This is a genomic window from Pseudomonas sp. R9.37 (genome assembly GCF_963878885.1).
Lineage (GTDB): Bacteria > Pseudomonadota > Gammaproteobacteria > Pseudomonadales > Pseudomonadaceae > Aquipseudomonas.
Genome location: NZ_CAWNZA010000049.1, coordinates 113,245 through 170,915, shown reverse-complemented (window position 1 = coordinate 170,915; position 57,671 = coordinate 113,245). Strand labels below are relative to the sequence as shown.

The 57,671-nt window shown below is 60.3% G+C and carries 47 protein-coding genes and 4 tRNA genes (1 of these 51 running past the window's edge); 25 read left to right on the top strand and 26 right to left on the bottom strand.

Features of this window, described 5'->3' with window-relative positions:
- Positions 1-70 precede the first annotated feature (70 nt).
- Entirely contained in the window at positions 71-559 is a 489-nt protein-coding gene (gene bkdR / locus AACU78_RS28215) for a Bkd operon transcriptional regulator BkdR (protein ID WP_106578875.1), read from the top strand.
- Positions 560-625: 66 nt separating this feature from the next.
- Here the strand turns inward: bkdR and AACU78_RS28210 are convergent, their stop codons facing one another.
- Positions 626-1,489: an MBL fold metallo-hydrolase gene (locus AACU78_RS28210; protein ID WP_106578874.1), complete on the bottom strand. Its 864-nt coding sequence runs from the start codon at positions 1,487-1,489 to the stop codon at positions 626-628.
- A gap of 110 nt (positions 1,490-1,599) precedes the next feature.
- Here AACU78_RS28210 and AACU78_RS28205 point away from each other — a divergent pair, with 110 nt between their 5' ends.
- From AACU78_RS28205 to AACU78_RS28185, 5 genes are all read left to right on the top strand, one after another.
- Positions 1,600-1,935: an ArsR/SmtB family transcription factor gene (locus tag AACU78_RS28205; RefSeq protein ID WP_016974127.1), complete on the top strand. Its 336-nt coding sequence runs from the start codon at positions 1,600-1,602 to the stop codon at positions 1,933-1,935.
- Between the two features lie 50 nt (positions 1,936-1,985).
- Positions 1,986-3,230 carry an NAD(P)/FAD-dependent oxidoreductase gene (locus AACU78_RS28200; protein WP_106578873.1) on the top strand — a complete coding sequence of 415 codons (1,245 nt, stop codon included), beginning with the start codon at positions 1,986-1,988 and terminating at the stop codon, positions 3,228-3,230.
- On the top strand, positions 3,231-4,037 hold the full coding sequence (locus tag AACU78_RS28195) for a sulfite exporter TauE/SafE family protein (RefSeq protein WP_106578872.1): 807 nt from the start codon (positions 3,231-3,233) through the stop codon (positions 4,035-4,037).
- A gap of 239 nt (positions 4,038-4,276) precedes the next feature.
- Entirely contained in the window at positions 4,277-5,923 is a 1,647-nt protein-coding gene (locus tag AACU78_RS28190; protein WP_106578871.1) for an MFS transporter, read from the top strand.
- The gene (locus AACU78_RS28185; RefSeq protein ID WP_106578870.1) at positions 5,920-7,065 is read left to right on the top strand and encodes an HlyD family secretion protein; all 1,146 of its coding nucleotides are present in this window, start codon (positions 5,920-5,922) and stop codon (positions 7,063-7,065) included. Before AACU78_RS28190 ends, AACU78_RS28185 begins: the two co-directional genes overlap by 4 nt.
- Before the next feature lie 65 nt (positions 7,066-7,130).
- Here the strand turns inward: AACU78_RS28185 and AACU78_RS28180 are convergent, their stop codons facing one another.
- The 10 genes from AACU78_RS28180 to AACU78_RS28135 form a co-directional block, all read right to left on the bottom strand.
- Positions 7,131-8,036 (bottom strand): aldose 1-epimerase, encoded by a 906-nt coding sequence (locus tag AACU78_RS28180; protein ID WP_177410112.1) that lies wholly within the window; start codon positions 8,034-8,036, stop codon positions 7,131-7,133.
- 94 nt (positions 8,037-8,130) lie between these two features.
- Entirely contained in the window at positions 8,131-9,411 is a 1,281-nt protein-coding gene (locus AACU78_RS28175) for a TRAP transporter large permease (RefSeq protein ID WP_106578869.1), read from the bottom strand.
- A 1-nt stretch (position 9,412) separates the two neighbouring features.
- A complete protein-coding gene (locus AACU78_RS28170; protein WP_106578868.1) occupies positions 9,413-9,940 on the bottom strand; it encodes a TRAP transporter small permease in 528 nt (175 codons plus the stop codon).
- 66 nt (positions 9,941-10,006) lie between these two features.
- The gene (locus AACU78_RS28165; RefSeq protein ID WP_106578867.1) at positions 10,007-10,969 is read right to left on the bottom strand and encodes a TRAP transporter substrate-binding protein; all 963 of its coding nucleotides are present in this window, start codon (positions 10,967-10,969) and stop codon (positions 10,007-10,009) included.
- Between the two features lie 51 nt (positions 10,970-11,020).
- A complete protein-coding gene (locus AACU78_RS28160) occupies positions 11,021-11,896 on the bottom strand; it encodes an SMP-30/gluconolactonase/LRE family protein (protein WP_106578866.1) in 876 nt (291 codons plus the stop codon).
- Positions 11,897-11,922: 26 nt separating this feature from the next.
- A complete protein-coding gene (locus tag AACU78_RS28155) occupies positions 11,923-12,747 on the bottom strand; it encodes an NAD-dependent epimerase/dehydratase family protein (RefSeq protein ID WP_106578865.1) in 825 nt (274 codons plus the stop codon).
- 197 nt (positions 12,748-12,944) lie between these two features.
- The gene (locus AACU78_RS28150; RefSeq protein ID WP_106578864.1) at positions 12,945-14,207 is read right to left on the bottom strand and encodes an OprD family porin; all 1,263 of its coding nucleotides are present in this window, start codon (positions 14,205-14,207) and stop codon (positions 12,945-12,947) included.
- A 261-nt stretch (positions 14,208-14,468) separates the two neighbouring features.
- Positions 14,469-15,326, bottom strand: a complete 858-nt coding sequence (copD, locus tag AACU78_RS28145) for a copper homeostasis membrane protein CopD (RefSeq protein WP_106578863.1) — start codon at positions 15,324-15,326, stop codon at positions 14,469-14,471.
- 3 nt (positions 15,327-15,329) lie between these two features.
- Positions 15,330-15,695, bottom strand: a complete 366-nt coding sequence (gene copC / locus AACU78_RS28140) for a copper homeostasis periplasmic binding protein CopC (protein WP_106578862.1) — start codon at positions 15,693-15,695, stop codon at positions 15,330-15,332.
- Positions 15,696-15,713: 18 nt separating this feature from the next.
- Complete coding sequence (locus AACU78_RS28135; RefSeq protein WP_106578861.1) at positions 15,714-16,157, bottom strand: GNAT family N-acetyltransferase; 444 nt, start codon at positions 16,155-16,157, stop codon at positions 15,714-15,716.
- Between the two features lie 143 nt (positions 16,158-16,300).
- Here AACU78_RS28135 and AACU78_RS28130 point away from each other — a divergent pair, with 143 nt between their 5' ends.
- Positions 16,301-16,921 (top strand): TetR/AcrR family transcriptional regulator, encoded by a 621-nt coding sequence (locus AACU78_RS28130; protein ID WP_106578860.1) that lies wholly within the window; start codon positions 16,301-16,303, stop codon positions 16,919-16,921.
- A 651-nt stretch (positions 16,922-17,572) separates the two neighbouring features.
- On the opposite strand, the gene preA is transcribed toward AACU78_RS28130, so the two are convergent.
- From preA to hydA, 3 genes are all read right to left on the bottom strand, one after another.
- Complete coding sequence (gene preA, locus AACU78_RS28125; RefSeq protein ID WP_106578859.1) at positions 17,573-18,847, bottom strand: NAD-dependent dihydropyrimidine dehydrogenase subunit PreA; 1,275 nt, start codon at positions 18,845-18,847, stop codon at positions 17,573-17,575.
- Positions 18,847-20,214 carry an NAD(P)-dependent oxidoreductase gene (locus tag AACU78_RS28120; RefSeq protein ID WP_106578858.1) on the bottom strand — a complete coding sequence of 456 codons (1,368 nt, stop codon included), beginning with the start codon at positions 20,212-20,214 and terminating at the stop codon, positions 18,847-18,849. Before AACU78_RS28120 ends, preA begins: the two co-directional genes overlap by 1 nt.
- A gap of 153 nt (positions 20,215-20,367) precedes the next feature.
- Entirely contained in the window at positions 20,368-21,807 is a 1,440-nt protein-coding gene (gene hydA, locus AACU78_RS28115) for a dihydropyrimidinase (RefSeq protein ID WP_106578857.1), read from the bottom strand.
- 589 nt (positions 21,808-22,396) lie between these two features.
- Here hydA and AACU78_RS28110 point away from each other — a divergent pair.
- Both AACU78_RS28110 and AACU78_RS28105 read left to right on the top strand, forming a co-directional pair.
- A complete protein-coding gene (locus AACU78_RS28110; RefSeq protein ID WP_106578856.1) occupies positions 22,397-23,884 on the top strand; it encodes an NCS1 family nucleobase:cation symporter-1 in 1,488 nt (495 codons plus the stop codon).
- 159 nt (positions 23,885-24,043) lie between these two features.
- A complete protein-coding gene (locus AACU78_RS28105) occupies positions 24,044-25,327 on the top strand; it encodes a Zn-dependent hydrolase (protein ID WP_106578855.1) in 1,284 nt (427 codons plus the stop codon).
- A gap of 124 nt (positions 25,328-25,451) precedes the next feature.
- Here the strand turns inward: AACU78_RS28105 and AACU78_RS28100 are convergent, their stop codons facing one another.
- The 4 genes from AACU78_RS28100 to AACU78_RS28085 all read right to left on the bottom strand — a co-directional run bounded on the left by AACU78_RS28100 (position 25,452) and on the right by AACU78_RS28085 (position 32,016).
- Positions 25,452-25,910 carry an REP-associated tyrosine transposase gene (locus tag AACU78_RS28100; protein ID WP_106578854.1) on the bottom strand — a complete coding sequence of 153 codons (459 nt, stop codon included), beginning with the start codon at positions 25,908-25,910 and terminating at the stop codon, positions 25,452-25,454.
- Positions 25,911-26,236: 326 nt separating this feature from the next.
- A complete protein-coding gene (locus tag AACU78_RS28095; protein WP_106578853.1) occupies positions 26,237-27,655 on the bottom strand; it encodes an efflux transporter outer membrane subunit in 1,419 nt (472 codons plus the stop codon).
- Positions 27,639-28,805 (bottom strand): efflux RND transporter periplasmic adaptor subunit, encoded by a 1,167-nt coding sequence (locus AACU78_RS28090; RefSeq protein WP_106578852.1) that lies wholly within the window; start codon positions 28,803-28,805, stop codon positions 27,639-27,641. The genes AACU78_RS28095 and AACU78_RS28090 overlap by 17 nt, the downstream gene beginning before the upstream one ends.
- The gene (locus tag AACU78_RS28085; RefSeq protein ID WP_106578851.1) at positions 28,795-32,016 is read right to left on the bottom strand and encodes an efflux RND transporter permease subunit; all 3,222 of its coding nucleotides are present in this window, start codon (positions 32,014-32,016) and stop codon (positions 28,795-28,797) included. Before AACU78_RS28085 ends, AACU78_RS28090 begins: the two co-directional genes overlap by 11 nt.
- 226 nt (positions 32,017-32,242) lie before the next feature.
- Here AACU78_RS28085 and AACU78_RS28080 point away from each other — a divergent pair, with 226 nt between their 5' ends.
- A complete protein-coding gene (locus tag AACU78_RS28080; protein ID WP_106578850.1) occupies positions 32,243-32,653 on the top strand; it encodes a PA0061/PA0062 family lipoprotein in 411 nt (136 codons plus the stop codon).
- Here AACU78_RS28080 and AACU78_RS28075 read toward each other — a convergent pair.
- Entirely contained in the window at positions 32,650-32,811 is a 162-nt protein-coding gene (locus AACU78_RS28075; protein ID WP_164487950.1) for a hypothetical protein, read from the bottom strand. The genes AACU78_RS28080 and AACU78_RS28075 overlap by 4 nt on opposite strands.
- A gap of 211 nt (positions 32,812-33,022) precedes the next feature.
- Here AACU78_RS28075 and AACU78_RS28070 point away from each other — a divergent pair, with 211 nt between their 5' ends.
- On the top strand, positions 33,023-33,685 hold the full coding sequence (locus tag AACU78_RS28070) for a peptidase C39 family protein (RefSeq protein WP_106578849.1): 663 nt from the start codon (positions 33,023-33,025) through the stop codon (positions 33,683-33,685).
- Between the two features lie 125 nt (positions 33,686-33,810).
- On the opposite strand, the gene pbpG is transcribed toward AACU78_RS28070, so the two are convergent.
- Positions 33,811-34,734, bottom strand: a complete 924-nt coding sequence (gene pbpG, locus AACU78_RS28065) for a D-alanyl-D-alanine endopeptidase (protein ID WP_106578962.1) — start codon at positions 34,732-34,734, stop codon at positions 33,811-33,813.
- A gap of 550 nt (positions 34,735-35,284) precedes the next feature.
- Positions 35,285-36,139: a bifunctional methylenetetrahydrofolate dehydrogenase/methenyltetrahydrofolate cyclohydrolase FolD gene (folD, locus tag AACU78_RS28060; protein WP_106578848.1), complete on the bottom strand. Its 855-nt coding sequence runs from the start codon at positions 36,137-36,139 to the stop codon at positions 35,285-35,287.
- A gap of 275 nt (positions 36,140-36,414) precedes the next feature.
- Here folD and AACU78_RS28055 point away from each other — a divergent pair.
- The 10 genes from AACU78_RS28055 (at position 36,415) to AACU78_RS28010 (ending at position 46,011) form a co-directional block, all read left to right on the top strand.
- Positions 36,415-36,491, top strand: a tRNA-Arg gene (locus AACU78_RS28055).
- 32 nt (positions 36,492-36,523) lie between these two features.
- A tRNA-His gene (locus AACU78_RS28050) sits at positions 36,524-36,599 on the top strand.
- Between the two features lie 56 nt (positions 36,600-36,655).
- A tRNA-Leu gene (locus AACU78_RS28045) sits at positions 36,656-36,740 on the top strand.
- 77 nt (positions 36,741-36,817) lie between these two features.
- A tRNA-His gene (locus AACU78_RS28040) sits at positions 36,818-36,893 on the top strand.
- A 566-nt stretch (positions 36,894-37,459) separates the two neighbouring features.
- The gene (tig, locus tag AACU78_RS28035) at positions 37,460-38,770 is read left to right on the top strand and encodes a trigger factor (protein ID WP_106578847.1); all 1,311 of its coding nucleotides are present in this window, start codon (positions 37,460-37,462) and stop codon (positions 38,768-38,770) included.
- A 91-nt stretch (positions 38,771-38,861) separates the two neighbouring features.
- Positions 38,862-39,497 (top strand): ATP-dependent Clp endopeptidase proteolytic subunit ClpP, encoded by a 636-nt coding sequence (clpP, locus tag AACU78_RS28030; RefSeq protein WP_083357884.1) that lies wholly within the window; start codon positions 38,862-38,864, stop codon positions 39,495-39,497.
- 112 nt (positions 39,498-39,609) lie between these two features.
- Positions 39,610-40,890, top strand: coding sequence for an ATP-dependent Clp protease ATP-binding subunit ClpX (gene clpX / locus AACU78_RS28025; protein WP_106578846.1), 1,281 nt, complete (start codon positions 39,610-39,612; stop codon positions 40,888-40,890).
- 196 nt (positions 40,891-41,086) lie between these two features.
- Positions 41,087-43,483: an endopeptidase La gene (gene lon / locus AACU78_RS28020; RefSeq protein WP_106578845.1), complete on the top strand. Its 2,397-nt coding sequence runs from the start codon at positions 41,087-41,089 to the stop codon at positions 43,481-43,483.
- Between the two features lie 148 nt (positions 43,484-43,631).
- On the top strand, positions 43,632-43,904 hold the full coding sequence (locus tag AACU78_RS28015; protein WP_003174819.1) for an HU family DNA-binding protein: 273 nt from the start codon (positions 43,632-43,634) through the stop codon (positions 43,902-43,904).
- A 232-nt stretch (positions 43,905-44,136) separates the two neighbouring features.
- Positions 44,137-46,011: a SurA N-terminal domain-containing protein gene (locus tag AACU78_RS28010; protein ID WP_106578844.1), complete on the top strand. Its 1,875-nt coding sequence runs from the start codon at positions 44,137-44,139 to the stop codon at positions 46,009-46,011.
- Between the two features lie 51 nt (positions 46,012-46,062).
- On the opposite strand, the gene AACU78_RS28005 is transcribed toward AACU78_RS28010, so the two are convergent.
- Positions 46,063-47,238 carry an MFS transporter gene (locus tag AACU78_RS28005; protein ID WP_106578843.1) on the bottom strand — a complete coding sequence of 392 codons (1,176 nt, stop codon included), beginning with the start codon at positions 47,236-47,238 and terminating at the stop codon, positions 46,063-46,065.
- Positions 47,239-47,355: 117 nt separating this feature from the next.
- Between AACU78_RS28005 and AACU78_RS28000 the strand changes: the two genes are divergently transcribed.
- Together AACU78_RS28000 and AACU78_RS27995 are read left to right on the top strand one after the other, a co-directional pair.
- Positions 47,356-48,255, top strand: a complete 900-nt coding sequence (locus tag AACU78_RS28000; protein ID WP_106578842.1) for a LysR substrate-binding domain-containing protein — start codon at positions 47,356-47,358, stop codon at positions 48,253-48,255.
- Between the two features lie 89 nt (positions 48,256-48,344).
- Complete coding sequence (locus tag AACU78_RS27995) at positions 48,345-49,151, top strand: DUF2242 domain-containing protein (RefSeq protein WP_106578841.1); 807 nt, start codon at positions 48,345-48,347, stop codon at positions 49,149-49,151.
- Position 49,152: 1 nt separating this feature from the next.
- Here the strand turns inward: AACU78_RS27995 and aceE are convergent, their stop codons facing one another.
- A complete protein-coding gene (gene aceE / locus AACU78_RS27990) occupies positions 49,153-51,813 on the bottom strand; it encodes a pyruvate dehydrogenase (acetyl-transferring), homodimeric type (RefSeq protein WP_106578840.1) in 2,661 nt (886 codons plus the stop codon).
- A 145-nt stretch (positions 51,814-51,958) separates the two neighbouring features.
- Between aceE and AACU78_RS27985 the strand changes: the two genes are divergently transcribed.
- Entirely contained in the window at positions 51,959-52,429 is a 471-nt protein-coding gene (locus AACU78_RS27985; RefSeq protein WP_106578839.1) for a MarR family winged helix-turn-helix transcriptional regulator, read from the top strand.
- Between the two features lie 126 nt (positions 52,430-52,555).
- Here AACU78_RS27985 and AACU78_RS27980 read toward each other — a convergent pair whose 3' ends face one another.
- The 3 genes from AACU78_RS27980 to AACU78_RS27970 all read right to left on the bottom strand — a co-directional run bounded on the left by AACU78_RS27980 (position 52,556) and on the right by AACU78_RS27970 (position 56,053).
- Positions 52,556-53,557 carry a transketolase-like TK C-terminal-containing protein gene (locus AACU78_RS27980; protein WP_106578838.1) on the bottom strand — a complete coding sequence of 334 codons (1,002 nt, stop codon included), beginning with the start codon at positions 53,555-53,557 and terminating at the stop codon, positions 52,556-52,558.
- Positions 53,558-53,883: 326 nt separating this feature from the next.
- Positions 53,884-54,918 carry an AraC family transcriptional regulator gene (locus tag AACU78_RS27975; RefSeq protein WP_106578837.1) on the bottom strand — a complete coding sequence of 345 codons (1,035 nt, stop codon included), beginning with the start codon at positions 54,916-54,918 and terminating at the stop codon, positions 53,884-53,886.
- A 4-nt stretch (positions 54,919-54,922) separates the two neighbouring features.
- On the bottom strand, positions 54,923-56,053 hold the full coding sequence (locus AACU78_RS27970) for a carbon-nitrogen hydrolase family protein (RefSeq protein ID WP_106578836.1): 1,131 nt from the start codon (positions 56,051-56,053) through the stop codon (positions 54,923-54,925).
- A 212-nt stretch (positions 56,054-56,265) separates the two neighbouring features.
- Between AACU78_RS27970 and AACU78_RS27965 the strand changes: the two genes are divergently transcribed.
- On the top strand, positions 56,266-57,671 hold the 5' portion of the coding sequence (locus AACU78_RS27965) for an NADPH-dependent 2,4-dienoyl-CoA reductase (RefSeq protein ID WP_106578835.1). It continues 634 nt past the right edge of the window; 1,406 of the gene's 2,040 nt are visible here — the first part of the coding sequence; its start codon is at positions 56,266-56,268; its stop codon lies off the right edge, out of view.

Below are 57,671 nucleotides of genomic sequence, written 5' to 3'. Positions count from 1 at the left end.
TTTCGTTGCGCTCGCGATCATTTGCGGATAAAAAAACTGCATAAACATAATAAACAGGTGATTTTGTCTCATGCGCAAACTGGACCGTACCGATATCGGCATTCTCAACGCCCTGCAGGAGAACGCGCGCATCACTAACGCCGACCTGGCCCGCTCGGTCAACCTGTCACCCACACCGTGTTTCAACCGGGTCAAGGCGATGGAAGAGTTGGGCCTGATTCGCGATCAGGTCACGCTGCTCGATGCCGATTTGCTCGGGCTGCACGTCAACGTGTTTATTCATGTGAGCCTGGAAAAGCAGAACGAGCTGGCGCTGCAGCAGTTCGAAGGTGCGATCTCGGACCGCCCGGAAGTGATGGAGTGTTACCTGATGGCCGGTGATCCGGACTACCTGATCCGCGTGCTGGTGCCGACGATCCAGTCGCTGGAGCGCTTCATGATGGACTTTTTGACCAAAGTGCCCGGCGTCGCGAATATCCGCTCCAGCTTTGCGCTCAAGCAAGTGCGCTACAAAACCGCGCTGCCCCTGCCGGCCAACGGCATCAGCCTGGGCACATAACCTCAGCCGCGCCGCTGTAAAAATGTGGGAGCAGGCAAGCCAGCTCCCACAGGGGGTTCGGCGTCCTTACAGCTGGTTAAGCGGAATCTTCAGGTAAGTCACCCCATTCCCCTCAGCAGGCGGCATATGGCCCGCCCTCACATTCACCTGAATCGCCGGCAACAACAGCGTCGGCATCCCCAGCCCGGCATCACGTTTCGTGCGCATCGCAACAAACGTCGCCTCATCCACCCCGTCATGCACATGAATATTGCCCGCGCGCTGTTCCGCGACTGTGGTCAGGCACTTGGCCTCGCGGCCTTCAGGCGGGTAGTCATGACACACGTACAGTTCGGTTTCCAAAGGAAAGGCCAGCAACTTACGCATCGACGCATACAACTGCCGCGCATCGCCACCCGGGAAATCGCAGCGCGCCGTGCCCACGTCCGGCATGAACAGTGTGTCACCCACCAGAATCAAGCGGTCGTCGATCAAGTAGGCCATGTCCGCCGGGGTATGCCCGGGCACATGCAGCGCCTGCGCTTTCAGGTTGCCGATATGAAAGACCTCATCCGGCGCAAACAAATGGTCGAACTGCGAGCCATCGACGCGAAATTCCGGCTCCAGGTTGAACAGGTTCTTGAACACGTCCTGGACCTTGCTGATCGACTGACCAATGGCGATCTTGCCGCCCAGCGTACGGCGCAGGTACGGCGCGGCAGACAAGTGATCGGCATGCGCATGGGTTTCCAGCAGCCATTGCACCTGCAGGCCGTGCTCACGCACAAACGCGATGACTTTGTCGGCCTGGGCCGTGTCGGTGCGCCCGGAGGCCGGGTCGTAGTTGAGCACCGAGTCGACGATGGCACATGGGCCGCCGTTCGTTTCATGGATGACGTAGGTGAATGTCGACGATGCCTCGTCCAGAAAAGCGTGAATCAACGCTGGCATGGCGGCTGTCCCTGTTGAGGAAGAAAAACGGTGAAGAAAAAAGTCGTTACAATCAGTTTACGTTTACACATAATGTTTTGAGCTTAAGTGACGTAAAGGACCCGAAGCAAATGGAATCTACTCTGAGTGAAGGCGAAGTCGCCCAGTTGCGCGCATCGGCGTCCAAGGCCTGCTCCTTGCTCAAGGCGTTGGCCAACGAGGACCGTTTGTTGATTCTGTGCCAATTGACCCAGGGCGAGCGCAACGTGGGTGAGCTGGAAGCGCTGACCGGCGTGCGCCAGCCCACGCTGTCTCAACAGTTGGGCATCCTGCGTGACGAAGGGTTGGTCGCCACCCGTCGGGAAGGCAAATACATTTTCTACGGGCTGGCCAGCCATGAAGTGATTCAAGTGATGAAAACCCTGTCCGGGCTGTACTGCGGCGCGGTCATGAAAAGCTGGGCGTGACGCCATCCGGCAGCGACCCTTGTGTGCATGTAAAAGAAAGGCGATTGACCATGAATGACCAACACTGTGGCCCTACCATCAGTGGCGATATCGTAGTCATCGGCGGCGGTTCGGCGGGCATCGGCCTGCTGGCCAGCCTGCTCAAACGTGACCCGCACCTGAACATCACCCTGATCGAACCGAGCGACTATCACTGCTACCAGCCGGCCTGGACCCTGGTCGGCGGCGGCGCCTACGACGTCAAAAAGACCCGGCGGCCACTCGCCGATGTGCTGCCCAATGGCGTCACCTGGGTGCAGGCCGCCGTCACCGAAGTGCTGCCCGAGGCGCAGACCCTGGTGCTCGACAGCGGCCAGCGCGTCACCTGGAACAACCTGATCGTGTGCCCCGGCCTGCGCCTGGCCTGGGAAAAGGTCGAAGGCCTGCAAGACACCTTGGGCCAAAACGGCGTGACCTCCAATTACAGCTACGAGCATGCCGCCTACACCTGGCAACTGGTGCAGCAGCTCAAGGGCGGCAAGGCGATTTTTACTCAGCCGGCCATGCCGATCAAATGCGCGGGGGCGCCGCAAAAGGCGATGTACCTGTCCTGCGATCACTGGCTCAAACAAGGCCATCTGAAAAACATCGACGTCGAATTCGATCTCGCGGGCGCCGCGCTGTTTGGCGTCGCGACCTTTGTGCCGCCATTGATGAAGTACGTCGAAAAATACCAGGCACGCCTGGCGTTCAATTCCAACCTGGTCAAGGTCGATGGCCCGGCGCGCAAGGCCTTGTTCGAGGTGAAAGACGCTGCGGGCACGGTCACGGTTCAAGAGAAATCCTTCGACCTGCTGCACGTGGTCCCGCCGCAAGTCTCTCCGGACTTTATCCGCCTAAGCCCGCTGGCCGACGCCGCCGGCTGGTGTGAAGTGAACCCCCACAGCCTGCAACACCTGCGTTACCCACACATCTTTGGCCTGGGCGATGTGTGCGGCACCACCAATGCCAAGACCGCTGCCGCTGTGCGCAAGCAGATCGTGGTGGTCGCTGAAAACCTGCTGGCCCTGCGTCAACAGGCGCCGCTGCCGCTCAAGTACGACGGCTATGGTTCCTGCCCACTGACGGTGGAGAAGGGCAAGGTGGTACTGGCCGAGTTCGGCTACGGCGGCAAACTGCTGCCGACCTTCCCACTGGACCCGACCCGGGCGCGCCGTTCGATGTGGTTTCTCAAGGCCACGCTGCTGCCGTGGTTCTACTGGAACGGCATGCTCAAGGGCCGCGAGTGGCTGACCCGTCTGAGCAAGGTGGATTAAATGCTGCTGGCAAGCGTGTTGGGCGTGTTGATGGGCCTGGTCATGGGCCTCACGGGTGCGGGCGGCGGCATCCTTGGGGTGCCGGCGCTGGTGCTGGGGTTGGGCTTGACGATGACCCAGGCGGCGCCGGTGTCATTGCTCGCGGTGGGCGCGGCGGCGGCGGTCGGCGCAATCGACGGCTTGCGCCATGGTCTGGTGCGTTACCGCGCGGCCTTATTGATCGCCTTGCTTGGCGCACTGTTTTCGCCCCTGGGTGTATTTTTCGCCCATCAACTGCCGGAGCCCGTGCTGATGGGGCTGTTCAGCGCATTGATGGTGCTGGTGGCCTGGCGCATGTTGCAGCGCGAAAAGGTCGACGCCGGGCCCAGCGATCATGGCGCCGCGTCGTGGGGCCAGAAGAACTGCATGCTTGATCAGCAGACCGGGCGCCTGGCCTGGACGGCCAAGTGCAGCGCCACGTTGGCCGCCCTCGGCGCGGTGACCGGTGCGGTGTCGGGTTTGCTCGGCGTGGGTGGCGGCTTTCTGATCGTACCGGCGTTCAAGCAGCTGACGGATGTGCAGATGCGCGGCATCGTCGCCACCTCGTTGATGGTGATCAGCCTGATCTCGCTGATTGGCGTCTCGGGTGCGTTTCATGCCGGGGTGAGCATCGAGCCTGTGGGCTGGGTGTTTATCGGCGCGAGCATCGTCGGCATGCTGATTGGGCGGCGCCTGTGTTCAGTGATCAAGGCGCGCACCCTGCAAGTCGGCTTTGCCAGCCTGTGCGTGGTGGTGGCTATTGGCATGGTGCTCAAGGCCACACTCTGACCGACCTGAAATACATTCCAACGGTGGGAGCGGGCTTGCTCGCGAAAGCGGTGTGCCAGACACCGAATGAGTCGACTGACCCACCGTCTTCGCGAGCAAGCCCGCTCCCACCGTTTTGAACGTGCCCGTTCAAGAGTTCAATTGCTGCCCTGACATGGCAAGATGAACGTCTCTCAGGTTTACTACTCCCTGAGTAATGGATTCACCGACCTTGCACGTCGGCTTATCAAGGCCATCGAATGGACAAATACACCCCCCACACCTGGCAGCCCCACGAGCGACCGAGCCTGCCCGGCTCGCCGTCGACGCCGCTGCACCCCACGCACAAGCGCTGGTTGTTCGCGATGGTCGGCGTGCTGGTGGCAATCACCGGTGGGCTGGGCAACGCGCTGGTGATCGCCAACCTGCAATATTTGCAAGGCGCCTTGGGCGCGACCACCGCCGAAATGGCCTGGCTGCCCGCCGCCTATGTGATGACCAATGTGTGCATGAACCTGCTGCTGGTGAAGTTTCGCCAGCAGTTTGGCCTGCGCGCGTTCACCGAGGTGTTTTTGGTGCTGTATGCGCTGGTCACCTTCGGCCACTTGTTCGTCAACGACCTCAGCTCCGCCATCGCGGTGCGGGCGGCCCACGGTATGGTGGGCGCGGCGCTGAGTTCGCTGGGTTTGTACTACATGATCCAGGCGTTCCCGGCCAAGTGGCGCATGAAAGCCCTGGTGCTCGGCCTGGGCACGGCGCAGCTGGCACTGCCGCTGGCGCGGTTGTTCTCTGAAGACCTGCTGCAGATTGCCGAGTGGCGCGGGCTGTACCTGTTCGAACTGGGCATGGCGCTGATCTGCCTGGGTTGCGTCTTCCTGCTCAAACTGCCGCCCGGCGATCGCTTCAAGACCTTTGAAAAACTCGATTTCCTCACCTTCGGCATCCTCGCCACCGGCGTGGCGCTGCTTTGCGCGGTGTTGTCGCTGGGGCGTATCGATTGGTGGCTGGAAGCCCCGTGGATCGGCGTGGCCTCGGCCTGTTCCCTGGTATTGATCATGGCCGGCCTGGCCATCGAGCATAACCGCGCCAACCCATTGCTGATGACCCGTTGGCTGGGCAGTGGGGTGATGATTCGCCTGGCCCTGGCGGTGGTGTTGATTCGCATGGTGTTGTCGGAGCAATCCACTGGCGCCGTGGGCTTCATGCAAATGTTGAACATGAGCTACCAGCAGATGCACACCCTGTACGTGGTGATGCTGGCCGGTGCGATTGCCGGGCTGGTGGTCAGTGCGCTGACGATCAACCCGGCGCACCTGTTGATGCCCTTGATCATCTCCCTGGCGCTGATGGCCACCGGCTCGGTGATGGACAGCTTCTCAAGCAACCTGACTCGTCCCCAGAACCTGTATATCAGCCAGTTCCTGCTAGGCTTTGGCGGCACCTTTTTTCTGGGGCCGACCATGGTGCTGGGCACGCGCAACGTGCTCACCAACCCGCGCAACCTGGTGAGTTTTTCGGTGATGTTCGGCATCTGCCAGAACCTTGGCGGCCTGATAGGCGCGGCGTTGCTGGGCACTTTCCAGATCGTGCGCGAGAAGTATCACTCCAGCATGATCGTCGAACACCTGACCTTACTGGACCCGCGTGTGGCCGCGCGGGTGCAAAGTGGCGGTTCGGCGTATGGCGGTATCATCGCCGACCCGCAATTGCGCAACCTGATGGGCATTCGCAGCCTGGCCACGGCGGCCACGCGTGAGGCGAATGTGATGGCCTACAACGATGTGTTCATGTTGATTGCGATCATCGCGATCCTCACCATGCTCTGGATCTTCATCCGCAGTCTGTGGCTGATGAGCACCACCAAAGCAGCAGCCCCTCCCGTTCAACCCAGCGGCGTTACTTCATGACCGAAACAACCACGACCACCACCAACGCCATCGCCTCCACCCCGGAAGGCACCGCTCCACCGGGAGCAACCGCGACTGAGCCACGCTCACTGCGGGTGCGCATCATCTCATCGCTGGGCTTTGCCGCAATTGCCATCGTCGGCGTGCTGATCGTGCTGTATGCCTGGCAATTGCCGCCCTTCAGCAGCGCCGTGGAGAGCACTGAAAACGCACTGGTGCGCGGCCAGGTGACGATTATCGGCCCGCAACTGAGCGGCTATGTGTATGAAGTGCCGGTGCAGGACTTCCAGTTTGTCAAGGCCGGCGACCTGCTGGTGCGCCTGGATGATCGCATCTACAAGCAGCGCCTCGACCAGGCGTTGGCGCAACTGGCGGTGCAGAAAGCCTCGTTGGCCAACGTGGTGCAGCAACGCAACAGTGCCGAAGCCACCATCAAGCTGCGCCAGGCCGCGCTGGTCGACAGCCAGGCCCAGGCGCGAAAAAGCACCGCTGACTTGCGCCGTAACGAAGAGCTGATCAGCGATGGCTCGGTGTCCAAGCGTGAACTGGACGTGACGCGCGCCGCCAATGCCCAGACCATCGCCGCCGTGGCCCAGGCCCAGGCCAGCCTGGAAATCGCCCGGCAGGACCTGCAAACCGTGATCGTCAACCGCGGTTCACTGGAGGCCGCCGTGGCCAGTGCCGACGCGGCAGTGGAGCTGGCGCGTATTGACCTGTCCAACACCCGTATCCTCGCGCCGCGTGACGGCCAGCTCGGGCAGATCGGCGTGCGCCTGGGCGCCTTCGTCAACTCCGGTGCGCAGTTGATGGCATTGGTGCCGCCCCAGCTGTGGGTGATCGCCAACATGAAAGAAACCCAAATGGACAATGTGCAGGTGGGCCAGCCGGTAACCTTCACGGTGGACGCGCTGAACCACCGCAAGTTTCACGGCACGGTGCAGCACATTTCCCCGGCGACCGGTTCGGAATTCAGCCTGTTGCAGGCGGACAACGCCACCGGCAACTTTGTGAAGATCGCCCAGCGCGTGCCGGTGCGGATCACCGTTGACCCGGATCAGGCCGAGAGCGAGCGCCTGCGGCCGGGGTTATCGGTGGTGGTGAGTATCGACACGGCGGGGCGCCTGAAAGACACCCCGCCCTGACACAGTACAGGTCACCCTGTGGACGCGGGCGTGCTCGCACAAGCGCAGTGCCGGAGAGCGCGTGGTTACCGACCCACGGCTTTCGCGGGCAAGCCCGCGTCCCCATGGGCACTGTATTTGAGGGTGAAATCGAGTTGGGTCGACTGGCCTTGCTCCAATAATCTCAGCCCCGGATTGCCGGGCAGGTGATGCGCATTCACCGGATGGCTCACCGGCTCGATGCAAAAGAATGCCAACCCCGGCGGGCAATACAGCAGGAAGTAATCCGCCCCGGTCGCCCGGCATTCCAGGGTGTAGCCCAAGTGCGGCTGCTCGATCCGGCAATGCCCGTCCCACTGGCAGAACCCATTGTCCACCAGGCCTTCGGGCAGGGTGTTCAAAGTGCTGAAATCCCAAGCCTGCGGCACTGGCGCCAATCCTGTGGGCAGCTTTGAGGCATCACTCATCCACACCTGCCCAGCCTTGGCCTGCAACCGCGTGCCCGACGTACGCGGCAAGTACGGGTGCAAGCCCAAGCCATGCCACGCCGCCTGTTCGGCCAGATGCGTTACGCGCAACGCGATGCTCAGCTCACCGTCGCGCAAGGCAAAGCGCTGTTCGGCGTGATAGGCGAACGGCGTGTCGCACCGCAGACCCAGCACCACTTCATCCGCCGCCTGGCTGACCACATGCCACGCCTGTTGCCAGGCCGAACCGTGAATCGGCAACGGATCGGTCAGGCTGTTGGCGGTGAGCGCCAGCCAGCCGTCGGGGTTATCGAAACCGCCTTGGGCGATCCGGTTGGACCAGGGCGCCAACGGATAGCACCCCAACTTGCCCGGTAAACCGGTATTTACCGCGTGCTCGTCACTGTGTCGCAACAACGGCTGCCCGGTGGCGCGCACCGACCAATTGACGATGCTGCCACCCAGGGCCGGGGCCAGGGTGAGGTGGGTGAGTGGGTCGCTGAGCTCGATCAAGTCTGAAAGCATGGGTGTCCCGCCGCATGAATAAACCAACACAGAGGTGATTTGTGGACGCTGGCAAGCCTGCGTCCACCGTTGAACCTCGGCCTCGGATACAGGGCTACAGCACCAGGCCCGGCAGCCACAGCGACAGCGCCGGGATGTAGGTGACGGCCATCAGCACCAGAAACAGCACGCCATAAAACGGCAGCAGGGCTTTGACGGTTTTCTCGATACTGACCTTGCCCACCGCCGCGCCGACAAACAGCACTGCGCCCACTGGCGGGGTGATCAGGCCGATGCCCAGGTTCACCAGCATGATCATGCCGAAGTGCACGGGGTCGACGCCGATGCCGAGAATCACCGGCAGCAGGATGGGCGTGAGGATGAGGATCAGCGGCGCCATGTCCATCACGGTGCCGAGCAACAGCAGCATCATGTTGATGCACATCAGGATCACGTAGCGGTTGTCCGACAGGGTCAGGAACATCGTGGTGATCTTCGCCGGGATCTGCATCAGGGTCATGATGTAGCCGAAGCTGGCGGCGAAGGCGATCAGGATCATCACGATGGATATGGTGCGCACCGTGCGGTGCATCAGCTTGGGCAACTCACGCCATTTGTAGTCGCGGTAAATGAACATGGTCACGAAGAACGCCCACAGCACGGCAATCGCGGCGGACTCGGTGGCGGTGAAAATACCCGAGAGGATGCCGCCAAGAATGATCACCATCGCCATCAGGCCCCACAGCGCGTCGACGCAGATTTTCAGCGCCTGCTTCAGCGGGATGACTTCACCTTTGGGGTAGTCGCGTTTCTTCGCGAAGATCAGGCACAGCACCATCAGGCACGCGCTCATCAGCAGGCCCGGGACCACGCCGGCCATGAACAGCGAGGCGATCGACACCGTGCCGCCGGCCGCCAGGGAATAGAGCACCGAGTTGTGGCTGGGCGGGGTCAGCAGCGCCTGTACCGAGCCGCTGATGGTCACCGCCGTGGCGAACTCCCTGGGGTAGCCGCGGCGTTCCATTTCCGGAATCAGCACCGAGCCGACCGAGGCGGTGTCTGCCACTGATGAGCCGGAAATGGCGCCGAAAAACGTCGAGGCCATGATGTTGACCAACGACAGGCCGCCGCGCACAAAGCCCACCAGCACGCCGGCAAACGCCACCAGCCGGCGCGACATGCCGCCTTCGGCCATGATCGCCCCGGCGAGCACGAAGAACGGAATCGCCATCAGCGAAAATTTGTTCACCCCGCCTGCCACCTGAATCATCAAGGCCTGGAACGGAATGTCGATCCACCACGCGCCGATCAGCGCCGACAGCCCCAGGGCGTAAGCGACCGGCATGCCGATCAGGATCAACGCGATAAAGCTGCCCAACAGAATCAATGCGTCCATGTCAGGCAGCCCCTTCGCTTTCTTCAACCAGGTCAAAGCGCACCACGCGCCGGTGGCTCTGGTCGCCGAGCAGGAGTTTTTCCAGCACGAACACCAGGGTCAGTAAGCCGCCGATCGGGATCGGCATATAGGTGATGCCCACTCGCAGGGTGGGGATGGCGCTCATGAACTGGTTCCAGGTAGACAGGCACAGCTTGCTGCCCCAAATCGTCATGAACAGGCAGATGGTCGCCATCAACAGTTGCGAGACGATGCCGACGAGTTGGCGTTGGCGCGGTGGCAGGCGGTCGGTGATCATCGCCACCGACATATGCGCCCCGGCGCGGTAGCTGGCGGCGGCGCCGATAAAGGTAAACACCAGCATCAGCAGGATGGCGCTGGGCTCTGGCCAGCTTGCGCCTGTGCCGAGGATGTAGCGGGCGAAAATGCCCCAGGGGATGATCAGCGCGACGCCCAATACCGAGAGGCCGGCGACCCAGATGCAGGTCATGTAGAGGCGGTCGTTGAAGCGCAGCAGTTGATTCTTCATGGCGTTCACCGTAACCGGGCACGTCAAAGCGGACCGCGCCGGGCCTGACTAAGAGGAGGAGGGGGCTTACTCGACGGCGTCGATGCGCTCGATGATGTCGGCGTAAGCTGCGCCGTACTTCGCGCGAACAGGCGCGGTGGCCTCATAGAAGGGCTTTTTGTCGACAGTGATGAACTCGACGCCGGCGGCCTTGAGCTTGGTTTCGCTGCTGGCGGACTTGGCGTCCCACAGCACGCGCTCATCGGCCTGAGCAACCTTGGCGGCGTTTTTCACCATGTCCTGTTGCACGGGGGTGAGTTTGTTCCAGGTGATTTTCGACATCACGATGGGTTCGGGCAGGATCAGGTGTTCGGTGAGGGTGTAGAACTTGGCGTTCTGGAAGTGGTTGTGCTCCAGCAGGGTCGGCGGGTTGTTTTCCGCGCCGTCAATCACGCCGGTCTGCAATGCGCTGAAGATCTCGCCGGTGTCCATGGCAATGCCGTTGGCGCCCATTTCATTGAAAGCGTCGATAAACAGCGGGTTGCCTTGCACGCGAATCTTCATGCCTTTGAGGTCTTCGATCGTACGCACCGGTTTCTTGGTGTAGATATTGCGCGTGCCGCCGTCCATCCAGGCCAAGGCTACCAGGCCGAATTCGGAGTCGGTGATCTTGGCGAGAATCTCGTCGCCGATCGGGCCGTCGATGACCTTGCGCATGTGCGCCTGGTCGCGGAACACGAACGGCAGGTTGAACACGTTCACGTCCGGCACCACCGGGCCGACGATGCCGAGGCTGACCCGGGTCATCTGGATCGCGCCAACCTGGGCCTGTTCGACGACTTCTTTTTCAGAGCCCAGGACACCGCCTGGGAAGTACTTGAAGGTCAGTTCGCCGTTGCTTTGCTGGGTCAGGGCTTTGCCCATGTTCTGTTCAGCAACGACGGTGGGGTAGCCGGCGGGATGGATGTCGGCGAACTTGATTTCCAGCGCGTGGGCGGCGCTGCTGAGGGCAACGAGTGTGGCGGCGAGCAAGTTGCGTTTGAAGTCCATGGAATGTCACTCCTGTGTTGTTATTTTTGTATTCAAGGCATAGCCATGCAGCTAGAGGGTGAAACGGGGTTCGGGCAGTCCTTGTACGCCAGGGTTGAGGGCGAAGACGCCGCCGGACAGCGACTGTTCACTGTGGTCATCACGGATCGAGGTGACAAACAAGGTGTCCAGGCGGCTGCCGCCAAAGGCGCACATGGTGGGTTTTTTCACCGGCACGGTGAGGGAACGGTCCAGGCGTCCGTCGGGGGTAAAGCGATGAATCAGCCCCGCGTCGTTGGCGCAGATCCAGTAGCAGCCGTCGGCGTCGACGGCCGCGCCGTCGGGGCGACCGAGAAACTGATGCATGTCGACAAACACGCGACGATTGGAGGGCGTGCCGGTCTCGGTGTCGTAATCGAAGGCCCAGATCTGCTGCACCAGCGGGTGTGAGTCCGAGACATACATTGTGCGGCCGTCCGGGCTGAATGCCAGGCCGTTGAGGGTGATAAACCCGCCCAGCTGGGCATGCGGCGCGCTACCACAGGCATAGCGGTAGAGCGTGCCCTGGGCCGCATTCAAGCCCATGTTCAACACCATGCTGCCGGCCCAGAAGCGACCCTGGCGGTCACAGCGGCCGTCGTTGAGGCGCATGTCGGGGCGCGGGTGCTCGACGCTCGCCAGCGCGGTGGTGTCCAGGCTGCCGTCATCGTGTGGTGTGAGTTGGAAGAACCCGGTTTCCATCCCGGCGACCCAGTTGCCTGCCGTGGTGCGCGCAATGCAGGCGAGCATCTGCGGGGCTTTCCAGGCGGCACTGTGGCCGCTGGCAGCGCTCCAGCGCTGCAGGCCGCCGTTGGGGATGTCCACCCAGTACAGCGCGTTTTCCTCAGGCACCCACACCGGGCATTCGCCCACGGCATTGCGGGCGTCAACAATCAGTTCAGCAGTCATGGCAACTCATTCCCTTGGGTGTGCAGTCAGTCACCGAACGGCCCCGCCGCGCAGAAGGCGCCGCCCTGATAGACCTTGGCCGGGTCATCGGCGGCCACCGGTGGCTGGGTTTCGACTTGGGCGCGGAACACTTCGGAGCTGTCCTTGGGGGTGAAACCCAAGTGCGCGGCGTAGCGGTTGTCCCACCAGGTATCGAGGTTGTCCGACATGCCGTAGACCACTGTGTGACCGACGTTCGGCGTGTACAGCGCGCGCTCGAGCAGCTGAGTGAGGTCATCGAAGCTCAGCCAGGTGTGCATCATGCGGCGGTTCTGCGGTTCGGGGAACGAGGAGCCGATGCGGATGCTCACGGTCTCGATGCCGTAGCGGTCGAAGTAGAAACTTGCCATGTCTTCGCCATAGGACTTGGACAAACCGTAGTAGCTGTCCGGGCGGCGAGGCGAGCGGGCGTCGAGGGTTTCGCCTTGCTTGTAGAAGCCGATCACGTGGTTGGAGCTGGCGAAGATCACACGCTTCACGCCGTGGCGGCGAGCGGCTTCATAGATGTGGAACACGCCGCTGATATTGGCGCCGAGGACCTCTTCGAACGAGCGCTCCACTGACACGCCGCCGAAGTGCAGGATGGCGTCGACGCCTTCCACCAAGTGGTGCACGGCTTGTTTATCGGCCAGGTCACAAGGTTGCACTTCCTCGGATGCATCGGCCGCCGGCGCCATGTTGGCGATGTCCGACAGGCGCAGGACTTGGGCGTAAGGGCGCAGGCGTTCGCGCAAAACTTTTCCCAGACCGCCGGCGGCACCGGTGAGCAGCAGGCGGTTGAATGGAACAGGCGTGATGGTAGAGGTGGTCATGAGGGTTCCATTGTTGTTGTAGGTTGTCGTATGACTTGCGGGAAGTATCGTTAGGGATTCCCCAGGTTGTCAACGCTGCCAGACGACAGGTATGAAAAAAGTGGGAGCTGGCTTGCCTGCGATAGCCGTCTGTCAGTTGATAGGTGTTTTGCTCAAACACCGCTATCGCAGGCAAGCCAGCGGCCACATTCACCGCATTACAGCAGCGAAATCGGATAGCTGATAAAAATCCGATTCTCATCAAATTCATTGTTGCTGAAGTCCCGACGCAGGGTCGAATTCCTCCACCGCACGTTCAAGTCCCTCAGCGCGCCGCTTTGCACGGTGTAGGCCAGTTCCGATTCGCGTCCCCATTCCTTGCCGTCGGTGATCGCCCCGGTGTGCACGTTACTGCCGCTGATATAGCGGTTCATCATGGTCAGCCCCGGAATACCAAGCACCACAAAGTTGAAGTCATGGCGCACCTGCCAGGATTTTTCCTTGGCGTTATCGTAGCTGGCGTTGTAACTGTCGTTGGCGAGCGTGCCGCCGCTGGTGCCGTTGACCCGCATCCACAGGCTGTCACCGGTGAGTTTTTGCAGGCCGACATAAAACGTGTTGCCGTTGTAGCGGGCCGAGAGCAGGGCGGACACGGTCTTGTTGTCGAGGTCTCCGGCCAGGGCGCTGCCGTCTTCCTTGCCGTTGAAATAACCGAGGTTGGCGCCCAGGGTCCAGTTGCCTACCGGCTGGCTGTGGGTCAGGTTGAAATACTGCTGCTGGTAGATATCCGTCAGCTCGGCATACCAGACGCCGACCTGTGTGCGCTTGTCGTTGAAGCTGTACTCGCCGCCGCCAAAGTTGAAACGGTCGGAGGTGAACGCGGCTTTACCGTTCATGAACATGTCTTCCATGCTCGCGTCATTACGGGGGCTGTTGCCGCGAAACTGTCCGCCGTAGAGCGTCAAGCCGGCAATTTCATTGGACGTGACCTGACCACCGCGAAAGGTCTGGGGCAGCGAGCGGCCGTCGTCCGAACGCAGGATCGGCAGCACCGGCATCCATTCGCCGACTTTCAGTTCGGTCTTCGACAGTTTGGTTTTCAGGGCCACGCCCAGACGGCCGAAATTGTCGGCGGGCCGGCCGTCGCTGTGGATCGGCAGCAGCTGCGTGCCGCCGGTGCCTTTGCCGCCATCGAGCTTTTGCGAATACAGGCCCAGCACATCAATCCCAAAACCCACAGTGCCCTGGGTGAAGCCGGATTTGGCATCGAGGATGAAGTTTTGCGTCCACTCTTCGGCCTTGGCCTGCGGGTAGGTCGGGTTGGTGAAGTTACGGTTGAAGTAGGCGTTGCGCAGGTTGAGCGTGGCTTTGGCGTCTTCAAGGAAACCGTCGGCCTGGGCGCTGAGGGGCAGGGTGAACGCCAGGCTGCCGAGGCCAATAAGGCCGATACGCGAGGAGGAATTGCGGGCGAATTGATTCACAGAGAAGCTCCCTTTTTCTTTTGTTGTTTTTATTATTTGTTATACGTTGTCGTACAACATTGGGCGGGATATTTACGGGGTTTTCGTGGGGTGTCAAGCGGAAGTTGTACGATGACGCCGGGTGTTCCGATCAAAAGCCGGCACAGTTAATGTAGGTGCTGGCTTGCCTGCGATGCAGACACCTCGGTGTATCAGGTGCACCGAGTGGATGCCATCGCAGGCAAGCCCGCTCCCACATCGATTGCATGTCAAAAGAGATGTTCAGTTGGCCATGACCATCGGCGGAAGGGTGCCCAGGAGCGAAACGGCGGCAACTGCACACACCCCCAATCCCCACTCCAGCATCACACTGGCCTTCAAACTGGCCCGGCGCTCTTCGCAGCGCTCAATACGCAACCGGTTCAGCAACGCCAACGCCAGCATGCCCAGCACCAGCAGCACTTTGATCAACAGAATCAGCGCGAACCCGTTGAACAGCGGTGTGGGCCACAGTTGCCCGGTCAGTACGCGCACGTTGATCAAGCCCGTCACCAGCAACCCGCCGACCAGGCCATAACCCACGCCGCTGAAGCGCTTGAGGATCGGCTGCAGCGCGTAGCCCTGCGGCTGCCTGAAGATCAGCACCAGCACGAGCAGCCCGCCGAGCCACGCGCCGACGCACACCAGGTGCACCACTTGGTTGAGGATCAGCAATTGCCCGCTCAAGCCATTGAGCATGGCGCCGTGGCCCACAGGTGCCAGCGTTGCCAACAGCAGCGCAGTCAGTGGCAGGCGCAGGGCGGGCCAGGGTTTGATCAGCGCGATCACCAGCAACAGGTTCAGCAGCAGATGCCAGACCCACACCTGGCCGAAAAAGGTCTTGCCCAGCACCAACTGCACGGTGGCCGGTTGCAAGGCCGCGTCCCAGCTGCCAGCCATGCTGGCGGTGATCAGCAGCAGCCAGGTCACGCCAGAGCCCAGCCCCAGCCAGGCCAGCGCGCGGGTGAGGCGCAGCAGTTGCCGGTCCAGCGCCGGCTGCGGTTCAGCGCCCAATAGCCAGGGCCTGAACACACAGGCCCCGAACATCAACAGCACGACGATGAAATGCAGGAAGCGGCACAGCACCAGCAGGGTCGCCATGGGTTATTGGCCGACCTTGAAGCTGTAACTGCCTTCACTCTTGTGGGTGTCCACGGACACGGCGTGCCATTCCACTTTGTAGGTGCCGGCCGCCAGCGGTGCCGCCGGCGTGACCACCAGGACTTTCTTGTCGGCGTCCGGGGTTTCCAGGCCTTTGATCGCGACTTCGGTGCCGTCCTTGCTCAGGGACACTTTGGTGAACGTCGCTTCAACGCCTTCGGTGAAGGTCAGGCGCAGGTCGGCGGGCGCGGCGACGGAGCTGTCAGCCGCCGGTGTCGAACTCTTGAGGTGGGCATGGGCAAAGGCTGCCGAGGCGCCCAGCAAGGAGGCGAGCAGGGCGACGGTGGTCAGGGTTTTCTTGATCAACATTGTTCAATACCTTCAGGTTTAGGGAGTCGGTAAGGCCATGTGCAGCAAGGGAAAGGGTTTGCCTTCGCCATCCAGCGGTGAGCGCGCGACCTGGATAAAACCATAGTGCAGGTAGAAGCCCACGGCCTGCGGGTTTTGTTCGTTCACATCCACCGTCAGCGTGTCGTGGCGTGCGCGGGCGTGGTCGAGCAATTGGCGGCCGATGCCCTGGCCACGGCGATCGGGGTCGATAAACAGCATTTCTACATTGTGCCCGCCGGTGCCGATAAAACCGGCGATGCCGTTCTGGTCTTCATAGACCCAAACATCGAGGGCCGGCATCGGCAGGTAAGCGTCGCGTACCAGTGGCAGCAAACGCTGGATGTCATCCTCGGGGAGGAAGTCATGGGTGGCCCGCACCGAGCGCTCCCACAGTGCTCCCAGCACTGGGTCGTCGGCGGCCACGCGAGGTCGGATAGTCATGGCAATGATCCTTCATGGGGATCGCGATCCTAACCAATCCGTTTTGCAGGGGAAAGGTTCGCGTAAGAAGTTTCATTATGCCCTGTCGCCGCGATCTAGAGCCGATGGTAGTCTTGAGGCCATGTTGTTGTCGGGGAGCCCTTATGGGCAATCACAAGATCGGAATTCGGCGGGTCAACGTCGAAAAAATCCTGCTGGCGGCGGAGAAAATCTTCGCTGAAAAAGGCTACGGCAGCACCGCCATGGCTGACATCGCTGAAGAAGTGCAACTGCCACGCTCCAACCTGCATTACTACTTCACCACCAAAAGCGAACTGTACAGCGCGGTGCTGTTCGACCTGCTGGAGCTGTGGAAGCAGGATGCCCTGAGCTTTGAAACCTTTGATGATCCGCGGGTGGTGCTCAGCAGCTACATCCGCGCCAAGATGCAGCGCTCGCGTACGCGGCCCTATGGCTCGAAAGTCTGGGCCAATGAAATCATCCACGGTGCGCCGACGCTCGGTGAGGCGCTGGACGAAAGCCTGTACGACTGGGCCAAGATGAAAGAAGCGAAAATTCGCCAGTGGGTGGAGGACAAACGCATCCTGCCAGTGGAACCGTCTAGCCTGCTGTACATGATTTGGGCATCCACCCAGCACTATGCCGACTTTGACCACCAGGTGAAGATTCTGAATGAACACCAGCCGTTGTCGGACATGCAGTTCGAAAAGGCGATTCAGACGGTGACCGCGGTGATTTTGCGCGGGATTGGGTTGGAGCCTTGAGCCTTGTGTGAGGGCTGATGGCCCTATCGCAGGCAAGCCAGCTCCCACAGTTGACCGCGTTTTGCCTGAAGGAATGCTGTCGGCTGTGGGCGCGGGCTTGCTCGCCAAGGCGGTCCAGTGGGGTTGGAGCCTTGAGCCTTGTGTGAGAGGGCTGATGGCCCTATCGCAGGCAAGCCAGCTCCCACAGTTGACCGCGTTTTGCCTGAAGGAATGCTGTCGGCTGTGGGCGCGGGCTTGCTCGCCAAGGCGGTCCAGTGGGGTTGGAGCCTTGAGCCTTGTGTGAGGGCTTATGGCCCTATCGCAGGCAAGCCAGCTCCCACAGTTGACTGCGTTTTGCCTGAAGGAATGCAGTCGACTGTGGGGCTGGCTTGCTCGCCAAGGCGGTCCAGTGGGGTTGGAGCCTTGAGCCTTGTGTTAGGGCTGATGGCCCTATCGCAGGCAAGCCAGCTCCCACAGTTGACCGCGTTTTGCCTGAAGGAATGCTGTCGGCTGTGGGCGCGGGCTTGCTCGCCAAGGCGGTCCAGTGGGGTTGGAGCCTTGAGCCTTGTGTGAGGGCTTATGGCTCTATCGCAGGCAAGCGCGCTCCCACAGTTGATGGGTGAACACATTCAAGTGTGGGAGCTGGCTTGCCTGCGATAGCGGTCTACAGGACTACACCGCCTCCCGATACGGATTTCGTGGGTCCTGCGTCCAATTCAAAAACGGCTTGCCCGTTTCCATCGGCACCATCTCGATGCAATCGGCCACCGGGCAGGTGATCTGGCACAAATTGCAGCCCACGCACTCATCATCGATCACCTCGTATTTATGCGTGCCATCCACTTGCTTCAAGCTCGCAATAGCCTGGTGCGACGTGTCCTCACAGGCAATGTGGCAACGCCCACAGCCAATGCAGGCTTGCTGGTCAATCTTGGCGGTCACCTGATAATTGATATCCAGGTACTTCCAATCGGTGGTATTGCCCACCGCGCGCCCGGAAAATTCCTGCAGGCTTTTGTAGCCTTGGCTGTCCATCCACCGCGATAGGCCGTCCTTCATCTCTTCCACAATCCGAAACCCATGCAGCATCGCCGCCGTGCACACCTGCACCGCGCCGCAACCCAGCGCGACGAATTCCGCCGCGTCGCGCCAGTTGCCGATGCCGCCAATCCCGCAGATCGGCAGGCCTTGGGTCTGCGGGTCGCGGGCGATTTCCGCGACCATGTTCAACGCGATCGGCTTGACGGCCGAGCCGCAATACCCGCCATGAGTACTTTGGGTGCCGACCACCGGCAGGGCGACCATGCGCTCAAGGTCGACACTGGTGATGGAGTTGATGGTGTTGATCAGCGATACCGCGTCCGCACCGCCGCGATACGCCGCACGCGCGGCCACGCGGATGTCAGTGATATTGGGCGTGAGCTTGACGATCACCGGCAGCGAGCAATACGTCTTGCACCAGCGCGTCACCTGTTCCACGTACTCCGGCACCTGGCCGACCGCTGCGCCCATGCCTCGCTCGGGCATGCCGTGGGGGCAACCGAAGTTCAGCTCGATGCCGTCGCAGCCGGTGGCTTCCACCAGCGGCAGGATGTTTTTCCAGGATTCTTCAACGCAGGGCACCATCAGCGACACAATCAGCGCGCGGTCCGGCCAGTCCTTTTTCACCTGGGTGATTTCGCGCAGGTTGATCTCCAGCGAGCGGTCGGTGATCAACTCGATGTTATTGATGCCCAACACTTCACGGTTGGCGCCGAAGTGCGCCGAGTAGCGTGACGACACGTTGACCGCCGCCGGGTCTTCACCGAGGGTTTTCCAGACCACGCCGCCCCAGCCGGCTTCAAAGGCGCGGACCACGTTGTAGGCCTTGTCGGTGGGCGGTGCGGAGGCCAGCCAGAACGGGTTGGGGGCTTTGATACCGGCGAACACAATCGAGAGATCGGCCATTACGCAGCCTCCACATTCAGCATGAGTTGGGCGTGCATGGCTTCAGCTGCCAGCTTGCCGTGTTGTACCGCCTGCACGGTGAGGTCCTGGCCAAGGCTGACGCAATCGCCGCCGGCGTACACCCCGGGAATACTGGTGCGCAGGTGTTCGTCGACAAAGATGCGTTCGCCCACGCGATGCAGTTGCTGGGCCAGCGGGTCGTGCAATGCTTCGTTGTCGAAGCCCTGACCGATGGCTTTGAAAATCGCATCGGCAGCCAGTTCGAAGGTCTCGCCGGTAGGGTGCAGGCGGCCGTTGTCCATGCGTGTGCGAGCGAAGCGCATGCCGCGCACGTGGCCTTGATCATCGAGCAACACTTCTTCGGGTTGGGCCCAGGTCAGCAGGCGCACCTGATTGGCCTTGGCGATGTCCTGCTCGTGGTGGGTGGCACCCATGTCCGCCAAGCCACGGCGGTACACCAGGTTCACATCGCGGGCGCCAAGGCGGGCCATTTGCACGGCCATGTCGATGGCGGTGTTGCCCGCGCCAAGCACGATGCAGCGGTCGGCCAGCGGCAGTTGGGTAAGGTCATCGGCCTGGCGCAATTCGCGGATGTAGTCGGTGGCGGCCAGCAGGCCGGGGGCGTCCTCGTGTGGCAGGCCGAGCTGTTTGCTGGCGGCGAGGCCGAGGCCAAGAAACACGGAGTCGAATTGCTGGTGCAGCTCGCTCAAGGTCAGGTTGTCACCCAGGCGCTGGCCGTGGCGGATCTCGATGCCGCCAATCTGCAGGAGGAAATCCAGTTCCTTCTGGGCAAAGTCATCCACCAGTTTGTACTTGGCGATTCCGTATTCATTCAGGCCGCCGGCTTTTTCCCGCGCTTCGAAAATCACCACGTCATGGCCGTGCAGGGCGGCGCGATGCGCACAGGCCAACCCCGCAGGCCCGGCGCCGACCACGGCGATGCGCTTGCCGGTGGGCGCGGCGCGCTGGAAGGGGTGTTCGCTGAAGTGCGCGTTGTCGATGGCGTAGCGTTGCAACAGGCCGATCAGCACCGGCGCGCATTCTTCGGCGTTGTTACGCACGCAGGCCTGCTGGCACAGAATTTCGGTGGGGCAAACCCGTGCGCAACTGCCGCCGAGGATGTTGGCCGAAAGAATCTTCTGCGCCGCGCCCTGAACGTTTTCAGTGTGGATATTGCGAATGAACGACGGGATATCGATCTCGCTGGGGCACGCATTGACGCACGGCGCGTCGTAGCAATACAGGCAGCGCGACGCTTCAAGTGCAGCCTGGCGCGCATTGAGGGGCGGCGCCAGGTCGGTGAAATGGCTGGCGAGTGTCGGCCCATCTTCATGGGGATGGGGGAGGTGGGTCAGGGTCTGGATCACGGTTTTGGCCTCACGGTTATTGAGGTGCTGCCTCTGATGGGCATTGGTTTTTGTGTTGCCTGGGCTGGCCTTGTCGCAGGCAAGCCAGCTCCCACCGTTGGATTGTGTAAACCCGATCGAATGTGGGAGCGGGCTTGCCCGCGATTGGCGGTATCAGCGTTTCACAGCGACAGGCCTGGAATGCTCCGCCCGCTTGCTCAACTGCTCGAACACCGACGGGTACGCCGGGCGTTCTACATACCGCCCGGCGCCGCGTTCGGCACGCAGGTCGCCATCGGCCCAGACCAGCTTGCCCTGGCTGACGGTGTGGCTCGGCACGCCGCGTACGGTCTTGCCTTCGAAGATATTGAAATCGACTTTCTGGTGGTGGGTCTTGGCCGAAATCGTCCGCGTACCCTCGGGGTCCCACAGCACCAAGTCAGCATCGGCACCCACGCGAATCGCGCCTTTGCGTGGGTAAAGATTGAAGATCTTTGCGGTATTGGTGGAAGTCAGCGCGACAAATTCCTGCATCGACAGGCGCCCGGTGTTGACGCCTTCGTGCCACAGCAACGCCATGCGGTCTTCGATACCGGCAGTGCCGTTGGGGATTTTGCTGAAATCGTCACGGCCGGCGGCTTTTTGCTCGGCGCAGAAGCAGCAATGGTCGGTGGCGGTGGTGTGCAGGTTGCCCGATTGCAGGCCGTGCCACAGTGCCTCCTGATGCCCGCGCGGGCGGAATGGCGGGCTCATCACGTAGCCGGCGGCGGTTTGCCAGTCAGGGTGTTGGTAAACGCTGTCGTCGAGCAGCAGGTGGCCGGCGAGCACTTCGCCGTACACCGCCTGGCCCTTGCCACGGGCATAGGTGATTTCATCCAGCGCCTCCTTGGTCGATACGTGCACCAGGTACAGCGGCGTGCCGATGGTTTCGGCGATACGAATCGCACGGCTGGCGGCCTCGCCTTCGACCTGGGACGGGCGCGACAGCGGGTGCGCCTCCGGCCCGGTGATGCCCTGGGCCATCAGCTTGCGTTGCAGGTGATACACCAGCTCGCCGTTTTCTGCGTGCACTGTCGGCACTGCGCCGAGTTCAAGGCAGCGCTCGAAGCTGGCGACCAGTGTGTCATCAGCCGCCATGATCGCGTTCTTGTAGGCCATGAAATGCTTGAAGCTGTTGATGCCGTGGTGGCTGACCAGTTCGGCCATTTCCTCGCGCACCTGTTCGCTCCACCAGGTGATCGCCACGTGAAAACCGTAGTCGGAGGCAGACTTTTGCGCCCAGCCGCGCCACTGATGGAAGGCTTCCATCAAGGATTGCTGCGGGTTGGGAATCACAAAGTCGATGATCGAGGTGGTGCCGCCCGCCAGGCCTGCCGCGGTGCCACTGAAAAAGTCTTCACTGGCCACAGTGCCCATGAAGGGCAATTGCATATGCGTATGCGGATCGATGCCGCCGGGCATCAAATATTGGCCACTGCCATCGAGTATTTCAGTGCCGGCGGGAATATCCAGATCCGTGCCAATAGCGCGAATTAGACCGCCTGCGCAAAACACATCGGCGCGGTAACTTTCATCATGGGTAATAACGGTGGCGCCACGGATCAACAGCGACATGTCGAGTTCCTCACAGGCTTGACCGGCTTGTGCCAGTTCTAAGTGTTGTAATGCTGCTTGCCGATGAACAATTAAATCCTGTCATCGGTGACAGGAATAGAAACTAGCCGGAGTTTTTCGAATGAGCAAGAAGATTTTTTATAAGCTTATATTGGTTTTAAGTCATTGATTAATAATAATAAAAATATAAATTCACCAAAATGTGGCGACCGTTCACCATTTTGACGCACTTGACAGGTTCTCGATTTGAACAACATTTCTTATTGCAAATCAGACGCTTGAGACATGCCCCTTGACGGCGACAGGAAATAAAAATAATTGTGTTGCACCAGATTGAGTCCTGACAGTTCGGCAACTTCGCATTATGTAGCCTGAGTGAGGCGGCAAGTTCCGAAGGCGCAATCGGAAAGCTGATTAACATCAGCACGTTATATAAGCGGTGCGGGTTCAAGGTGGCAGGTCGGCACGGTTATTGAGTGCAGTGGCGGCTGGCCGGGCCCGTGATGTCATGTTGTTTACGAGGTACTCCGGCCACCCTGCGCTTAGCGTTGGGTGAGCAACAATAATTCGAAAAAACCGTGGAGCGGCCATGCAACAGAACAGATCGCAAGTCATTGAACGCAACGGCCTGTACGAACTCGACGCCGGCGCCGACGTCCTCGACAGCCCCCGCTACAACCACGACATGGCACCGACCAAGGTGCACGAACGCACCTGGAACACATGGCACATCACCGCGCTGTGGATCGGCATGTCGATCTGCGTGCCCACCTACACGCTCGGCGGGGTGCTCACCGCCTACTTCGGCTTGTCGGTGGGGGAGGCGCTGATGGCGATTTTGCTGGCCAATATCGTGGTGCTGATCCCGCTGACCCTTAACGCGTTTCCCGGCACCAAGTACGGCATTCCGTTTCCCGTCTTGTTGCGTTCATCGTTTGGCATCCTCGGCTCCAACGTGCCGTGCCTGATTCGCGCGCTGGTCGCGTGCGGCTGGTTTGGCATTCAGACAATGTTCGGCGGGCTGGCAATTCACCTGTTTCTGGGCTCGATTTTCGAGGGTTGGAAATCCCTTGGCGGTACCGGTGAAGTCATCGGGTTCATGATTTTCTGGTGCCTGAACCTGTGGGTGGTGCTGCGCGGCGCCGAGTCGATCAAACGCCTCGAAACCCTGTCTGCGCCGTTGCTGGTGGCGGTGGGGATCGGCCTGCTGGTGTGGGCAATGCCGAACGTGTCAATCAGCGAGCTGATGGCGATTCCACCCAAGCGCCCCGAAGGCGCGAGCCTCACCGGTTACTTCATGGCGGGGCTCACGGCGATGGTGGGTTTCTGGGCGACGTTGTCGCTGAATATTCCCGACTTCAGCCGCTACGCCAAAAGTCAGAAGGACCAGATTCTCGGGCAGATTTTCGGCCTGCCGCTGACCATGTTCCTGTTCGCTGCCCTTGGCGTGATCATGACCGCCGCGTCGGTGAAACTGGTGGGCGTCAGCGTCTCCGACCCGGTGACCTTGATCGGGCACATCCAGAGCCCGGTGTGGGTGGCCATCGCCATGCTGCTGATCATCATCGCCACCTTGTCCACCAACACTGCGGCGAACATCGTCTCACCGACCAACGACTTCCAGAACATCGCGCCCAAGCTGATCAACCGCACCACTGCGGTGATCCTCACTGGCCTGGTAGGGCTTGCGTTGATGGGCCATGAACTGCTGAAAAAACTCGGGCTGATCGTCTCGGACGTGAGCCTGGAAACCGTGTATTCGAACTGGTTGCTGGGCTATTCAAGCCTGCTGGGGCCGATAGCAGGGATCATGGTGGTGGACTACTTCATCACCCGCAGACAGCAGCTCGACCTGGCCGGTTTGTACCGTGACGACGTGTACCCGGCGTGGAACTGGAGCGGTTTTATCGCCTTCGGCGTGCCCGTGGTGCTGACCTTGCTGTCGCTGGGCAGTGATGCGTTCAGCTGGTTCTACAGCTATGGCTGGTTTACTGGGTCGGCGCTGGGTGGGTTGTTGTATTACGGGTTGAATGCCAAACGTGGCATCAGCCCAGTCACCGCTAAATCACCTTTGTAAAAACGGTCAATGTGGGAGCTGGCTTGCCTGCGATTGCAGCACCTCGGTTCTGCAGGAATACCGAGCCGCCTGGATCGCAGGCAAGCCAGCTCCCACACAAACCGGCTCCCCCTATTTGAGCGAGTCAATTCATAAGAACAGTAGCCTGAGGAGATCCCCATGAACGCTGCCATCGACGTTCTGCAATCCACCCATCAGCACATCAACCGCGACCGCTTGTGGCAGTCGCTGATGGACCTGGCCAAATTCGGCGCCACACCCAAAGGCGGTGTGTGCCGACTGGCCCTCACCGACCTTGATCGCAAAGCCCGTGACCTGTTTGTGCAGTGGTGCGAGGAAGCCGGTTGCACCGTGACCATCGACGGCATCGGCAACATCTTCGCCCGTCGCCCGGGTCGCAATCCCAACTTGCCACCAGTGATGACGGGCAGCCATATCGACACCCAGCCCACGGGCGGCAAGTTTGACGGTTGCTTCGGCGTGTTGGCGGGTGTGGAAGTGCTGCGCACCCTCAATGACCTCAAGATTGAAACCGAAGCACCGCTGGAAGTGGTGGTGTGGACCAACGAGGAAGGCTCACGCTTTCCGCCGTGCATGATGGGCTCTGGCGTGTTTGCCGAGAAATTTACCCTGGCCGAGACCTTGGCCAAGCTGGATGTGGAGGGCGTGAGCGTGGGGGATGCGCTCAATGCCATTGGCTATGCGGGCACGCGGCCGGTCAGCGGGCATAAAGTCGGGGCTTACTTCGAGGCGCATATCGAACAAGGGCCGATTCTTGAGGATGAAAAGAAAACCATCGGCGTGGTGTTGGGGGCATTGGGACAGAAGTGGTTCGACCTGAAACTGCGCGGCGTTGAGGCGCATGCCGGGCCGACGCCGATGCACTTGCGCAAGGATGCGTTAGTGGGCGCGGCGGCCGTGGTGGCGGCGGTGAATGCGGCGGCGCTGGGGCATCAGCCGCATGCGTGTGGCACTGTCGGTTGCCTGCAGGCGTATCCCGGCTCGCGCAACGTGATTCCGGGCGAGGTGCGCATGACCCTGGACTTGCGTCACCTGGAACCGGCACGCCTGGATTCGATGATTGCCCAGGTGCGCAAGGTGATTGACGAAACCTGTGCCAAGCATGGGCTGACGTTTGAGCTGGAACCCACCGCCGATTTCCCGCCGCTGTATTTCGATAAAGGCTGTGTGGACGCTGTGCGGGATGCGGCGAATGGGCTGGGGCTGTCGAACATGGACATTGTCAGCGGGGCAGGGCACGACGCGATCTTCGTCGCCGAACTCGGCCCGGCCGGGATGATCTTTGTGCCGTGCGAAGGCGGCATCAGCCACAACGAAATCGAGAACGCGGCACCGGATGACCTGGCGGCGGGGTGTGCGGTGTTGTTGAGGGCGATGGTGGCCGCTTCGGCGGCGATCGCCAGCGGTAAGCTGGCTGCCTGACCGGCGGTTGAAAATGTGGGAGGGGACTTGCCCCCGATGGCAGTGGGTCATTTGGCTGAGCTGGCTCTGATACACCGCGATCGGGGGCAAGCCCCCTCCCACATTTGAACGGGTTTGCTGGGCGCTAGATCCAAATCGCGTCCCATAAAGGGTAGTCGCCAATCCGTTCCACCAACCCGGCCCGCAGTGGATTGGCCACCACATACCTGGCCATCTTCACCACGTCATCTTCCTTGCGCAGCGCTCGGTCATGGAAACTTTCCTGCCAGAGCCTTCCCTTGCGCCCACTTGCGCCATTGACGGACCGCGTGCTCTTGGATTTCACATGCCGCATCAAATCCGCCAGCGAGCCTTTTTGCAGTTCGATAATCCAGTGGAAATGGTCCGGCATGATCACCCACGCCAGGGAGTTGGCGAGTCCTTGGTATTGGGCCAGCCGAAATTGCCAGACCACCAGGCGACCCAGATGGAAATTGCTAAAGATGGGAAGACGTTCGTGAGTGTTGGTGGTGATGAGGTAGATGCGGTTGGGTTCGCTGAAGCGTCCAATGCGCAGGCGGTGTGAAGCGGGTAAGTCAGGCATTCCTTGGCCTCTCTCTGGATGGGTGTTGAGAGGCTAGATCGAGTAATCCAGGAGTGATCGACAGGCTTTTGGCAGGATGTGTCTGGAGGGACGCCATCGGGGGCAAGCCCCCTCCCACATTAGATCTGAAGTGTTCATACATTTTGTGTCTGGCGCAGAACCCCTGTGGGAGGTGTTCACACATTGTGTGTCTGGCGCAAAACCCCTGTGGGAGGGGGCTTGCCCCCGATTGCGGTGTATCAGTTACAAATGAGCCCTATGGCGCTCCGCCATCGAGGGGCGAGCCCTTTCTCACCTTTACAACCGAGCTGAACCTCCAGGCGATCTCAGGCGCCCGGTTGCCACCCACCACCCAGCGCCGTGACCAACCCCACACTCGCCTGCAACTGCCGCGTCTGCACCGCTTGCAAGGTCCTTTGCGCCTGCAGCGCCGCTGTCTGCGCGGTCACCACGTCCAGGTAACTCACGGCTCCGGCCTGATAGCTGTTCATCGCCAACGATTGCGTGTGCTGCGCCGCATCTGCCGCCGCTTGCTCATCCTGCGCTTCCTGCTGCAAATCCCTTAGCTGCGCCAGGTTGTCTTCCACCTCGCGCACGGCTTTGAGCACGTGGCTGCGGTACTGCGCCGAAGCCTCTTCAAACTCGGCTTTGGCCTGACGTTCATTGGCACTCAAGCGCCCGCCATCAAAGATCGGCAAGTTCACCAACGGCCCCAGCGCCCAGTAGCGGTTACCGGCTGACAGCAGGTTGCCAACCCCCTGAGTTTGCCCGCCAATCAACCCGGTCAAACTGAAGTCCGGGTACCACGCGGCCTTCGCCACGCCGATATTGGCATTGGCGGCAAACACTCGGCGTTCCGCCGCCGCGATGTCTGGGCGCCGTTGCAACAGGTGGCTGGGCAACTGCGATGGAATCCCTGGCAGCGCAATCAGTTGCTGGCTGGGCGGCAAGCTGAAGTTACTGGCTGCCATACCCACCAATTCGCCAATCGCATGCTCGGTGAGGTTGCGTTGCCCGCGCACTTCGTCGAGTTGCGCCTTGGCTTCGGCCAGTTGGTTTTGCGCACGGGTGAGGTCCAGCTCTGAAGCAATCTGGCCCCCGTAACGGCTGCGCGTGAGTTGCAATGCCTGGCTGAAATCATCCAGTGAGCTGTTCAGAATCCGGCTCTGCGCATCCAGCCCGTTGAGCTGCACATACAGCGTCGCCAATTGATGTTGCAGGCTCAGGCGTGCCACCGCCAAGTCATCGCCGGATGCTTGCGCCTGGGCATCGCCGGCCGCGACCTGGTTGCGGATTTTACCCCACAGGTCCAAGTCGTAGCTCAGCGAGAAGCCCGCCGTATTGCTGTTGTACACCGACGGCTGTGTGTCCCCGCGCAGCGGCCGCGAATCCGATTGCCGCTGACGCAGCGGCTGCGCACTGGCGGTAATTTGCGGGAACAACCCGGCGTGCAACTGGCTGGCATACGCCTGGGACGCATCGAAATGCGCCAATGCCGCCGCCAGGTCCGGGTTGGCCTTGAGCAGTTGCTGTTGCAGGTCAGTCAGGCGCGGATCGTTGTAGAGCTTCCACCACTCGGGCGCCAGTTGGTCGGACGGTTGCGCGCTGTGCCACGGGCCATCGCTGGTCTGCTCGCGATAGCCTGCCGGCAGGTCCACCGACGGCACCTTGTAGGTGGGCGCCATCGAGCAGCCCTGCAACAGCAGCAGCATCAACGCCGCCAGGGGTTTAAGCCTTGGGCGCATGCGCACCTCCAGCGTCGGCCAGTTGCACGGGGTCGCCTTCGCGCAGGGCATCGGGCGGGTTGTCGACCACGCGGTCGGCGGGTTTCAGGCCCTGGTCGATCACCAGGCGTTCGCCGAGGTCGAGGCCGATGTGGATGTCTTGCAAGTGCACGTGATTTTGCGCGTCCAGCACCGCAACCTGGGTACCTTGGGCGCGGAAGATCAGTGCGCTGGCCGGGATGCTCACGCCGTGGGTGTCCGCCGGAATTGGCAGCGTGGCTTCGGCGTAATCACCGGGCAGCAATTCGCCGTTGGGGTTGTCGGCGACGAACTGCGCAAGCAGGGTGCCGGAGCGGCGGTCGATGGCGGTGGAGTCGCCGATCAGGCGCGCCTTGAAGTGTTCGCCGGGGTGCTCGGGCACCGTCAGCTCGGCTTCTAACCCTGGATGAATCACGGCTGCATAGTTCTGCGGCACCGGCACGTAGAGTCTGAGTTGATGGGTATCGGCAATGTTGAACAGCTCCGGGTCGCTGTCGGTATCGGCCTTGATCAACTGGCCGATGTCGGTGTTGCGCGCAGTGATGGTGCCGGCGAACGGCGCGCGGATGGTCTTGTAGCTTTCCAGTGCGGACAGCCGTGCGTAGTCGGCGGCGGCCGCCTCGGCGTTGGCTTTGGCGGCGGCAGCGTTGGAGGTTTTTTCATCCGCCTCCTGACGCGACACCGAGTGGCTGGCCAACAGGTTTTGCCAGCGCGTGGCGGTGGTTTCGGCCAGGCGTGCGTTGGCCTGCTCCTGCACCAGGCGCGCGTGGGTCTGCGCCATTTGCTGGTCGAGGTCGGGGCTGTCGATTTCGGCGAGCACTTGCCCGGCTTTGACCTGGGTGCCGATGTCGGCTTTCCAGTCCTTCAAGTAACCGCTGACGCGCGCGTGGATCGGCGCCTTGCTCCATGCCTCGAGGTGCGCGGGCAGGCGCAAGGTATCGCCGGCCACGTTCTGTTTGGGTTGGAACACCATCACTTGCGGGATGGCGGCGGTTTCGGTCCAGGCACTCACCGACTGTTCGTGCATCGTGCGGGCGTGCAGGCCGTTGGCGACCAACAGGGCGGCCAGTGTCAGGCCGCCGACACCCATGAGCATCAGACGCTTGCGCGAGGGTTTGTGATCAGACGACATGTGAAGTTTCTCCAGCAGCAGCGCGAGTAGGGTGACGACCGTGGACCAGGCTGAAGACCACGGGTACAAACAACAGGGTGGCGACGGTGGCGAAGATCAAGCCGCCGATCACCGCCCGGCCAAGGGGCGAGTTCTGCTCTTCGGACAACGCCAGCGGCAACATGCCGATGATCATCGCCAGGGCCGTCATGCACACCGGCCGGAAGCGCGTGTAACCGGCCTCCATGGCGGCCTTCAACGCATCGCCATGTTCGGCCAGGCGTTCACGGCAGAAGCTCACCACCAGGATCGAGTTGGCGGTGGCCACGCCCATGCACAGGATGGCGCCGGTCAACGCCGGCACCGACAGCGAGGTGCCGCTGAGAAAGAGCATCCACACGATGCCCGCCAGCGCGGCCGGCAAGGCGGTGATGATCACGAACGGGTCGGCCCAGGACTGGAAGTTGACCACGATCAGCAAGTAGATCAGCACCACGGCGCCGAGCAGGCCGAAGCTCAAACCACTGAAGGCTTCGTGCAGCGCATCGATCTGCCCATGCAGGCTGATCACCGCGCCTTTGGGGCGCATGGAGGCGGTGTCATCCAGCACTTTTTGCACATCGCGCGCCACGCCGCCGAGGTCGCGGCCCTGCACGTTGGCATACAGGTCCAGGGTGGGTTCGATGTTGTAGTGGGTCACCACCGCTGGGCTTTGCACGCGGGAGATGGTGGCAACGCCGCCGAGGATCTGCGACTGGCCATCGGCCCCGGTGACCGGCAAGGCTTCCAGTGACGGCAGGCTGTCGAGGCGGTATTGCGGCGTTGCGGCCACGATGGAGTACGACACGCCGTTGGCCGGGTTGAGCCAGAAGGTCGGCGCGGTTTGCGAGCTGCCGGCGAGGGAGGCGACCATGCTGTTGGTCACGTCACGCTCGGTGATGCCCAGGCCATTGGCGCGCATGCGATCAACATTGACTTGCAGCGACGGGTAGCCGGTGGACTGCTGGATGCGCAGGTCGGCGATGCCCGGAATGTGCAACAGGCGACGTTCGAGTTCCACCGCGTAGGTGCGGTTTTCTTCATCGCTGCGCCCGGAGATTTTTACGTCCAACGGGGCCGGTGCGCCGAAGTTGAGGATCTGGCTGCTGATGTCCGCCGGCAGGAACGCGAAGTGGCTGCCGGGGAAGCTTTCGGGCAAGGCTTCACGCAGTTTTTTCACGTAGTCGGCGGTGGGCGCGTGGTCCTTTTTCAGCGTGACCTGGATGTCGCCATCCTGCGGGCCGATGGTGCCGCTGCTGCTGTAGGCCATGTCGATGCCGCTGAGCGGAATGCCGATGTTGTCGACGATGGTGTCGAGTTCTTCGGCGGGTATCACTTCGCGAATCCGCGCTTCAATACGGTCGAACGCCGCCGCGCTTTCTTCAATCCGCGTGCCCAGCGGCAAACGCACATGAAGGGCGAGGGCGCCGGCGTCGGTGGCCGGGAAGAAGTCCTGGCCCAGGCTGGGCAACAGCAGGAACGAGGCGAGCACGCAGGCCAGGAAGCCGACGATAAAGCGCTTGCGGTTGCCCAGCGCAAGAATCAGCAAGCCGTGGTAGCTGTCGCGGATATTCGAGAAGTGGCGCTCGAAGCCTTGCTGAAAATTAAGCACCGATTGCAGCACGGCGTTGCGCGGTTTCTTGTGCTGATCGCCTTCGTGGTGGTTGATGAATGCATCTTCGGGGTGATGCCCGGCGCCTTGTTCCGGTGTGTGCGGCTTGAGCAGAAACATCGCCAGGGTCGGCACCAGGGTGCGCGAAAGGATGAACGAGCTGGCCATGGCGAAAATCACCGCCAGCGCCATTGGCCGGAACAGGTAGCCGGCGATGCCTTGCAGCAGGAACATCGGCACGAACACGATGCAGATGCACAGCAGCGAGACGAACGCCGGGCCGACGATTTGTGCGGCGCCGTCGAGGATCGCGGTCTTCACCGCCTTGCCTTGTTCCAGGTGCCAGTTGATGTTTTCGATGGTGACCGTGGCGTCGTCCACCAGAATCCCCACCGCCAACGCCAGCCCGCCCAGGGTCATGACGTTGAGGGTTTGCCCGGTGACCGCCAGCAGCGCGATCGCCGACAGCACCGCCAAGGGAATCGACGCGGCGATGATCAACGTCGAACGCCAGCTGCCGAGGAACAGCAGGATCATCGCACTGGTCAGCAGTGCGGCGATGATGCCTTCCTGGGCCACGCTGCCCACCGATTGCTTGACGAACACCGAGGCGTCGCCCAGCAGCGAGGTCTTCAGCGACGGTGGCAGGGTTTCGTTGATTCGCGGCAACATCTGGCGGATGCCGTCGATGATCGACAAGGTCGAGATGCTGCCGTTTTTCAACGCCGGCATGAGCACCGCACGGTGGCCGTCGACGCGCACGATGTTGGTCTGCGGCGGCGAGCCGTCACGCACGTGGGCCACTTGGCCGATGGTGATCAGTGCGCCATCGACCGTCTTGATCGGCAGGTCGTTGAGCTCATCAATCGCCTTGGGGCTGTTGTTGAGCAGGATCGTGTATTCGTTGGGGCCGAGTTTGGCGGTGCCTACCGGGATGATCTGGTTTTGCAGGGCCAGGGCATTGCCTACGTCCTGCGCTGACAAGCCTTTGGCGGCCAGGGCTTGCGGGTCGAGGTCGAGGGTGATCTGGCGCTGCTTGCCGCCCATTGGCGTGGGCATGGCCAGGCCGGGCAGGGCGCTCAGCGGCAGGCGAATGTTGTTCTGCACCAGGTCACGGATCTTGGCTTCCGAAAGGCTGGGGCTGGAGAACGCCATTTGCAGGATCGGCACCGTGGAGGCGCTGTAGTTGAGGATCAGCGGTGGCGTGATGCCCGGTGGCATCTGCTTGAGCACGGTTTGTGACACCGCGGTCACTTGCGCGTTGGCGGTGCGGATGTCCACACCGGGCTGGAAGAAGATCTTGACGATGCCCATGCCGGGCAGCGATTGCGATTCGATGTGTTCGATGTCGTTGACGGTGGTGCTCAGGGAGCGTTCGTAGGTGTAGATCACCCGACCGGCCATGGCGTCCGGCGACAGGCCGTTGTACTGCCAGACCACCGCGACGACGGGGATGCCGATATCGGGGAAAACATCCGTAGGGGTTTTCAGGGCCGCCATCGGCCCGACGATACAGATGAATATGGCCAACACGATAAACGTGTACGGCTTTTGCAGTGCGGTCTTTACCAGCCCGAGCATGCGTGAACCTCCGAGGGAGCAGGATTGCAAACCCCGGCAGTCTTGCCCGACCCACCTAACACGCACCTTTCAGCCAGGTGAAGGAACATTTAGTTAACGGCTGAAGATCGTTTCATATGTATTCATTTGTTCTACAAAGGGCAGCTCTCCAAGCTTGTCTCCCATCGGACGCGACACATTTTTACGCCGTCCAACGTTTTTTTCTGATGTCCTTTGGAGCCCTGCCATGTCACTTAAACCGTTGTTGTTGATTCCAGCCCTTGGTGCTGTTTTGTTGTTGTCGGCCTGCGCCGGTCCGATTCCCAAGGCTGACCCGAGCGAAGCCTGGATTGGTTTGAAAGAAGAGGCGCCGAACGACCTGATGGCCGAGCGTGTCGACGGCAAGCGCGTGGACGACGGGCGCTTTTTCGAGGTGACACCGGGTGACCATCGCCTGGATGTGACCTTATTCGAGGAGGAGGCAGGCGATGACAATCAGCAGGACTGCCAGGGTCGGGTCGAGTACAAGCATTTCCAGGCGGGTGAGCATTACACCCTGACCGAATCGAGCCTGGGCACCACCGTGCGTGCCGTCCTCAAGGACGGGCACGGCAAGGAAGTGGCAGCGACTCAAGACTTCAATTGCATGCCCGGCTAGGCGTGATGCGCTGCAGCCTTGGGGTGTTCGGCCGGTGCAGCGGGTTTGACGTGGGGGTGGTGATGCCGGCGAGTTACGCGCATGACCCCCCACAACATGGCGCTGGCTACCGCCAGCCAACCGCAGATCAACAGGAAAATCGTTGTTGCAAGGCTCATTAGGGCCTCCTTTCGCCCCGCAGGGGGCACACACAGTCTTCTCAATGGACAGTCTAGCTACCTGGCGGTTGCCTGCTATTGACCAATGGTCGAGTCCATCCAACTTGTTTGCTCTATCCAGCGCATTTTACTGACGCCTCGGGCTATACCCGCCTTGCGGAGCATCCTATGATCAGGGCCCTTACCGGCAGTTGATCAAGAGAGTAAAAAATTGCGGTTACGGTCGAACGTTAAAACATCCCTGCTGCTGGCCTGCGCCCTGGGGCTCGCGGCCTGTTCCGGGCATCCGTCGAGGCTGGCGGGTCTGCCGGAGCGTGTCGAACTCAACGGCGTGCCGACCTTTCGCAGCGAGGCTTACCTGAGTGGCCCCTCGGCTTTAGCCAGCATGCTGTCGCAACAAGGCATTGTCATGACACCCGGTTTGCTCGATAAGCCTCTGCACTTGCCAGGCGGCGAGGCGGACCTGGAGCGCAACATGCAGGTGCTGGCGCGTGAATACGGGCTGATGGTGTATCCGCTGGACAACCAGCTGACGGCCGTGCTGGCGCAGGTGGCGGCGGGTTACCCGGTGATGGCGCGGATTAACCCGAGCTTTTGGTCTGGCACGCGCTATGTCGTGGTGGTGGGGTTCAATCAACAGAAGAGCACGGTGCTGTTGCGCTCGGGCATGGACCGGCGTTTGTTGATGAGCTTCAGCGACTTTGAGTCAGCGTGGAAGAGCGCAGGCAACTGGGCCATCCTGACTCAGCGCCCGAGCCAGTTGCCGGCAAATGTGGATGAGCAGCGCTGGCAGGCGGCGGCGAACGCGACCGCCCAAGCCGGCCAGGAGCAGGCAGCGGCGCAGGCGCTCAAGGTGTTGGCGGAACGCAAGTAAGGGCAACGCAGATCCAAACAGGTGGGAGTGGGCTTGCCCGCGAAAAACCGAGTGTCAGTCGATACATTCATGACTGACCCACCGCCTTCGCGAGCAAGCCCGCCCCCACATTGACACTGTGGTGCTTAGCGACGCACTTCTGCGGCGTTAGGGCGGTTCTTCAGGTTCTTGTCAGCCTTGTAGCGCAGCGCTACGTCCGGCACTGAGCCGCTCTTGCCGGTTTCAACCCAGTTGCGAATGCGCCCGGCATCGGCAAAGTGGGTGAACTTGCCAAAGGCATCCAGAATCACCAACGACACTGGGCGGTTACTCATGCTGGTGACCAGCACCAGGCAGTGGCCGGCCTGATTGGTGAAACCGGTCTTGGTCAACTTGATGTCCCAGTTGGCGCGGTTGATCAGGTGGTCAGTGTTGGAGAAACCCAGGGTGTAGTTGGGTTTGCGAAACGACACGGTCTTTTCCTTGGTGGTGCTCAACTGACTCAGCATCGGAAACTTGCGCGCATAGGCCAGCAGCTTGCTCAGGTCGCGCGCAGTGGACACGTTGTGAATCGACAGCCCGGTGGGTTCGACATAGTGCGTGCTGGTCATGCCCAGGGCTTTGGCCTTGGCGTTCATTGCGGCAATAAAGGCTGGGTAGCCGCCTGGGTAGTGGTGGGCCAGGCTGGCGGCGGCGCGGTTTTCCGAAGACATCAGGGCAATCAGCAGCATTTCCTTGCGCGGCATTTCGCTGCCGATTTTCACGCGCGAGAACACGCCTTTCATTTCTGGCGTGTCTTTAATGTTGATGTCGATGTACTCGTCCATGTTCTGCTTGGCTTCAAGCACGATCAGGCCGGTCATCAGTTTGCTGACGGATGCGATGGGCACGACCACGTCGGGGTTGCTGGAATAGATGACTTTGTTGGTCTGCAGGTCAACCAGCATGGCGCTGCCGGAAGCGATCTGCAGTTTGGAGGTGTCGCGCGGGGCCAGAGTGGTTTCGGCTGCGTGCGCGAAGGTGCCTGTAAATACAAAAAATAGGCTGACAATAGAGAGACGAATTTTCACGCGGGTGAACTCGCTAAAAAGTAAGGAAATACCGTTCAGGAACGGGTTATATGACAAATGCCGTTACATTTTAGGAGTATGGATCAGAAAGCGATAGAGGCCTTTAAATAAAGGCTGTAAGCCGATGATTGGTCAGGGTTGTACTGATTCTGAAAATCTTGCTGATCGCGCCAGGTTTTTTTTTAAAGCGGCTTAAGGCCGACGATTTTACCAGTGTGTGCCGGTGAAGTTGCCCACCTAATTAGGCAGGGTGCTTAAACATAAATAGCCCACTTTCAGGTCGAGCTCAAACGCTCGGTCATTGAGTGTTTCGATGAGTGCATCGGTGCACTCCGGGCTACGCGCCTGGTCCAGAGTGAACAGGCGTGTAAACGCGGTTCTGCCAGTGCCACCGGCGATAATGACGCCTTCGTTGGAAGCGAGGCTGGCCAGGGGAGAGCATTGCCACCCGCTGAACAAGCAGCCACGGCAGGTACGACGCAGCGTCGTTCGTTAATTGCGCCCAATAAAAAGCCCCGCGATCAGGCGGGGCTTTTTATGGCAGGCACTATCAGTCGTGCAGTGTTTCTGCCGCGTACAAGGTGTTCTCCAGCAGGCATGCTCGAGTCATCGGGCCCACCCCGCCTGGCACTGGCGTAATCCAGCCGGCGCGGGGCAGGGCGGTTTCGTACACCACGTCGCCGACGAGCTTGCCGTCTTCCTGGCGGTTGATACCCACGTCGATGACGATGGCACCTTCTTTGATCCACTCACCTTTGACCAGGCCGGGTTTGCCGGCAGCCACGACTACCAGGTCGGCGCGGCCGACATGGCCAGCGAGGTCTTTGGTGAAACGGTGAGTGACGGTCACGGTGCAGCCAGCCAGCAGCAACTCCATGGCCATCGGGCGCCCGACAATGTTGGACGCGCCGACCACGACGGCATCGAGGCCGTACAGATCGACACCGGTGCTTTCCAGCAGGGTCATGATGCCTTTCGGGGTGCACGGGCGCAGCAGCGGGATACGCTGGGCCAGGCGGCCGACGTTATAAGGGTGGAAACCGTCGACGTCTTTGTCGGGACGGATGCGCTCCAGCAATTTAGAGGCATCCAGGTGCTCGGGCAGTGGCAGCTGCAGCAGTATGCCGTCGATGCCCGGGTCGTCATTGAGGCTGTCGATCAGGTCGGTCAGGGCCTGCTGGGTGGTGTCTTCCGGCAGGTCGTAGGCCTTGGAAATAAAGCCGACCTCTTCACAGTCTTTACGCTTGTGCGAGACATAAACCTGAGAGGCAGGATCGCTGCCGACCAGGATCACCGCGAGGCCAGGCGTGCGCAGGCCTTGCTGGCTACGCTCGGTGACTCGTTTGGCGATCTGCTGGCGCAGGCTGGCGGCGATTGATTTGCCGTCGATAAGTTGTGCAGTCATTACGCGTGATTAACCATCGAGAGGGGGAAGAAAAGTGCGCGCATTCTCGCATGCCAAGACGTGAGGGCAAAGGCGCTTGGTCTGCAAATTGCCCTAACCCCTTAAATAAAATGAATTTTTTTCAAAAAAGATTTGACGGGTTTCCGAGGCGTCTATACTATTCGTCGCACTTGTCGGGCACAGCCTAGCACTGGTTAAGAAGGTCGAGCACAATTGTTGTCGTGCAAGGCTGGAAGCACTTAGTTTGTAATCCTCCAAGAGTACAGATTAATCAGGCGCCCGTAGCTCAGCTGGATAGAGCATCCGCCTTCTAAGCGGATGGTCGCAGGTTCGAGTCCTGCCGGGTGCGCCATTAGGCAGCTTTGGCACAAGTAGCGCTATATGGTGGGCGTAGCTCAGTTGGTAGAGCACGGGATTGTGACTCCCGTTGTCGAGGGTTCGATCCCCTTCGTCCACCCCATATTTTAAAAGGCGCCAGATTAATCATCTGGCGCCTTTGCTTTAAGAGCTTCAAGCGCGGATGTGGTGGAATTGGTAGACACACTGGATTTAGGTTCCAGCGCCGCGAGGCGTAAGAGTTCGAGTCTCTTCATCCGCACCAATTAAAGCTTTGCACCGCCGTCAGGGGGTGCGAGGTTCTACAAAGAAGATGGTTGAGTTCTTTGTTAATGCAATATGGTGGGCGTAGCTCAGTTGGTAGAGCACGGGATTGTGACTCCCGTTGTCGAGGGTTCGATCCCCTTCGTCCACCCCATATTCAGAAAAAGCGCCAGATCATTGATCTGGCGCTTTTTTTTGTGCTCAGAATTTCCTGTCTGTCGACGCTGTGGCTTGACACCAAGAAAAAGCAAGCATTCTCAATGCCTTGGCGTTAGAATCGTTGCCGGTTTTGAGCGTGTAGAACTGACTCCCGGCTCTATCGGGGTCAGTGCAGCTATTTAATAGCGAATAACGGCGCAGTACCTGAAAAGGGCTGTGCCGTTTTTGTTTAAGTGTCTTGAGTTTCCAGGGTGGGGCGTTTCGTCGTATTTGTGTTTCTCGATGCTGCTGCCGCGCCCTTCGGCCTTGCGTGCAAGGTCGGTCGCCAAGGTTGGGCGTCCACGCTCTTCTATATATAGAAGGCTGATGCAGAGCCTTGGCGTGATGAGCTGTATTTGCTAACGGGATGAAGTGCATGCGTGCACTTGAACCTATAAATGGCCTGCTGTTTTTCTACCCGTTTTCAGTAGGGTGACTTCTTGAGTTTGACCCACTAGAATGCATGCCCTTGATTCTGGGGTCGGAAACGGCCGGCTAACGTCTGTGCAACGAGGAATATCCATGCAAGTTTCTGTTGAAAATACTACTGCTATCGAGCGCCGCCTGAGCATCACCGTGCCGGCAGAGCGTATTGAGACTGCGGTCAACAAGCGTCTGCAGCAGACTGCCCAAAAGGCCAAGATCGCTGGTTTCCGTCCAGGCAAAGTGCCAATGAGCGAAATCAAGCGTCGTTTTGGCGCCGATGCGCGTCAGGAAGCTGTAGGTGACGTGATCCAGGCTTCGTTCTACGAAGCTGTTGTCGAGCACAAGCTGAACCCGGCTGGCTCGCCTTCGATCGAACCTAAATCCCTGGAAGCCGGCAAAGACCTGGAATACGTTGCCGTATTCGAAGTGTTCCCGGAATTCACCGTTGCCGGTTTCGAAGACATCGCTGTAGAGCGCCTGAGCGCTGAAGTGGCCGATGCCGACCTGGACAACATGCTGGAAATCCTGCGCAAGCAGAACACCCGTTTCGAAGCGGTCGATCGCGCTGCTCAGAACGAAGACCAGTTGAACATCGATTTCGTTGGCAAGGTTGACGGCGAAGTATTCGCTGGCGGCTCCGCCAAGGGCACTCAGCTGGTGCTGGGTTCCAACCGCATGATCCCTGGCTTCGAAGACGGCCTGGTTGGCGCCAAAGCCGGCGAAGAGCGCGTTCTGAACCTGACGTTCCCTGCTGACTACCAGAACCTGGACCTGGCCGGCAAAGCCGCCGAGTTCACCGTGACCGTCAACAGTGTTTCCGAGCCTAAGCTGCCAGAGCTGAACGAAGAGTTCTTCGCTCAATTCGGTATCAAGGAAACCGGGATCGACGGCTTCCGCACCGAAGTTCGCAAGAACATGGAGCGTGAGCTGCGTCAGGCCATCAAGTCCAAGGTCAAGAACCAGGTCATGGACGGTCTGCTGGCCGCCAACCCGATCGAAGTGCCTAAGGCTCTGCTGTCCAACGAAGTGGATCGCCTGCGCGTTCAAGCGGTTCAGCAGTTCGGCGGCAACATCAAGCCTGACCAACTGCCGGCCGAGCTGTTCGAAGAGCAAGCCAAGCGCCGCGTTGTGCTGGGTCTGGTCGTGGCCGAAGTGGTCAAGCAATTCGACCTCAAGCCTGACGAAGATCGCGTTCGCGAAATGATCCAGGAAATGGCTTCCGCCTACCAGGAGCCAGAGCAGGTCGTGGCTTGGTACTACAAGAACGACCAGCAGCTGAACGAAGTACGTTCGGTTGTGCTGGAAGAACAAGTTGTGGATACTGTTCTGCAGAAGGCTAAGGTGACCGACAAAGCGGTCTCTTACGAAGAAGCAGTCAAACCGGCGGAAGCAGCACAAGCCGACTGATTGTCCAACTCGTTCGAAATACAACCATAAGCCAGCCTCGTGCTGGCTTATGCGTTTTCAAGACATGACTATTTGGGAGTAACTGCAGAGCATGTTCCGTAATTCCTATATTCAGCAGAACTCTGATATCCAGGCCGCTGGCGGCCTGGTCCCGATGGTTGTCGAGCAATCTGCTCGTGGCGAACGCGCCTATGACATCTACTCGCGCCTGCTCAAGGAACGAGTGATCTTTCTGGTCGGCCCTGTAGAGGACTACATGGCCAACCTGATCTGCGCGCAACTGCTGTTCCTTGAAGCGGAAAACCCGGACAAGGACATCCATCTTTACATCAACTCCCCGGGCGGCTCGGTGACGGCGGGTATGTCGATCTACGACACCATGCAGTTCATCAAGCCAAACGTGTCGACGACCTGCATCGGTCAGGCCTGCAGCATGGGCGCGTTCCTGCTCACCGCGGGCGCCGAGGGCAAGCGTTACTGCCTGCCTAACTCGCGCGTGATGATTCACCAGCCGCTGGGCGGCTTCCAGGGCCAGGCGTCGGACATCGAAATTCACGCCAAGGAAATCCTGTTTATTCGTGAGCGCCTCAACACGTTGATGGCCAAGCACAGCGGGCACACCCTGGAAGAAATCGAGCGTGACACCAATCGCGACAACTTCATGAGCGCGGAAGCTGCACGCGCGTATGGGTTGATCGACGCAGTGATCGAAAAGCGCCCCGCTTAATATAAGCACCTCAAAATAGGGCTGGTCGGCATGTCCGACCACCGGCGGGCTTGAAAAAGCCCGCATAAGCCTTCATCTTGTGTTGCAAGCCTATCGGATTTGGATCGAACGAATGACTGACACCCGCAACGGCGAGGACAACGGCAAGCTGCTCTATTGCTCCTTCTGCGGCAAAAGCCAGCATGAAGTACGCAAATTGATTGCCGGCCCCTCGGTGTTTATCTGCGACGAGTGCGTCGACCTGTGCAATGACATCATCCGCGAGGAGGTGCAGGAAGCTCAGGCCGAAAGCAGCGCGCATAAATTGCCTTCGCCTAAAGAAATTAGCGGCATCCTTGATCAGTATGTGATTGGTCAAGAGCGTGCAAAGAAGGTTCTGGCCGTAGCGGTGTACAACCACTACAAGCGCTTGAACCAGCGTGACAAGAAAGGCGACGAAGTCGAACTCGGCAAGAGCAACATCTTGCTGATCGGCCCTACAGGCTCGGGTAAAACCTTGCTTGCAGAAACCCTCGCTCGCCTGTTGAACGTTCCGTTCACCATCGCCGACGCCACCACCCTCACCGAGGCTGGCTACGTGGGTGAGGACGTCGAGAACATCATTCAGAAACTGCTGCAGAAGTGCGACTACGACGTAGAGAAGGCCCAGATGGGTATTGTCTACATCGACGAAATCGACAAGATTTCGCGCAAGTCCGACAACCCGTCGATCACCCGCGATGTATCGGGTGAAGGCGTGCAGCAGGCTCTGTTGAAACTGATCGAAGGCACGGTTGCTTCCGTACCGCCTCAAGGTGGCCGCAAGCACCCGCAGCAGGAATTCCTTCAGGTTGATACGCGCAACATCCTGTTCATCTGTGGCGGTGCGTTCTCCGGTCTGGAAAAGGTTATTCAGCAACGTTCCACGCGTGGCGGCATCGGTTTCGGTGCGGAAGTGCGCAGCAAGGAAGAAGGCAAGAAGGTGGGCGAGTCCCTGCGTGAAGTCGAGCCTGACGATCTGGTCAAGTTCGGTCTGATCCCGGAATTCGTTGGCCGTCTGCCGGTCCTGGCCACATTGGACGAGCTGGATGAGGCTGCTTTGATTCAGATCCTCACCGAGCCGAAAAACGCCCTGACCAAGCAATACGCCAAGTTGTTCGAGATGGAAGGTGTAGACCTCGAGTTCCGTACCGACGCACTCAAATCAGTGGCCAAGCGGGCACTGGAGCGCAAGACCGGTGCACGTGGTTTGCGCTCGATTCTCGAAGGCGTTTTGCTCGACACCATGTACGAAATCCCCTCGCAGTCCGAGGTGAGTAAAGTGGTGATCGACGAAAGCGTTATCGAAGGCAAATCCAAGCCACTGTATATCTACGAAAACAGTGAGCCGGCTGCCAAGGCTGCACCTGACTGACGCTTAAGCGTTTTGCAGTTGCAGTACAAGCAAGGGGCCTTTCGGGGCCCCTTCTTTTTTAGGGCTGTTTTTTGCAGCAGTTTTTTTAATTCGCGTTTATTCATGCGTTTAACTGCTGGCATTGAGCTTGTTTTTTTTGCATGCAGCCCCCATCTTGTTTTCAAGCTTACTTTTCAACTGTCATAGAGGCGAAATCATGAAGACAACCATCGAATTGCCTCTCCTGCCGTTGCGTGATGTCGTCGTCTATCCGCACATGGTTATCCCGCTGTTCGTGGGGCGCGAGAAGTCTATCGAAGCCCTCGAGGCCGCGATGACGGGCGACAAGCAGATCCTGCTGTTGGCCCAGAAAAATCCTGCTGATGATGATCCAGGCGAAGACGCCCTGTATCGCGTCGGTACCGTTGCTACTGTCCTGCAATTGCTCAAGCTGCCCGACGGCACCGTCAAGGTGCTGGTGGAAGGTGAGCAACGTGGTGCGGTCGAGCGTTTCATGGAGGTGGATGGCCACCTGCGCGCCGAAGTGGCGCTGATCGACGAAGTCGAAGCCCCTGAGCGCGAATCTGAAGTGTTTGTGCGCAGCCTGCTCTCGCAGTTCGAGCAGTATGTGCAGTTGGGCAAAAAAGTCCCGGCTGAAGTCCTGTCCTCTCTCAACAGCATTGATGAGCCAAGCCGCCTGGTCGACACCATGGCCGCGCACATGGCGTTGAAAATCGAGCAGAAGCAAGACATCCTCGAAATTATCGACTTGCCGGCCCGTGTTGAACACGTATTGGCTTTGCTGGATGGCGAGATCGACCTGCTGCAGGTTGAGAAACGCATTCGCGGTCGCGTGAAAAAACAGATGGAGCGCAGCCAGCGCGAGTACTACCTGAATGAGCAGATGAAGGCCATTCAGAAAGAACTCGGCGACAGCGAAGACGGCCACAATGAAATCGAAGAGCTGAAAAAGCGCATCGATGCTGCCGGCCTGCCAAAGGACGCGCTGACCAAGGCCACCGCTGAGCTGAACAAGCTCAAGCAAATGTCGCCAATGTCTGCCGAAGCCACCGTGGTGCGTTCCTACATCGACTGGCTGGTGCAGGTGCCGTGGAAGGCTCAGACCAAAGTGCGCCTGGACTTGGCGCGCGCTGAAGACATCCTCGATGCCGACCACTACGGCCTCGAAGAAGTCAAAGAACGCATCCTCGAATACCTTGCCGTGCAAAAGCGCGTGAAGAAAATTCGTGGTCCGGTGTTGTGCCTGGTGGGGCCTCCTGGGGTCGGTAAAACGTCCCTGGCTGAGTCCATCGCCAACGCCACCAACCGCAAATTCGTGCGCATGGCCCTCGGTGGTGTGCGTGACGAAGCGGAAATTCGTGGCCATCGCCGAACATATATCGGTTCGATGCCAGGAAGATTGATTCAAAAGATGACAAAGGTGAGCGTGCGCAACCCGCTGTTCCTGCTTGATGAAATCGACAAAATGGGCAGCGACATGCGCGGCGATCCAGCCTCTGCATTGCTCGAAGTGCTCGACCCCGAGCAGAACCATAATTTCAACGACCATTACCTGGAAGTCGACTACGACCTGTCCGACGTAATGTTCCTGTGCACCTCCAACTCCATGAATATTCCGCCAGCGCTGCTGGACCGGATGGAGGTGATTCGTCTGCCGGGTTACACCGAAGACGAGAAGATCAACATCGCCGTCAAATACCTCGCGCCTAAACAGATTTCAGCCAACGGCTTGAAAAAAGGCGAGATCGAGTTTGAGGTTGAAGCGATTCGCGACATCGTGCGTTATTACACGCGAGAGGCGGGTGTACGGGGCCTTGAGCGCCAGATTGCGAAGATTTGCCGCAAGGCGGTCAAAGAACACGCGCTGGAAAAACGCTTCTCTGTGAAGGTTGTCGCCGACTCCCTTGAACACTTCCTGGGTGTGAAGAAATTCCGTTACGGCCTGGCCGAGCAGCAAGACCAGGTAGGGCAGGTGACGGGCCTGGCGTGGACTCAGGTGGGCGGCGAATTGCTGACCATCGAAGCCGCCGTAATCCCGGGCAAAGGCCAGTTGATCAAGACCGGTTCGCTGGGTGATGTGATGGTCGAATCCATCACTGCCGCGCAGACCGTGGTGCGCAGCCGCGCCAAGAGCCTGGGGATTCCCCTGGACTTCCACGAGAAGCACGACACCCACATCCATATGCCGGAAGGGGCGACGCCCAAAGACGGTCCCAGCGCTGGCGTAGGCATGTGCACGGCACTGGTATCGGCACTGACCGGCATCCCTGTGCGAGCCGATGTGGCAATGACGGGGGAAATCACCCTGCGTGGCCAGGTATTGGCCATTGGCGGTCTTAAAGAGAAATTGCTCGCTGCACACCGGGGGGGTATCAAGACGGTGATCATTCCTGAAGAGAATGTTCGCGACTTGAAGGAAATTCCGGACAACATCAAGCAGGATCTTCAGATTAAACCGGTTAAATGGATTGACGAGGTCCTGCAAATTGCGCTGCAATACGCGCCGGAGCCCTTGCCAGATGTGGCTCCGGAGATAGTCTCGAAGGATGAAAAACGCGAGTCTGATTCCAAGGAAAGAATTAGCACGCATTAATGCGATTAAGCCGGGTGGCTTCCTTGACAGCTTTTTAGAGCCCTTGTTATAAAGCGGCTCTTAAGTGTCTGTAGGCCATTCAGCACTGGTTTTTGCTTTCACCAAAAAACTTAGAATCATACTCAATAGATATATAAGGGGACTTAGAGTGAACAAGTCGGAACTGATTGATGCTATCGCCGCATCCGCTGATATCCCGAAAGCTGCTGCTGGCCGTGCGCTGGACGCAGTAATCGAATCCGTCACTGGCGCTCTGAAGGCCGGCGACTCTGTAGTACTGGTAGGCTTCGGTACTTTCTCTGTGACCGACCGCCCAGCACGCACTGGCCGTAACCCACAGACTGGCAAAGCACTGCAAATCGCTGCTGCCAAGAAGCCAGGTTTCAAAGCCGGTAAAGCCCTGAAAGAAGCCGTTAACTAAGCTTCGCTCAAGCCTTACCTACCCGGGTCGGACGCAGGTCTGGCCTGGCAGCGGAGCGGCAGCTGACCCACGTATCCATCGGGTCGCCAGGGCCTGGGGTGTGCTTTAAAACCCCCGTCCGCTCCGCCAGCTACGAGAAGGCGCATCCTCGGATGCGCCTTTCTTCTATCCGGACTCTACCCACGCTCCACGGTTGCCTAATTTTTGAAGATCAACCGTTTCTGGGGGACGCATGCTGCAAAATATCAGGGACAATTCACAAGGCTGGATTGCCAAGACCATTATCGGGATCATCGTCGCATTGATGGCGTTCACCGGTATCGAGGCCATTTTCCAGGCTTCGACCAACAACAAACAGGACGTGGCCAAGGTCAACGGTGAAGAGATCACCCAAACCGAATTGAGCCAGGCCGTCGACATGCAACGTCGCCAGCTGATGCAACAGCTGGGCAAGGATTTCGATGCTTCCCTGCTGGACGAAAAACTGCTGCGCGATGCGGCCCTCAAGGGTCTGATCGATCGCAAACTGCTGCTGCAAGGTGCTGCCGATTCCAAGTTCGGCTTCTCTGAAGCGGCGCTTGACCAAGTGATCCTGCAGACGCCGGAATTCCAGGTGGACGGCCAGTTCAACGCTGAACGCTTTGACCAGGTGATCCGTCAACTGGGCTACAGCCGTATGCAATTCCGTCAGATGCTGACCCAGGAAATGCTGATCGGCCAGGTTCGCGCAGGTCTCGCCGGCAGCGGCTTTGTCACCGACGCTGAAGTGCTGGCATTCGCCCGTCTGGAAAAACAGACCCGCGATTTCGCCACCGTCAACATCAAGGCCGACCCTGCGGCGGTGAAGCTCACCGACGATGAGGTCAAGGCTTACTACGACCAGCACGCCAAAGAGTTCATGACCCCCGATCAGGTGGTTATCGACTATCTGGAGTTGAAGAAGTCTTCGTTCTTCGATCAGGTCACTGTCAAGGACGATGAGCTGCAGGCTGCCTATCAGAAAGAAACCGCCAACCTCGCTGAACAGCGTCGTGCCGCGCACATTTTGATTGAAGTCAACGACAAGACCACCGACGCGCAAGCCAAGGCCAAGATCGAGGAAATCCAGGCACGCCTGGCCAAGGGTGAGAAATTCGACGCCCTGGCCAAGGAGTTCTCCCAGGACCCAGGTTCGGCCACCAATGGCGGTGACCTCGGCTTCGCGGGTCCTGGCGTCTACGATCCTGACTTCGAAACTGCCCTGTATGCCTTGAACAAGGACCAGGTGTCAGCGCCGGTACGTACCACCTTCGGTTGGCACCTGATCAAGCTGTTGGGCGTTGAAGCACCGCAAGTGCCATCGTTCGCCAGCCTGAAAGACAAGCTGACGCGCGAGCTCAAGACTCAGCAGGTTGAGCAACGTTTTGTCGAGGCCACCAAGCAATTGGAAGATGCGGCATTCGAAGCCTCCGACCTGGCTCAGCCGGCGTCTGACCTGAAGCTGACCGTGCACACCTCGGCGCCGTTTGGCCGTGAAGGTGGCGAAGGTGTTGCCGCCAACCGCGCGGTGGTCACAGCTGCATTCAGCCCTGAAGTGCTGGATGAGGGTGCCAACAGCACCGCCATTGAGCTGGACCCGGAAACCATCATTGTGCTGCGGGCCAAAGAGCATCTGAAGCCTACGCAATTGCCACTGGAAAGCGTCTCTGCCGCTATCCGTGCGCAGATGACCAAGGAGCGCGCCAGCGCGGCTGCCAAGGCTCATGCTGACGAGTTGATCGCCAGCCTGCGTGATGGCAAAACTGCGCTGAACCAGCCGATCGACGGCCAGGCCTGGAAAGTCACTGAAGCGGCTACCCGTAGCCAGGAAGCGATCGACCCGGCCGTGCTGCAAGCCTTGTTCCGCATGCCCAAGCCTGCGAGCAAGGACAAGCCGACCTTCACTACCGTGACCCTGGCGGACGGTAGTCTGGTGATCGTGCGCTTGAACGGCGTCAACGAAGCCGCTGCGCCTACGGACGAAGAAAAGGCGCAATACCGCCGCTTCCTCGCTTCCCGTATCGGCCAGCAAGACTTTGCTGCCTACCGCAAGCAGTTGGAAAGCAAGGCTGACATCAAGAAATTCTGATGTCGGTTTGAAGTACAAAGCCCCCGCTCTGAAAGGACCGGGGGCTTTTTATTACCTGCTCTTCAGGCTGGCGATCACGGCCAATAGCATCAGCAGCACGACCGCCCACGCAAAGGCACCGACGCCCCAGCCTTGAAGTAATACACCACCGACCAACCCGCCGCCGGCAATGCCAAGGTTCCACACCGTGACCAGCATCGACTGCGCTGCATCCGCCGATGCACCGGCCGCCTTGGCCAGTGCGGTTTGCAGCAACGCTGGCAGGCCGCCGAACGCCAGGCCCCATAGCGCCACGGCGGCGTAGACAACCCCTGGCGACTCGATCCAGAACGCCAGCGCCAGGGCGATCAAACCAAACAGCGCACAGCTGGCCACGAGCAACACCCGCAACCATCGATCAATCAGTACGCCCGCCAGCCAGATGCTTAGCAGCGCGGCGAGGCCAAATACCAGCAGCACACGATCAATCTCGGCGGCGATTCCGGCGGGGCCCAGCAGTGGCGCCACGTAGGTATAGAGAATGTTGTGAGCCAGCACGTAGGTAAAGGTCACCCACAGCACCGGACGAATGCCTGGCAAATTCAGGACCTGGCGCAGCCCCAGCCGTTTTCCCACAGGTTCGCCTGCAAAATCCGGCAGCTGCCAGCGCGCCCAAATCAGCAGCAACAGCGTCAGCCCGGTCATGATTGCGAAACTCAGGCGCCAGCCGACGGTGGTGCCCAGGAATGTGCCCGCCGGCACACCGAGCGACAAAGCCAAGGGCGCGCCGAGCATCGCCACGGCAATCGCCCGCCCTTGCAGGTTTGGCGCAACCATGCGGCTGGCATATCCCGCCAGCAGCGCCCAGAGCAGACCGGCGAAGACCCCGGCGAAGAAACGTGCCACCAGAGTCACCCCGTAATGGCTGGAAAACGCTGTCACGCTGTTGACCAAAGCAAAGCCGCCGATCGCAATCAGCAGTAACGGCCGTCGTCGCCAGCCTCGGGTCAGCAGCGTGAGAGGAATGGCTGCGAGCAATGAGCCGAGGGCATACAGCGTGACCAGCTGGCCCACCAGGGCTGGCGAGACGCCCAGGCCGTCGCTCATCTGCGGCAGGAGCCCGGCGGGCATTGCCTCGGTGAGGATGGTGATAAAACCGGCCGAAGCCAACGCCAGCAAGCCACCCAGCGGCAGAGCCTGACGTGGGTTGGCAGAGGCGGAATCGGTTAATGCAGGGCTGTTGCTCATCGCACGCTATCCATGGAGAAAGACAAGGAAGCAGGGTAGGGGGCTGTGAGCTGCGGAAAAACAGGCTAAGGTTCCGAACTTATCGGACACCCACGTCCGCAATTGATAGGTAGCCCATTGGACAGCCTGAGCAGTCTTTCGGTATTCGTGCAGGTCGCGGAAACCCGCAGCTTCACCGCCGCTGGCCGTGTGCTTGGCGTGTCTTCCTCGGCGGTGGGCAAAAGCATCGCACGCACCGAGGAGCGCCTGGGTGTGCGCCTGTTTCACCGCAGTACGCGCAGCATCACCTTGACCAGCGAGGGGGCGTTGTTTCTCGAGCGTTCGCGACGGATTCTCGCCGAAGTCGAGGCCGCGGAGCAGGAACTGACCGAGGCCACTCTCACGCCGCGCGGCAAGTTGCGGATCAGCGTGCCGCAGGTGCGTGGGCTGTTGATGCCGGTGCTCAGCGATTTCATGCGTGCGTACCCGGACATTGAACTGGATGTGGATTTTTCCGACCGCATGGTGGATGTGATTGAAGAAGGCTTCGACGCGGTGATTCGTACAGGCAGGCCGGAAGATTCGCGCTTGATGGCGCGTCATCTGGGGCACTACCGTTTGGTGCTGGTGGGGACGCCAGCCTATTTCGAGCAACATGGCACCCCGCAGCAGCCCCGGGACTTGACCGGCCACGCGTGCCTGCGCCACAAATTCTGCGCCACCGGCAAGCTGGAACCATGGCCATTGCGTCCTGTGCCAGGCGCCGCAGAACCCGTTTTGCGCACACCGTTGGTCAGCACCACCATTGAATCGCTCAACCATGTGGTGCACGAAGGCCTGGGCATCGCTTGCCTGCCGGATTACATGGTCAGGGACGCGGTGCAGCAAGGGCATTTGCAGCGGGTGCTGGATGACTTTCTCGAGCACCGCGGCAGCTTCTGGATGTTATGGCCAGCAAGTCGCCATGCCTCAGCCAAACTGCGCGTGTTCATTGACCATATGGGCGCCGGGCTTTTTCCTGCGGGCACCGTCCTGTAGGCCTGTGACGTTTTACCGACAGGAATGCGCGCGCCAGGACCCCGTTCTGTTGCACAATACCGCCCGGACTGTTTTCCTCAGGATTTTCGATGTCGACATCATTTCACTTGCGTAGCCTCGGGTTGGCGCTGGTGCTGGCGGGCGCCGCGGGCTGCTCGTCACCCAAGACCGCTATTTATGAACATGAGAATTTCGACGACTCCGGTACGTTCTCCCGTGATTACCCGGTCAGCGACGTGGCGGCCTGCGAAGCGGCGCGGCGTGCCCTGCTGAGCCAGGGTTACATCATCACCAGCAGCGATCCGAAGCTGGTCGTGGGTAACAAGAGCTTTCAGCAGACCGGCGAGACGCACCTGCAGATCAGCTTCAACGTGGTGTGTGCCGATGACGGCAAAGGCAATAACCACTCGACGATGTTTGCCAATGCCTTGCAGGATCGCTATGCGCTGAAGAAGGTCAACAACTCCGCAAGCCTCGGTGTGGGTGTGCTGGGCTCGGTGTCGATGCCGATCGGCTCCACCGATGACTCGATGGTCAAGGTGGCGAGCGAGACGGTCTCGGCGCCCAAGTTCTACGACCGTTATTTCGCGCTGGTGGATGTATTCCTGCCGCAGGAAGTGAAGAAGGCCGAGCATATCCCCGAGAAGCCCAAGGCTGACCTCGGTGTGCCGGAACCCAAGGCGGCGCCGGTAGCCGAGAAGGTCGAGGCACCGAAGGAAGAACCGGCAGCGCCGGCTGCTTCGCAAACGGTGACGCCGCCCGCCGAGACGGCACCGATTGCACCCAAGGAAGAGCCGGCCCCAACCCCGGCAAGCGAGCCGGCCCCGGCGCCGACCAATCCGAGCCTGCCGGCGCCGACAGAGGCGATTCCGCCGCTGCCCACGCCCGCGCAGTAACTCAGACCGTTAAGGGATCCGCCTTGTCGACGTTGATCCCGTAGCGACTGATGGCCTGAGTGATGTTGTCCCGGCCGATCACGCCGTCATCGGCCAGCGCCTTCAAGGCCGCCAGCACGATAAAGTGCCGGTCCACTTCGAAAAACTCACGCAAGGTTTCGCGGGTATCCGATTGCCCGAACCCGTCGGTGCCCAGCGCTACAAAGCGACGGCCGTGGACGAAGGGGCGAACCTGATCGGCGAATAATTTCATGTAGTCCGTGGCCACCACCACCGGCCCGGGATGCCCGGCGAGGCATTCCTCAACGTAACTCGCGCGTGGCTCGCTTTGCGGGTGCAGCAGGTTCCAGCGCTGCGCCGCGTGCCCGTCACGGCGCAGCTCGGTCAGGCTGGTGACGCTCCACACGTCGCTGTGCACGGCGAAGTCCTTTTCGAGCAAGTCGGCCGCGGCGATCACTTCGCGCAAAATCGAGCCACTGCCCATCAATTGCACCTGCGCTTGCGGGTGGCTGCTGAGTCGATACATGCCCTTGAGAATCCCGTGCTCCACGCCATCGGGCATGGCCGGGTGTGGGTAGTTCTCGTTGAGCAGGGTGATGTAGTAGTAAATGTCCTCTTGCTCGACGTACATGCGCCGCATGCCTTCGCGAATGATCACCGCCAGCTCGTAGGCAAACGTCGGGTCATACGATACGCAGCACGGGATCACTGACGACAGAATATGGCTGTGGCCGTCGTCATGCTGCAGGCCTTCGCCCATCAGCGTGGTACGCCCCGCCGTGGCCCCCAGCAGGAACCCGCGCGCCCGCGCATCGCCCGCCGCCCAGGCCAGGTCGCCGACGCGCTGGAAGCCGAACATCGAATAGAAAATGTAGAACGGCACGGTCATCAGGCCGTGGTTGCTGTAGGACGTACTGGCCGCGATCCACGAGGAAATGGCGCCGGATTCGTTCAGGCCTTCCTGCATGATCTGTCCGTCCTTGCTCTCCTTGTAGTAGCTCAGTTGCCCGGCATCCTGTGGGGTGTAAAGCTGACCCACCGCTGAATGGATGCCGATCTGACGGAACAGGCTTTCCATGCCGAAGGTGCGCGATTCATCCGGCACGATTGGCACGATCAGCTTGCCCAGGTGCGGGTCTTTGAGCAGCGTGCCAAGGATGCGCACAAAGGCCATGGTGGTGGAAATGGCGCGCTCGCCCGTGTCTTTGAGTTGGGACGCAAATGCGCTCAGTTCGGGGATTTTTAATGACTCGATGGCGCTGTGGCGCGCGGGCACATAGCCGCCCAGGGCTTGGCGACGCGCGGCGAAGTAGCGGGCTTCTTCGCTGTCGGCAGCGGGCTTGAGGTAGGGGATATCGTCGAGCTGGTCATCCGCCACTTCCAGCCCGAAGCGGTCGCGGAAGGCTTTTACCGCCTCGGCGCCCATTTTCTTCAACTGGTGGTTGATGTTCTGGCCTTCGCCGGCTTCACCCATGCCGAAGCCCTTGACGGTTTTGGCCAGGATCACCGTCGGTTGGCCCTGGTGGCGCACGGCAGCGGCGTAGGCGTTGTAGACCTTGTCCGGGTCATGGCCCCCGCGTGAGAGTTTCCAGATTTCGTCGTCGGACATGTCTGCAACCAGTGCCAGCAACTCCGGGTATTTACCGAAGAAATGCTCGCGTACATAGGCGCCGTTCTGCGATTTGTAATTCTGATAATCGCCGTCCACGCATTCCATCATGCGCTGGCGCAGCAGGCCGCTCTGATCCTTTTCCAGCAGCGCGTCCCAGCCACCGCCCCAGATCACTTTGATCACATTCCAACCGGCGGCGCGGTACAGGCTTTCGAATTCCTGAATCACTTTGGCATTGCCGCGCACCGGGCCGTCCAGGCGTTGCAGGTTGCAGTTGACCACGAAGATCAGGTTGTCGAGTTTCTCGCGACCGGCGAGGGAGATGGCGGCGAGGGACTCGGGCTGGTCCATTTCGCCATCACCGAGGAAGGCCCAGACCTTGCGGCCCTGGTGTTGCTTGAGGTTGCGAAATTCCAGGTAACGCATGAATCTCGCCTGGTAGGCCGCCGTGATCGGCCCCAGCCCCATGGAGACGGTAGGGAATTGCCAGAAGTCCGGCATCAAGCGCGGGTGCGGGTAGGACGATAAACCTTTGCCACCGGCCTCACGGCGGAAGTTGTCCAACTGTGCTTCGCTGATGCGCCCCTCCAGATACGCGCGGCCATAGATGCCAGGAGAGGAGTGGCCCTGGATGTACACCAGGTCGCCGTCGAACGTGTCGGTGCGCCCACGGAAGAAGTGGTCAAAGCCTACGTCGTACAGCACAGCAGCTGACGCATAAGTCGCGATATGCCCACCCACACCGGAATGTTTGCCTGCGCGCAAGACCATGGCCATGGCATTCCAGCGGATAAACGCATTGGTGCGACGCTCGATAGCCAGGTTGCCGGGGTAGGGCAACTGGCGGTCGGCGGGAATGGTGTTGACGTAGGGTGTGGTCACCCGCCCGTAGAAGTCACCATGGCGCGCTACGTCGAAATCCAGCAACTGATCTATCAGGTAATGGGCGCGCGGGCGGCCTTCGGTGGACAGCACCGATTCGATGGACTCCAGCCACTCGCGGGTTTCCTGTGGATCGTCGTCCAGTCTTACAGCGTTATTGGGGGTCATGTGAAGCTCCAGGGTAGGCGGATTTGAAGCAGCGAGCTCCTTGTGGGAGTAGCGCCAATGTAGTTGCAATTGCAACGACATGCCTGAATCTAGCGCGGGATGAGCTACTATTGCAACCTTCTTGAAATTCCCCGGATGGTGTTGCATGTCGTCGAATGAGCCTGATGTATGGTTCCGTTTTGTCAGGGCCCACAGGACGGTCATCCGTGAAATCGAGCGTCGGCTGGCTGAGGCGGGCCTGCCGCCTTACGCCTGGTATGACGCGCTGTGGGGCCTGGAAAGCGGCCCCGAGGGCACTCGCCGTATGCACGAACTGGCCGATGTGCTGGCGATCGAGCGCTATAACCTGACGCGCTTGGTGGACCGTCTGGAAAAGGACGGCCTGGTGGTGCGTTCACGTTCAGACGGCGACGGCCGAGCTGCGTTTGCCTCGATCACCGACGCGGGTCGGGTGCTGCGCAAAAAAATGTGGACGATCTACGAAAGCACCGTCGACGAGTTGTTCCTGTCGCAAATCGAGCCCGAGCAGCGCCAATTGTTTGCCGATGCCCTGGAGCGTACGGCGGGGTTGGCGGTGGAGGCGGGTGTGCACACCCGCAACCGACGCAAGATCTGAGATACGGTGCAGATTCAATGTGGGAGCGGGCGTGCTCGCCAAAGCGGTGTGTCAGAACCCTACCGGTTAACTGAACCACCGCTTTGGCGAGCAAGCCCGCTCCCACATGTTTATCGCGTTTCTCATTCATTCAAGTGGATACCGTTTCATCGCTATTTCCACCTGGTGTGCGTCAATACACCCTTCATCCGCCAACGCCCTCAACGCACACACCACGATCCAAAAACGACTCGGCGCACATGCCTGCACTGAGCCGGCGCCCAGCGCCACAAAACGCGCGTCAACATACGGCCCCAGCTGATCGACAATCGGCTGCGGATAACCAGTGACGGCGATTACCGGGGTGGTATCCCCGGCCAGGCAATCACGCAAATGGCAGCTCTGCCGGGGCGCGATGGGGTGCAGCCGATTCCAGCGCGCAGCGGCCGCAGCCTCGCGGGCCAGTCGCGTGTAGCTGGGGCAACTCCACAGCTGCGCCGTGATGCTCCAGTCCTGTTCAAGCAACTGAGCCGCATGAGCGACTTCCACCAGTGCCCGACCTGCACCGAGCAATCGCACCTCCCCTTGGCGACGTTGGATCGGGTACATGCCTCTGAGCGCATCTTCACGGTCTTGCGCATCCAACGTCACGGCGGTCTCTTGATCATGCAGCGCCAGGTAATAAAACCCGGGCTGGCCGTCGACGTACAACGTGCGCAACCCGGCCAGTACTATCGCGCGGGCTTCCTCACCCGAGGCCGGATCATACGGTGTGCAACGCGGCTGGTTTGCCAGCCACAGCGGTAGCGAGGGTTGCGCGCCTTTGGGCCAGGGCGAAGGTTGGTTCTCGATGTCGTTGCACAGGATGCCGCGCTGCGCGGTCTCATCCGACAACGCACACAGCTGCGCCGACGACGCCGCGCTGTGCAGGTACAGCAGTGGTTTTTCGCCGGTATTACGCGCGAACCAGGTAGGCCAGCTCCCCACGCGTCGGCTGCGTGACTGGCCGCGAATTACCCAGGCTTGCTGGCTGAATTCCAGGGTATTGGCCATGGTCATCACCGTGTACAACGGCGAACTTCGCGATGGTTCGGCGGCGTTCAGTGCGTCAATACACAGCTGCGCGGCGTTAGCGGTAGAGGCGGGCATGGGTTGAAGCTCCAGGCAACAGAGGTTCGTACCCTAATAGAAATGTAGTTGCACATGCAATGATTGCAATCGCACGTCAAACGTTAAACGCTAAATCAACCCAGCGCTGCTACGTTTAATCAGGATGTGCAGGAACGTCATGGCGCAGACATTTTTTCGTCATCACGGCACTTTAGGCTGGCTGTGCGGGTCATTTATTGGCTGCCGCTTTAACCTCACAAGGAGTCCACCATGGACGATTACCAAGAAGAACTGCTGGAGTACCATGCGTTTGAATTGGATCCGCTGGATCCGGTCGATGACGCCACCGAGCTGTAATACCGACTTCAGGCGGAATGCCGCTGACTACGGCGAAATTCCCCTGGGGTCTGGTTGTTCCATCGCCTGAACGCCCTTTGAAAGGCCTGGGCTGAGGCAAAACCGAGCAAGTAGGCGATTTCACCGAACGCCAATTCCGTATCACGAATGTAGGTCATGGCCAGATCGCGACGGGTGTCGTTGAGAATCGCGCGAAACTGCGTGCCTTCTTCGGCCAGTTTGCGGCGCAGGGTCCAGGTGGGCAGCTTCAAGCGTGCCGCCACTTCCTCCAGGTCGGGTTCCCGGCCGCCATTGAGCATCGGCCCCAGCAAACGGGTAATGCGCTCGCGCAGGCTGCGGGTGCGCGTCAACTGCTCCAACTCTGCTTCACACAACTTCAACAACAGCTGCCAGGTACTCGGGCAATGCTGCGGGTTGCGCATCGCCAGGGTTTGCTGGCTCAGGCGCAATTGATTGGCGTCGGCGCCAAAATGCACCGGGCCGTCACCCAGCACGGCGTACTGGTCACAATACGGGGGCGCGTCAAATTCGATGTCGATGCGCTGCGCCTGCACCGGTTGTTGGGCCAAACTGGACAATTGCTGCAGCCAGCCGGCGATGATCGAATCCACCACAAAGCGGTTGTAGGCGTTGTAGGGGCTGATGGAATAGAACCGCAGCCACGCCCCTTCGGCATCTTCGTGAAAACTCGACTGCCCGCGATAGTTGGAGCCGTACAGCGCCTCGAACCGGGTCAATGTGCGCGCCGCTTCACGCACGTTGGGCGCTTGCGCGGCGGTGACCCCTGCAAGGCCCGCCTGGCTCAAGCGGCTGAGCTGGCCCATGCGCAAGCCCAGGCCCGGGTCACCGGTCAGTTGGATGGCCGCATGGCCCAGGCGCATGTAACGCGGGATCGACAGGCGCGCACCGGCTTCGGCGAGGCGCGCTGCGTCCAGGCCGTATTGCAGCAGCAGCGGTTGCGGGTCCAGGCCGTGGCTTTGAATGGCGTCCGCCAGGGTGTGCACGAAGCCCACTGACAGATCCCCGAGGCGCACCGGCTTCAAGGCGTTACAACCAGATATTCAGCAGGCGTGCGCCACGGGCGCCGCTGTCGGCGTTGACTCGCCCGTTGGTGCTGAGAAAGCTGTGCCCGGCAGTGCCCAGATCCCAGAACTGCCCACGCAGGAACACGCTCATGCCGGCGCTTGCCTGGCTGATCGGTTGTTGGCTGATCAGGGTCAGGCGGTGCCAGGCTTCGCCTTCGCTGAGTTCCTCGGGCTTGAGGCTGATTTCGGGTGGCGTCGACACGCTTTTAAACCCGCGCCATGGGCGATCCCATGTCTCGCGGCCGGTCACAAACGCCGGCACGGCGACCAACTGCGCGCCTTGCTCGTTGAGTTTGCGGTAGTTGTCCGGGTACCAGCTGTCGCTGCCGATCAGTATGCCCAGGCGCCCGGCCGGGGTATCGACCACGTTGACGATATTTTCGTCGCCCGGTTGGATAAAACCGCGCTCATCGTAGATCGGGTAGAACTGGCGCTGTGGCTGGCCCATTGGCAAACCGTCGGCACCGAACACCAGGCTGGCGTTATACAGCGGGCCATGACCGACATGCAGTTGGCCTTGTTCGACACTCGGGTTGGGCAGGGTGATGGAGCCGGCCACCAGCGTGACGCCAAACTCTTTGGCCAGGCCGCCGAACAACAGCTGGTAGTCGCGCGCCATGGCGGAGGCTTTCATACGCAGGTAGGCGTCATCCATGCGGTTGTCGCCGGTGGCGCTGATCCATGCGCGCGCAAACTGCAGAGGGTTGCTGGCCGACAGCCAGTTCATCGCGTCTTTTAAATGGGCCGCCTGGTACAACTCGTTTTTTTCGCCGCTGAGCATCAGCCAGGTGCCGATATGTTCGGGCAGGACCACGATGGTCTTTTGATTGATCAGCCCCTGATCACGGGCCTTTTGCAGGTACGCCGCTAGCTTCAGGTGCAGGCGTTCCAGGCTCTGGTAATCGGCGGGGAACAACTCTGGCTGAATGCCGAGCAAGTTGCCACGATCGGCAGGCTCGCCTTCATTGACGGCCAGGGAAATGCGCAGGTCCGACAGGTAGTGCGCCACAGGGCGCTCCTGGGTCCAGACCAGATACGCGGTGACGGCGGCAACCAGGGCCATGACGAGGGTGAACGCTAGAAGTTTACGCATGGGGCAACAGACAACAGACCGTGTGCAGGGTTCGCCGACTAGGGTAGGGCCCAGGCACCTGCTTGCCAAGGGGCGCTGTGCATTTGGATCAATAAGTTGTCAGTTTCAGTCATTGAGCGGCAGTCCATCGCCTCTTAGTCTGTGGGACATAAACCGATGGCGGGCCATTCGAGCCTGCCACGTCCCGTGATGATCCGTTGTGGAGCTGTACCATGACCGCTGCTGCCTACCCGCACCTGCTGGCCCCGTTGGACCTGGGTTTTACCACCTTGCGCAATCGCACCCTGATGGGTTCGATGCACACAGGCCTTGAAGAAAAGCCAGGTGGTTTCGAGCGCATGGCCGCCTATTTTGCCGAGCGCGCCCGTGGCGGTGTCGGCCTGATGGTCACCGGCGGCATTGGCCCGAATGACGAGGGCGGCGTGTATGCCGGTGCAGCCAAGCTGACCACTGACGAGGAAGCGCAGAAGCACAAGATCGTGACCCATGCCGTGCACGAAGCGGGCGGCAAGATCTGCATGCAGATCCTTCACGCCGGGCGGTATGCCTACAGCCCCAAGCAAGTCGCACCGAGCGCGATCCAGGCGCCGATCAACCCGTTCAAGCCCAAGGAACTGGATGAAGAAGGCATCGAAAAGCAGATCCAGGATTTTGTCACCTGCTCGCTGCTGGCCCAGGTCGCCGAATACGACGGCGTGGAAATCATGGGGTCCGAGGGCTACTTCATTAACCAGTTCCTGGCCGCCCACACCAACCACCGCACCGACCGCTGGGGTGGCAGCTACGAGAACCGCATGCGCCTGGCGGTGGAAATCGTGCGCCGCGTACGCGAAGCCGTCGGCCCGAACTTCATCATTATTTTCCGCCTGTCGATGCTCGATCTGGTCGAGGGCGGCAGCAGTTGGGAAGAAATCGTGCAGTTGGCCAAGGCCATCGAGCAAGCCGGTGCGACCCTCATCAACACCGGTATCGGCTGGCACGAAGCGCGTATCCCGACCATCGCCACCAAAGTGCCGCGTGGCGCGTTCAGTAAAGTCACCGCCAAGCTGCGCGGTGCGGTGCAGATTCCGCTGATTACTACCAACCGTATCAATACGCCGGAAGTTGCCGAGCAGATCCTCGCCGAGGGCGATGCCGACATGGTCTCAATGGCGCGGCCGTTCCTGGCTGACCCGGAGTTCGTCAACAAGGCGGCTGCCGGCCGCGCCGATGAAATCAATACCTGCATCGGCTGCAACCAGGCCTGCCTGGACCACACCTTTGGCGGCAAGCTGACCACCTGCCTGGTCAACCCGCGCGCTTGCTACGAAACCGAGTTGAACTACCTGCCGGTCAAGCAGATCAAGAAAATCGCCGTGGTCGGCGCCGGTCCTGCGGGCCTGGCAGCGGCTACCGTGGCGGCGGAGCGCGGCCATCAAGTGACCTTGTTCGATTCCGCCAGCGAAATCGGCGGCCAGTTCAATATCGCCAAGCGCGTGCCGGGCAAAGAGGAGTTCTTTGAAACCCTGCGCTACTTCAAGCGCAAATTGCAGACCACCCACGTCGAGGTGTGCCTCAACACCCGTGTGGATGTCGCGCAACTGGCGGCGGGCGGGTATGACGAGATTATCCTGGCCAC

Bases quoted from the DNA above. Each gene is read 5' to 3' on its own strand.
- AACU78_RS28165 (WP_106578867.1), bottom strand. From the start codon at position 10,969: ATGGACTTCAAACGCAACTTGCTCGCCGCCACACTCGTTGCCCTCAGC.
- AACU78_RS28175 (WP_106578869.1), bottom strand. From the start codon at position 9,411: ATGGACGCATTGATTCTGTTGGGCAGCTTTATCGCGTTGATCCTGATC.
- hydA (WP_106578857.1), bottom strand. From the start codon at position 21,807: ATGTCGCTGTTGATCCGTGGCGCCACCGTTATTACCCATGATGAAAGT.
- AACU78_RS28075 (WP_164487950.1), bottom strand. From the start codon at position 32,811: ATGAGCCTTGCAACAACGATTTTCCTGTTGATCTGCGGTTGGCTGGCG.
- bkdR (WP_106578875.1), top strand. From the start codon at position 71: ATGCGCAAACTGGACCGTACCGATATCGGCATTCTCAACGCCCTGCAG.
- copD (WP_106578863.1), bottom strand. From the start codon at position 15,326: ATGGCGACCCTGCTGGTGCTGTGCCGCTTCCTGCATTTCATCGTCGTG.
- AACU78_RS27980 (WP_106578838.1), bottom strand. From the start codon at position 53,557: ATGCCCGCCTCTACCGCTAACGCCGCGCAGCTGTGTATTGACGCACTG.
- AACU78_RS28200 (WP_106578873.1), top strand. From the start codon at position 1,986: ATGAATGACCAACACTGTGGCCCTACCATCAGTGGCGATATCGTAGTC.
- AACU78_RS28160 (WP_106578866.1), bottom strand. From the start codon at position 11,896: ATGACTGCTGAACTGATTGTTGACGCCCGCAATGCCGTGGGCGAATGC.
- AACU78_RS28005 (WP_106578843.1), bottom strand. From the start codon at position 47,238: ATGAGCAACAGCCCTGCATTAACCGATTCCGCCTCTGCCAACCCACGT.
- clpX (WP_106578846.1), top strand. From the start codon at position 39,610: ATGACTGACACCCGCAACGGCGAGGACAACGGCAAGCTGCTCTATTGC.
- AACU78_RS28155 (WP_106578865.1), bottom strand. From the start codon at position 12,747: ATGACCACCTCTACCATCACGCCTGTTCCATTCAACCGCCTGCTGCTC.
- AACU78_RS28105 (WP_106578855.1), top strand. From the start codon at position 24,044: ATGAACGCTGCCATCGACGTTCTGCAATCCACCCATCAGCACATCAAC.
- AACU78_RS28110 (WP_106578856.1), top strand. From the start codon at position 22,397: ATGCAACAGAACAGATCGCAAGTCATTGAACGCAACGGCCTGTACGAA.
- AACU78_RS28080 (WP_106578850.1), top strand. From the start codon at position 32,243: ATGTCACTTAAACCGTTGTTGTTGATTCCAGCCCTTGGTGCTGTTTTG.
- AACU78_RS28170 (WP_106578868.1), bottom strand. From the start codon at position 9,940: ATGAAGAATCAACTGCTGCGCTTCAACGACCGCCTCTACATGACCTGC.
- AACU78_RS28190 (WP_106578871.1), top strand. From the start codon at position 4,277: ATGGACAAATACACCCCCCACACCTGGCAGCCCCACGAGCGACCGAGC.
- AACU78_RS27970 (WP_106578836.1), bottom strand. From the start codon at position 56,053: ATGCGTAAACTTCTAGCGTTCACCCTCGTCATGGCCCTGGTTGCCGCC.
- folD (WP_106578848.1), bottom strand. From the start codon at position 36,139: ATGACTGCACAACTTATCGACGGCAAATCAATCGCCGCCAGCCTGCGC.
- preA (WP_106578859.1), bottom strand. From the start codon at position 18,847: ATGGCCGATCTCTCGATTGTGTTCGCCGGTATCAAAGCCCCCAACCCG.
- AACU78_RS28205 (WP_016974127.1), top strand. From the start codon at position 1,600: ATGGAATCTACTCTGAGTGAAGGCGAAGTCGCCCAGTTGCGCGCATCG.
- AACU78_RS28010 (WP_106578844.1), top strand. From the start codon at position 44,137: ATGCTGCAAAATATCAGGGACAATTCACAAGGCTGGATTGCCAAGACC.
- AACU78_RS28095 (WP_106578853.1), bottom strand. From the start codon at position 27,655: ATGCGCCCAAGGCTTAAACCCCTGGCGGCGTTGATGCTGCTGCTGTTG.
- AACU78_RS28135 (WP_106578861.1), bottom strand. From the start codon at position 16,157: ATGACTATCCGACCTCGCGTGGCCGCCGACGACCCAGTGCTGGGAGCA.
- AACU78_RS28185 (WP_106578870.1), top strand. From the start codon at position 5,920: ATGACCGAAACAACCACGACCACCACCAACGCCATCGCCTCCACCCCG.
- clpP (WP_083357884.1), top strand. From the start codon at position 38,862: ATGTTCCGTAATTCCTATATTCAGCAGAACTCTGATATCCAGGCCGCT.
- AACU78_RS28210 (WP_106578874.1), bottom strand. From the start codon at position 1,489: ATGCCAGCGTTGATTCACGCTTTTCTGGACGAGGCATCGTCGACATTC.
- copC (WP_106578862.1), bottom strand. From the start codon at position 15,695: ATGTTGATCAAGAAAACCCTGACCACCGTCGCCCTGCTCGCCTCCTTG.
- lon (WP_106578845.1), top strand. From the start codon at position 41,087: ATGAAGACAACCATCGAATTGCCTCTCCTGCCGTTGCGTGATGTCGTC.
- AACU78_RS27995 (WP_106578841.1), top strand. From the start codon at position 48,345: ATGTCGACATCATTTCACTTGCGTAGCCTCGGGTTGGCGCTGGTGCTG.
- AACU78_RS28090 (WP_106578852.1), bottom strand. From the start codon at position 28,805: ATGTCGTCTGATCACAAACCCTCGCGCAAGCGTCTGATGCTCATGGGT.
- AACU78_RS28180 (WP_177410112.1), bottom strand. From the start codon at position 8,036: ATGCTTTCAGACTTGATCGAGCTCAGCGACCCACTCACCCACCTCACC.
- AACU78_RS28100 (WP_106578854.1), bottom strand. From the start codon at position 25,910: ATGCCTGACTTACCCGCTTCACACCGCCTGCGCATTGGACGCTTCAGC.
- AACU78_RS27985 (WP_106578839.1), top strand. From the start codon at position 51,959: ATGTCGTCGAATGAGCCTGATGTATGGTTCCGTTTTGTCAGGGCCCAC.
- AACU78_RS28195 (WP_106578872.1), top strand. From the start codon at position 3,231: ATGCTGCTGGCAAGCGTGTTGGGCGTGTTGATGGGCCTGGTCATGGGC.
- AACU78_RS28085 (WP_106578851.1), bottom strand. From the start codon at position 32,016: ATGCTCGGGCTGGTAAAGACCGCACTGCAAAAGCCGTACACGTTTATC.
- tig (WP_106578847.1), top strand. From the start codon at position 37,460: ATGCAAGTTTCTGTTGAAAATACTACTGCTATCGAGCGCCGCCTGAGC.
- aceE (WP_106578840.1), bottom strand. From the start codon at position 51,813: ATGACCCCCAATAACGCTGTAAGACTGGACGACGATCCACAGGAAACC.
- AACU78_RS28130 (WP_106578860.1), top strand. From the start codon at position 16,301: ATGGGCAATCACAAGATCGGAATTCGGCGGGTCAACGTCGAAAAAATC.